The sequence below is a fragment of the Geomonas paludis genome, from assembly GCF_014193585.1.
Classification (GTDB): domain Bacteria; phylum Desulfobacterota; class Desulfuromonadia; order Geobacterales; family Geobacteraceae; genus Geomonas; species Geomonas paludis.
Genome location: NZ_BLXY01000002.1, coordinates 1 through 57671, shown reverse-complemented (window position 1 = coordinate 57671; position 57671 = coordinate 1). Strand labels below are relative to the sequence as shown.

Sequence of the window (57671 nt, the reverse complement as noted above, 5' to 3'; positions counted from 1 at the left end):
CCCGGCGTTTGCGGTCCAGGAGGTCTATGTCGGGACGCTGGACCTTGTGGAAGTATCAGGCAGGGACTGCCGCGGCTACACCAACTCCCGCCCCATCGAACTCGTCCTGGAACGACGCCAGGGGGGGGCGCTGACCGCGATCGAGGGATATCTGTACGGTCCCCAGATGGAACCCGGGCGCATAAGGGGCACGGACCCGGCCCATCTCACGGTGGTCTACCCCGGGGCTGACCGCTCCTCCGGGGAACACAGGTTGAGTCTTTCCTTCGACCACGACGTCCTCTCCGGCGAGATGCGCGAGGCGCACCTGGATGCCGCCGCGGATGGCTGCAACTTCGACCGGGCCTTTATCACTGCGCTCAAGGCGGATGCGCTCCTTGCATCCAAGAAGGCGGACAACGCCCGGCAGCTGTTCCGTGCCAGGGAGCTGGAGCTTGAAGCCTGGCGGTATTTGGAATCCTCCGCATACGAGCAGGCCGAAGCAAACCTGCTCCAGGCCCTGGAGATCAGGAAGAGGATCTACGGTGAGGAGGCCGCCGAGGTGGCCACGGGACTGGCCGAACTGGGCAAGCTTTTCCGGCACACGGGCGATTACCAGAAGGCGGAACAGAATTTACTTGCCGCACTGGAAATGCAGGAGAGATTCCCCGGGAAGGAAAGCTCCGAGTACGTAGAGACGCTGAGGCAACTGGGCTACTGCTATTTTGCGGGTGGGGTAATCTCCAAGGCCGAACGGATGCTCAGGGAGGCGCTCGAGATCAGGGAGAAGATGCTGGGCCGAAACGACCCGGCCGTGGCCGTGATCCTGCTTGATCTGGCGCCGGTCCTGGTGGCCGGGGCCCAGGTCATCGAGGCGGAAATATTCCTGAAGCGGGCCTTGGAGATCGTCGAGTACAGCTACGGTCCCGTTCATCGGGAAGTCATCACGGTTGCGACCTACCTTGCTGCCTTTTACGAAGAAACCGGCAGGACCGAGGAGTCCCTGGCGCTCTACCGCAAAAGCCAGGACATTCGGGAACAGATCGATCCTGACGGCGCCGAAACCCTGCAGGGCATGGTCGACCTGGGGGGCAAATACCTCGCTGCGCGCCGGTACGACGACGCCCTGAAGTGCGGCAGGTCCGTCCTGGAAACGCGGGAGAGGCTCTTCGGCAGCGAGCATCTCTCAGTCGCCGCCACCCTCGATTTTCTGGCGGGAATCTGCACCTCTGCCGGCCGCCCATTGGAGGCGGAGGCTCTCCTGCGGCGCTCCTTGAACCTGAAGGAGAAACTTCTCGGTCAGGGCAGCAAGGAATACATCCAGGGCGTCTATGCCCTGGCAAACCACTACTTCAATAACGGCCGTAAGGCGGAGGGAAAAGAACTCATCATGCGCATGCTCAAAAGCGGCAATATGGTGATCCCGCCTGCAGGATGAGTTCTAACCTAGGCGGCAAGCTGTCAGTGTCGGGAAAACGTGGTTGCCAATTAGAATTAAATCATTGTTTTTGCTGTGGAGACAGTCATTAAGGCCATTGGATTTGCGTTGACCTGTATTCAGCCCGATGGTATACAGTCACCTGTTGATGCGCCCGTTTTATAACGGTTCCTGATATTTGAGGAGGTACTGTATGCTGCAGCGTATGCTTGTCGTTGTGTCCTTGTTACTCGCGATTTCCCAACCGGCCCTTTGCGCCAGTCAGGCCTCCTCTCTTTTCCCACAGGTGGCCATGGTGAAAAATGTCATGCCAGCCGTCGTCGGCATCGGCATCGACAAACGGACGCGGGTCGGTTACCGCTTCTCCGGTAACGACTCGTACTGGAATGAATTCCAGAAGTACTACAAGCAGGAGGAGAAGCAGTTCCGCCAGAAGGGACAGCCGCAGTGGGAAAAGGGACAGGACACCATCACCGTGGAGGATATCGCCGTGGTCGGCTCGGGGTTCATCGTTGCCAAGGACGGCACCATCGTAACGGCACAGCATGTAATCGACGGCCACCGCTCTGTCTACATCACCACCTGGGACAACAAGGTGTACCGTGCCAAGCTGGCCCGGCAATCCAAGGAGGATGATATTGCCATCCTGACCATGGAAGTGGGGGGAGGGAGCTTCCCCTTCATGCCGATGGGGAACTCGGACAACCTGGAGATCGCCGAACCGGTCATCGCCATCGGCAACCCCTTCGGGATCACCTTCACCGTCACCAGCGGCATCGTGAGCGCCCTGAACCGCACCCTGGGGGAGGGGACGAGGAAGCTGATCCAGACCGACGCGCCGCTCAACCCCGGCAACAGCGGAGGTCCCCTTTTGAACCTGAACGGCGAAGTGATCGGGATCAGCGATGCCATCTACAGCCCGGGCAAGGGCGTAGACGGCGAGGCGTTCAACGTGGGGCTCGCCTTTGCGGTGCCGGTCAACCGGGCGAAGGATCTCCTGGCCGCTGCGACTCCCGCCCCGGGATCGGGATCCGGGGGCGGTGTCTATCTGGGCATCGGTCTCAAGAACAGTGCGCAGGACGCCGTCGTCGACAGCGTCGATGAGGGGAGCCCGGCGGCGCGCGCGGGGATGGAACCCGGCGACCTGATCGTGGGTGTTGACGGGCGCAGGGTTGCCGGTGCGGATGCGGTCCTCAGGCTCCTGCGCGGCAAAAAGCCCGGGGAGACGGCGACGCTCACCATCGCGCGCGGCGAGAAGCTCATGGAGATCCGGGTCAGGCTCTCCCAGAGGGAGGAAGGTTAGAGGTGAGGGGGCGGACCGGGGCCTCTCCCCCTGTTACCTTCGCCCCTTACGGGCTATCGCGGCGGGCCCGGCCTGCCCGGGATCGATGCGGCGGCGGCCCCGGACAGGGGTGCTCGCGGCAGTGCCGGAACACGAGGTGAGAAGGATGAGGTTTGTGCGACCTCTTTTGTTGCTGCTGCTGTGGGGCGTCGCCTGGCAGGGGGCGGCCCGTGCGGAGGGGGACCCAAAGGACAGCTACGAGTGGTGGAAACAGTACGCCGTCAAGGGGGAGCCCCTGGTTGCCGGGGCCGAGCGGGTGTTCGCCCGCGTGCTGGCAGCCGCCGACAAGTCGGAGGCGCGGCTTCCCCGGCTGCTCGTCATCGACGGAGCCAAGGACACCTATGCAGCGGCGCTTCCCGACGGCACCATAGTCCTCTCCCTGGACGGCATCCGCGCCTGCCGGGCCGGCGTGGACCAGGGCAAAGGTGATGCCAGGCTCGCCTTTATCCTGGGGCACGAGCTCTCCCATCTCTCCAAGAACGATTTCTGGCACCTGAGGGCCTACCGGGCGGTGCTGGAGTTCGCCTCCGGCGGCAAGGACGAGATCGGGTCGGTGGCCCGCTTCCTGGAGCAGGCAAGCGACGTGAAGCAGGGCCACAACCTCGAGGTGACCAAGGTCAAGGAGCTGCAGGCCGACAGCTACGGCATCGTTTTCATGGCCATGGCCGGCTATGATCCCCACGCGGTAGTCGATCGGGACGGCACCAATTTTTTCCGGGACTACCTCGCCCAGATCGCCGCGCAGTTACCCTCCAAAGATGACGAGCACCCGACCGCCGAGCAGCGGGCCGAGTTTCTCAAATCACAGCTGCTGCAGGTGGCCGACGAGGTCGAACTGTTCCATATCGGCGTGCGCTTCTACCAGCAGGGGGGGTACGACGAGGCCATCACCTACTTCACGCAGTTCCGGGAACTCTTCCCGGCCCGGGAACTCTTCAACGACATCGGCCTTTGTTATTACCAACAGGCGCTGGAGCGCCTGTCCCGATGCGACGCGTCGCTTCCCTACCGATTCAAGCTTCCTGCCTTATTGGACACCGTCACCCTGGCGCAAGCCACGGTCACCACGGTCACCAGGGGAGGCAAGGGTGAGAGGGGAGAAAACGTCATCTGCCAGGAGGACGGGGAGTTTCGCGCCGACATCGATCAGGCGGTGCGGCACCTGGAACTGGCGCGGGAGAGGGACCCTTCCTACCTCCCGGCCCGTCTGAATCTCGCCTCGGCCGCTATCGTGGCAGGGGACAACGCCAAGGCACTGGCCGCCGTGGAGGAGGCCTTGCGTCTGCAACCCGGGAAGCCGGAAGCTCTGGCTGTGAAGGCGGTCGCCCTCTACCTCTTTGGCGCCGCAAACGGCGTCGACACCGTTCAGCCGGCGCGCTCCATCCTGACCGGGCTCACCGCCTCCCCGGCCCCCTTGCCGGACGCCTTCTACAACCTGGCGGCGCTGGAGCGGGAGCGGGGAAAGGCGGACCTGGTGCCGGCGTACCTGGAGCGTTTTCTCGCGCTGGAAGGCACCGGGGGGTATGCGGCGGCTGCGCGCCGGCAACTCGGCCGGCAGCCCCAGCCCCGGCCCGCGCCGCGCACGGAGCAACCCAAGTCGCCCATCGCGCTGGGCCAGTTGCGCGTTGCTGCCGGTCAGACGCTCGCCGGGATGAACCGGAGGGAATTCGTCATCGGCAACGACGACTGGGCCCTCTATCGGGGGAAGGGGATGCTCGCCCTGGTGCGAATCGACCGTGCCTCCGGATTCCAGACCGTGGAGATGGTCGAAGTGGCGCAGGCAAAACCGGTCAGCGCCGAGCTCTTCCGCGCCGCCCAGGGCGCCCCGCGCCGCGAACTTGCCGGCAACTCCGGCACGGTGCTTGTCTACGACGGTTTCCTGGCCGACGTGGAGGGGGGCGAGATCCGCAACCTCACCTTCTTCAACCGTAATGGCATCTAGGGGCGGATGGTACAACGATCCGGCTGCCGGCCGGGGAGGACGAAAACCAGGGTGATGAATAATGAGCGTTGAGACGTGGAAGAGGCTGGCTGCCGTACTGTTCCTGCTTGCGGCGTCGTTGCCGATTGCCCGATGCAGCGAGGAAAGCGCTTCCTCCAGTACTGCGCAATCGTCTCAGGCAACGGCACCGGCGCCGGCGCCCGCGCCTGCTGCCAGTCCCGGCGTCAAGGAAGCGGAAACGCCGCAGCCTGAGCCGGGGTCGGAATTGCACCAACCCGGGTCCGGCAAGCGCCAGTGGCCCAGGGAAATCAGGGTATTTGCCTTGATGGAGCGTGACGATCCCCAAACGTGGCTTCCGGCGGCGTGTTTCCTTTGGCCCGTGCCCCTCGTCGTGCTGCGACTGTGGCGGGACAGGAGGGGCCGCGTCCTGTCGGGCATCCTGGAGTTGTGCGGATGCTGCCTCACCGCGTGGTTCCTGGGCTCGCTTGCCTTTTCCGACTGGTGGCGGCTCTGCATTGGCTGGTATCTGGGGGGTGCCGCGCTCCTTATGCACCTCACCGCCACGGTTGCCGGCTTTTTCCGTCGCAGCGCCCCCGTGCACTAAAGTCGCGCCGCCTTGCGCCGGCGTTGAGCTTAAGCAGAACAAATCGAAGGTACGGTAAACAAAGGGAGGAAACAGATGACCAAGAGAATACGCCGCTTGCTACTGCTGGTATGCTGCTTGAGCTGGTGCCTTTGCGCGCTCCCCGCCTACGCCGCCAAGCACGCACTCTTGATCGGCATTGCCGACTACAAGGCCACCAGTGGTTTCAGCGACCTGGACGGGACCATCAACGACATCGAGCTGGTGCGGACGCTGTTGAAGGAGCGTTTCGATTTCAAGGACGCGGACATCAGGGTGCTCAAGAACGCGGAGGCAACCCACGAAGGGATCCAGCGCGCCTTTGCCGAACTGGAAAAGAAGGTGGCCAAGGATGACATCGTCTATATCCACTACTCAGGCCACGGCTCTCTCACTCCCAACCTCAACGGGATGAAGAAGCCCCGATTCGAGGGTGGCATTGCCTACGATTCCACCTGGGTCCCCTTCGGTTCGCGGCCCAAGCCGGAATCCCTCCCGGCCGGGGCGGATGCCCGAAAGCTCGACTACTACGACGTCCTCAACGAGGAGGTGGGGGAGTGGCTGCTGCCGATCTATCAAAAGACCGACAACATCGCCTTCGTCTCCGACTCCTGCCATTCCGGCAACATGACCAGGGGAGGGGGGGAGGCCCCCAAGGTAAGGGCCATCGACATCGATATGCGCAAGCACCCGCTTGGACCGCGCATCTTCAAACACGCCGATGTGACCGGAGTCGTAGTCGGTGCGGCGCGCGAGGACCAGCAGGCGGGCGAGTACGAGGCACCCGACGGCAAATCCTACGGGCTTTTCACCTGGAACTGGGTCCAGGCCCTCAACAAGGCTGATCGCGGCGAGACCTGGGAGGACGCCTTCAAACGCACCCTGGCCTTGATCGGTAGCGAACGTGACACCCGGCAGCATCCGCAGATCCAGGGCAAGGTGAAGCGCGCCATTTTTGCCGGCGATTTCCCGCCGTCCGTGCGCAGCGTCTCCGTCGGTGGGGTGTCGGCGAACGGCAAGACCCTCAAGATGAAATTGGGAACCTTCGCGGGCATTACGGCCGGCTCCGTCTACAAGAAGAAGGATGGTGAAGGCTCCTTCGTCATCAAGTCCGTGAAAGCCTTTGATAGCGAGGGAGAGGTGACCAGCGGGAGCTTCAAAAACGGCGACCTGGCCGTTGAGGAATCCCACGCCTACCCCTACACACCGCTCAAGATCTTCATTGCCGAGGATCCGCAGATGGTGAGTCCCGCCGAACGCAAACAGGATAAGGCCCTGGTGGCCACGTTGAAAAGGGAAGTGGCCACGCTTCCCGGGTACCAACTGGCCGGTTCCCAGAAAGATGCCGATTTCATGCTGATGGTGATCCGGCCCATGCGCAAGGACGGCAAGCTGGTCTACGAGACCCGCAAAACCAACAGACCGGCACCGACGCTGCCGATGGCCGACAGGAATGCCAAAGCGGAAATTTGGGCGCTTACGCCGGATGAACAGCCGACTGTTGAGAATATGCAACTCCAGCCGCCCGACGAGAAGCGCGCGGTCGAACTGGTTGTGGAGAACCTGAAGAAGGTGTCCCGCATCCGTGAAATCAAGCACCTCGGTGCGGGCGGGCGCGCTGGTGAGCCGGTGGTCGAGCTGTTCGTTACCCGGTACACCCCCGATCCCTCGTGCCAGGGCGAGCAGTGCCTCGATGTTCCTGACGAAAAAGCCACGGGGCGTTTCAGACCTGTAGCGACGGTCCCCGCCCATCAGTTCCAGGGGAACCAGATAAAGCGGGGTGAAATCCTCACTTTTGCCGTGAAAAACAACACCCAAAACGACCTCTACTGCTACCTGCTCGACATTTCCCCGGCCAAAGGAAAGATCGAGGCGGTGTATCCCAGGGTGGGTGACGATAACGCGGTCGTCCTGGTCAAAGCGGGAAGCAGGCGCAACTTCGGCGAAGTCGCCGGAATTCTCATTGAGGACCCGGGGGAAGACATCGTCAAGCTGATCGCTTCGCAGATGCCGCTCGATGTTTCCCTGTTCGAGCAGACCGTCTTTGCAACCCGCGGCGCAACCAAGGGTGAAGGCAACCCCTTGGAGGATTTCCTGGCGAGGGCCATGGGAGGGGCCAGCAGGGGGGGCATCTACACGAATAACAAGCGGGCCCAGTGGGGAACGGTGCAGTTCAGCTACGAAGGGATCTAGCTGCCCGGTAAGCTGCGGCACCGTCTCCGGCTACCCGCAATCTCTTTCGCGTCTCGGCACGAACAGAAATGGCCCCTTCGCCATGTGAAGGGGCCATTTTCATGCGTCCAGATCGACTTGCGGCGTAAGCCGAAGAAGTTCGTTGTTACTCCCGCTACTCCCCTGCCTGTGCCTCCCTCACCAGGTCGAGCAGCACCCGGAAGGCATCGGTTATCTGCAGGGAAATCTCTCTTCCTTGATCGCCATGCACCTCCTGAATCACCCCTTTTTCGTCGTAGCTGACTTCAATGCTCCCTACGCCCGGAATCTCCAGGCGGGTCGGTTTGCCGGCCGGGCCGTACTTGATGAAGAGGATCCTGCTGCCGTCGTCCAGGCTCTCGATCTGATCCAAATGGTTGTACTGCATGACCACATGCGTGCCGGAACTGTCCCTGACCTGGAGCAGGTTCCCCTTGCTGTCGTAGCTGTAGGTCGTCTCAAGGATCAGCTCCCCGTTGTGCGAGCTTCTACGCACCTGGCTTACCTTGCCGGACTTTTGGTCGTAGCTCAACTCCACCGTCTCGGTCGGGCTTTCCTTGCGGGTGAGCCGATCGTTACTGTCATAGGTCCTCCTGGTGGTTTCCCCGAGACTGGTGGTCTCAAGCGGCAGACCCGAGCTGCTATAGCGTGACACTCCCATCACCTTTCCGTTTTGTACCTCGACTTCTTCCGACAGCCAAAGCTCGCCTGCTTCGTTGCGCTGCTCGGTGAAAAGGTGCAGGGTTGTTTCCTGATATGCATACTCTCCAGAACCGCTGCCGGAGGTCACGGTGGTCGCATGCGTCAGGCCGTCGGGGGAGCCGTCTTCGTAGCTGTAACGCTCCCATGCCCCGTAAGCGTAGGTGTGGGTACCTACCCGGGGTGTGGCCCCGCCGGTAAGGTAAGTTATGGTCTCATCCGAACTCCCGGTGGTGTAGCGGGTCAACAGCCCGCCGGAATCGTAGCGGAATTGGCCACCCTCGTTCTCGCCCGGAGTCACGCTTGCCAGCCGGCCGGAACGGTAGCCGTAGTCGACCAGCACCTCGCCGTCCCTGGTCACCTGGCTCACCCGCGGGCCGTCGAAGGTGAAATTGAGGCGGCATCCCTTGGAATCGACCAGCGCCACGATCTGGCCCGCCGCGTTGCGGACCACGTCCACTGTATAGCCCTGTCCCTGCTGTACCCTGACCAGCTTGCCAGCCGGGTCGTAGGTTTCCACCCGGTCGCCTGACTTGCGCAGGTAGCCCTCCCTTGTGGTGGTGATCGTTTGGCAACCGCAACGCGATCCGCGGTAGACGGCCCCCTCGCTAAAGGGAGCGCCCTGGGAGACGCCCGCTGGGGCCCGGAGGTACCGCATCGGCTTCCCGGAGCACGGATCCATCACCAGCAGCGTGTCGCGCTCTCCCCGTTCCACGGTCAATTCGTACTCGCTCAGCCATCCGGACCCGAACATCCCCTCCACCTTCCAGGTCGAGTGGTAGTAGCGGGTCACCCGGGGAGCGTCGCCTTCGTGCTCTCCGAGGTCAGTTTGCACCAGGCGAAAGTCGCCGTTGCGGATGATTACCTCGGCCAAAGCCGGGGTGGCGGCAGTTGCCACGGTTGCGGCCAGCACCACCACTCCTATGCAAAATGCCCTGAATCGTTTCATGTTTTCCTCCGTGCTCTTTTCGAGTGAACTGCTTTACCTATCAGACGGTAAAGAGGCTGAAAACCCCCGGCGTTTTTTTGAGCCAGAATGCGGATGATCATTTTGGCTGGAACCGGAGCAAGGCTATGGGGGGAAGGGCAGGGCAAGGTGAGGAAAGATCTTGACACGGTTTCGTGTCAGGTAGTACCGTCCGCCAGTATCCAGGCACGTCCCCGTCCTTACACAGGAACCACCTATGCAATTTACCGCTCAAGAGATTCTCGATTATGTCCGATCGGGAGGGAGCAGCACTGGTTACCTCGACTTTTCGGGAGCCGAGATAGACACTGTCGAACCTCTGATCCAGTACCTTGCAGACAAGGATGGCCAGTATCGGTGGCTTCTTGCTCGAATACTGGGCGAGATTGGTCCGTCTGTCAGTTGTGTCAGCGATGCATTGGTACGGTGTACTCTTTCCGATATGGCGCCGCTGCGGCAGCACGCAGCACTTGCTTTGGGGCGCATCGGGGGCGCGTCCGTCACGGTGGTATCGCGCCTTCGCGATCTGCTCGCTGACCAGGAAAAGGCGGTAGTTGTGGCCGCCGCCAGTTCCTTGCTGCTCCTGGTCCCGTCGTCCCGGGAGGCGGTCACGGTCCTTGAGGAGGTGCTGCGGCAAGAACCCGTCGAGTTGAGGTACTGGGCTGCAGCCGGACTTGTCGATGCCGCCCATCTCGATCAGGCCATCCTGGAGGCCGCCCTTGGTGCGTTGGAGGATCCGGATGACGCCATTGCATCCTATGCTGCTGCGCGGATATCGGATACCGTTCCTGCCGAGTCAGTTGCTCCGCATCTTGTCGAACTGCTGCGCTCCGGCAATCAAAAACTCCAATCGGGGGCGCTGCGACTTGTCCGTAACTATGGCAGGGCGCTTGGCTTCCAGGGAAGCGGCGTTGTCGAGGCGATTGTCGGCGCTGGGTTGTTGGATGGTGACGCCCGCGAGCCTGAAGTCACCGTGACGGCCATGAGAGCGGTACGAGAGCTGATGCCGGGAGAAACCACGCTCCTCGAAGCTGTCATGCGCCTGTCATGTGCAGGGGACTCGTGGGTGGCAACGGTAGCTGGGGACGTGTTGGAAGAGATCGGCGCATTGCCGCTGGAGTAGCACTCATAGAGATGGTGTCATAGCAAGCAGACACCTCAACTTTTCGATGCCTTAGGAGTTCCGTATGTTCGCCCAAACCTTCAGGGGGCTTTTCCTTGTCGTTTTCCTGTTCGTTGGCGCCGGCTTTGCCCTGCCGGTGCTGGCAGCCGCTCCGCCGCAGGAGCTTTTCTCTGCAGTCGAGGGGGGCGATGCCGTTCGCGTCGAGGCGCTCCTGAAGAGCGGGGTGGGAGCGAACGCTGTCGACGCGCGCGGGGTGCCTGCCCTGGTAACCGCGGCTGGACGCGGGGCGGCAGATGTGGTGCTGGCATTGCTTTTTGCCGGGGCGGATGTCAACGCGGCAGACCCCAGCGGGACAACCCCCTTGATCGCCGGCTGCAAGGGGGGGCACACGGCCGTGGTGCAGGCCCTTTTGGAGGCGGGTGCGGACCCGCAACGGCGCGACGGGGACGGTCACACCGCACGTTACTATGCCGAGGCGGCCGGGGATCCCGGCAACCTGGTGGTTCTTTTGGAGCAGTTTGGTGGTGGGGAGAAGGTGCGCGGTGTTCAGCGCTTTGTTACCGTGCCTCTTTATTTCTCCACCAACCGCAAGCCGCTTGCCCCCGTGAAAGGAACAGCACAATACGGCGCCGAGCGTGACGCGAAGCTGCATTACGGCAAATGCGAGGTCACCATCCCGGTGTCGCACGTTCCGGGAGAGTTGGAGGGGCCTTCGACGCTCCTGCTCGAACTGAGCGCTGATCCGGAGAAACATATCATCCTGAAGGATGCCAGGGAGCTCGGTGAGCAGGAGTTCTACCGCCAGCTGAAAGCCGAGGCGGGCCCCCGGGACATACTCCTGTTCGTGCACGGGTACAACGTTGCCTTTGAGAAGGCCGCACGGCGTACCGCCCAACTGGCTTACGATCTCAAGTTCCCCGGCATCCCGGTGCTCTTCAGCTGGCCTTCCCAGGGAAAGATCCTGGGATACGCCGACGACGCCCGTACCGTGGCTGCCTCGGTGCCCGACATAGAGCGTTTCCTGCGCATCCTGATCGAGCGCTACCGCCCGGAGAAGATCCACGTCATCGCCCACAGCATGGGGACCCATGGCCTGACCCAGGCCCTGGCCCGCATCAGCGACTCCCAGAAGAAGGGGCACAAGGTGATTTTCAACCAGTTGGTGCTCGCCGCCCCCGACATCGACGGGAAACTGTTCCGCGAGGAGATCGCCCCCAAGCTGTCGCACCTCGCCCGCAGGGTGTCGCTCTACGCCTCATCCCACGACCTGGCCCTGGCCGTTTCCCACCGCTACAACGACGGCCGGCGCGCCGGCGACTCCAACCCCGAGATCGTTGTGGTGCCCGGGGTTGATTCCATCGACGTTTCACGAGTCGATACGAGCCTTCTGGGCCATTCCTACTACGGCAGCAACCGCTCCATCATTACCGATATAAGCGAGGCTTTGCAGTTGAAGAAACCCGACGAGCGCGAGTTCCTGGTGCGTCGGGAATCGCCGCAGCATCGCAAGTACTGGTTGTTCAACCCCACGAGGTAGCCGCAAGGGCTAACCCTGCGGGCGCAGCAACCTCGCGGCCGGATGTGGTGCTGCGCAGTCACCTTGAAAGGACGTTGCCGAGGTCTGCCTCTATGAAACTTCTCGCCGAATCAGCAAATTATCTGATCTGCCATGACTTCGAGCAGGCCTATCTCGTCCGCAAGACGAGCGGGAGCAGGACCGAAATCGGCCGGCACTATGGCGATCCCGTTGCGGCGCTGATCGGTCCCGATGAATCCTGGTTCGTCACCGCGGGCGAAGGGATCGTCTACTTCGACTTCAAACAAGGGATGCGCTCGTTCTTCCGCGAGAGCAATACGCACGGGGACGACCAACCGGCGCCGGCTTTTGTGCATGCGATCCGCTTTGAGCCACCGGCTGCCGTGCGCATACTGATCGATCCCTGGTCACCCTGTGCTTCCGTGTGGTCCCTCGATGTCCGAACCCTGCAGTTGGTGAAAATACAGGATGGCCCGTCCCTGGCCGACCAACCCTACCGGGAAGACGTGGCCTTTTAGACCGTTTACCCCCGCAGTACCTTCCTTCCCCCTCCTGAGCAGTTCCCTCTCCAGATTTACTAGCCCTCTCAACTCCCGGTCGATGCCGTCATCTGACCCTCTCGCAAAGGAAGAGGATGTCGGCGCAGCGCGCAGAACAAAAAAAACGCGCACATACGGAAAGGCGAGAATTCTTTGAGGGAAAATTCAGCCCCGTCCGTCTTGTTCCAGTACGGAGGCAATCTGCATAGCCATCCGAGATCTTGCACATGTTGCCGTACCAATCAGGAGGAGAAGCGACCATGAACCGGATGAGAGTTTTTAGTTATTGTCTTTTGTGCCTTGTCACAGTCTGGCTGGCAGCCTGCGCGGCCACCCCGACAGTGCCACCACCAGGCGGCGCCGGTAAGGCCGAGGCTGTTCCCGCACCTGCTCCCCAACCTCCCGCCAGGGAGCCGGTACCCCCGCCGCAGCCTAAGCCCAAACCGCCGGTTGTCGAGCCCATGCCTGCTCCGGTAAAGCACCCGGAACCGGCGCCCGTCGTCGATCCCCCGGTACCGCCCGGCCCTCCGCCCGCTGCCGTGAAACTCGAGGCGGTGCTCTTCGAGTACGATGCCTTCACCCTGGACGCTGCTGCGCTTGAGGCGCTGGAGCGGATCTACCAGGTGCTGGCCAAGGAGCAGGGGACGTTCGAGGTGGAAGGGTACTGCGACGAGCGCGGCGATGACCGTTACAACATCTCCCTCGGGGAAAGCAGGGCCCAGGCGGTAGTCAACTGGCTGGTAGCGCGGGGGATAGAGGGGAGGCGGCTGAAGCAAATCAGCTATGGCAGGGAGTTCCCGGCCGACCCCGGGCACTCGCCAGAGGCGTGGCGGTTGAACCGCCGGGTCGAGATCGTACCTGCGGGGAGCCCCGGCCCCGGGGTGCGGCGCCGGGCTGCCGGCAACTGACGGCGGGGCTTGGGTCATGAGTGTTTCATCCTGCCTGGGCCGAGGGGCGGGCGCCGGAACTGGTCGGACCGGCGCGGCCGTGCTCCGCGTCTTTCTCTGTCTGCTTATCCTGGCACTCCTCGCCGTTCCGGCGGTACCCGAAAGCACGGCCGGCGACAATGGCGAGGAGGTCCCCATAGACGTTACCGCACCCGGGCAACGTCTGCTGCGTACGGTGGTCGCCAAACCGCTGTCGGATGGTAAAGAGGAGCCGGCTTGCGCAAAGGAACTGGGGGATCTCCTTAGCTTCGATCTCTCCTTTGCCGGGCCGTTCGAACCGGCCGCGGATCCCCAACAGGTGCGCAGAAGGGGCATCGCCCCGGGGCTCTTCGATTTCGCCCCCCTGGAAGCTGCCGCCGTGGACTTCCTGGTCTTGAGCGGCTACACGGTGGCCGGGAGCACCCTGACGGTGGAACTCCGGCTGTACCACGTGCCGAGTCGTTCCCTCAAGGTCGCCAAACGCTTCACCGCGACTGTCAAGGAATTGCGGCAGATCGGTCACCTTTTCAGCGACGAGATTCTCCTCGCCGTCACCGGGAAGAGAGGCCCCTTTTCCGGTGGGATCACCCTGGTCACCAGGAAGGGGGGTGCCAAGGAACTGGCCCTCATGGATTACGACGGTCACAACATGCGACCCCTGACCGGGAACGGCTCGCTCAACCTGCACCCGGATTGCGCCGCTGGGGGAGCTGAAATCGTGTACACCTCCTACAAGAACGGCGGGCCCGACCTCTACCGGCGCGAGATCTACCAGGGCAGCGAGGCGCGCCTGACGCGGTCGGCAGGGGGCAACATCACGCCCGCCTTCTCCCCCGACGGCAGGAGGATCGCCTTTTCTTCCAGCCGCGACGGCAACGCGGAGATCTACCTGATGAACCGGGACGGGACCGGGCTCAGGCGGCTGACCAGCAACCGCGCCATCGACGTCTCTCCCTGCTGGTCGCCGGACGGCAGGGAGATCGCCTTCGTCTCAGACCGCTTGGGGAAACCGCAGATTTTCATCATGGGCGCTGACGGCCAAAACGTCCGCAGGCTGACGACCTCCGGTCCCTACAACGTCAACCCCAGCTGGTCACCCCTGGGGGACCGCATCGTCTACAGCGGCCAGGTGGAGGGGACCTTCCAACTCTTCAGCATCATGCCGGACGGCAGGGACAACGTCAGGCTCACCGCTGTCGGGCGCAACGAAAACCCGCGCTGGTCACCGGACGGCCGTTTCGTCGTCTTCAACTCGTCCCGCGCCGGCGGGGATGGCATCTACCTCATGCGCGCCGACGGTTCCGCACAGATCCGCGTCTCGAGCGGAGCGGGAAGCGATGCCGAACCGGTCTGGGCGGCGGCGCGGTGAGATGGAGGTTTGGGGCAGGCTGGGAGCAGGGCACGAACTTAAGAAAGATAGATCAGTCACATCTTCGAACTAAACACTATTATGCTCAGGAGGCGACAATGAACAGAAAACTGAAGGTAATTCTTTTCCTGGTAGTTATGACGGTGGTAGCTGGGGTTCAAGTGGTTTTTGCCCTCGGCCTGGATGATGCCCGGCGCAGCTTCGAAGAAAAATACCCGGACATGAAGCAATTCATCACGTCGGTGCGTGAAACCGCCATCCCGGGGCTCTTCGAGTTCTCCGGCAGCGATGGGACCGCGGTGTACTTCTATCCGGCCAGCGGATACGTCGTGGTCGGCAAGATTTACGACCAGGAAGGGAAGAATATTGCCGAGGAGGGCATGAGAAAGGCGGCGCAGGAGAAGATGAAGCCGTTCCTCGCTGCCCGCGAACAGGGGATTGCGGTGGGGTCGGGGCCGGTGGAGGTCATCGAGATCACCAACCCCGACTGCGGCTACTGCAGAAAGCTGTCCAAGCACCTGGATCGCAACCGCGACATCACCCGACGCATCTTCATGGTAGGGGAGGGGGAATCGCTGCAGAAGGCGCGCTACGTTGCGGCAGCCACGGACAAGTCCAAGGCGCTGCGCGAGGTTATGAGCGGGTTGTTCGACGACGATCCGGAATTCGCGGCCAAGAAGTTTGAGGACGGTGGGGTGGTCGATGCGCACGTGAAGCTGGCGGAAAAGGTCGGGGTTGATGCCACTCCCATCGTCCTGATCAATGGCAAGGTGGTGGAGGGTGCGGACCTCGAAGAGATCGACGCCCTGATTCTCCAGGCGAAGCAGGCGGCCCACCCTGCCGCAGCGGAGGGGACCGCGCAGGTCAAGGGGCCCAAGCCATGACCGGAGGATCATGCTCTGGTGTAGCCCGGCGCCGGCCGGGTGCCGCGCTCCGCCTGCTATTGGTGCTGGCGGTGACCTGGAGCTTGCCGGCGCCGGGATGGTGTGCCATGAAGGACGAGGGGGCCTTGGTGCAGGTGTGGTTCAAGAAAGGGGAGACGGTGCTCGACAAACGGGCGCGGGAGACCATTGCCGGCAAACTCCCGGCGCTGCGCGGCGCGCCGGGGGCAAGGTTCGTGGTGGGAGGATGCCCGTCCGGGAGGGAACCGGCGCAGGTGCACGAGGCGCGTTGCCGGGCGGTACGCGATTACCTCCTGCAGCAACGCATCGATGCGGCAAGGGTGCGGGTGGCGTCGACCTGTCGCATCAAGCGGGACGCCGTGCCTGAGGAGGGAGAGATCATCACCATTGTGCGGGAGTAGCGTCAATCCCGTCCCGGTCACCTATTCTTTTGCTGCCACAACTTGAACCCGCCAAGCGCCTCCACGACCGCGCGGGCCATGGCATCGCGAGACGCCGGACTGGTGATGTGCGCCTCATCCTCGGGATTGACGATGACGCCGGCCTCCAGGAGGACCGCCGGGGTTGCCGTCCTCTTGAGCACCACGAGGTCGTCCTGCGCGTAGATGCCGAGTCGGGGATTCAGCAGCGGGCGGTTTTCACCCTCTATCTTTCGAGCGTGGTACAGGTTGGGCTGGAACCCGGCGGCGGTCAGTTTGCCGCCGAGGATTTCGGCGAATGCCAGGGACGCCTCATAGGCCGGGTTCTTCCGGGAGACATGGATGGAGAAGCCGGAGGCGGCGGAGGAGCAAAAGCCCTGACGCCCCTTTTCGGCAACGATCCTGCCGTCCCCTGGCTGCACCGAATCGTGGTGCACGCTCAGGAACAGGTCGGCAGTTTCGCTTCCTTTCACCCGATCGAGCAGGGTGGGAGCACCATCGGCGGTCCGGGTAAGGCGGAGCGTCGTGGTACCGTCAGCGGCGACGGCGGCGGCAATCGATTGCGCCAGGCGGTCGTTGTCGATTTTCTCATAGACGCCGCTGCATCCGAGCGCCCCGGGCGCTGCCGTCGTATGGCCGGGATCGAGGACGAGGGAAAAAGGGGCCTGAGCGGCTGCACAGCCGGAAAGACCAAGGATTACCAAGAGAAGCGCCGTCGTGAAAGTCGTCAGTGGGGCCATGTGATCGGAAACCTGAAAGAGGCGAGGGGCAGCAGAATAAGATGATGAGTTATAGCGTGAGGCGTCACCTGTGTCAAAGCAAAGTGCCGTGTGACGGCTTCACCTTGCCCCCACAGACAGAACGGCCGCTGTTTTTATGCCTTTTTGATAGTTTTTCCACTGAGGATTTGCTATACATCTGTGCCAATCGCTCCCGGGTGGACGATGGTAGGTGTCGAAATCGTTGTGCTAAGGAATCCCCTATGCTTCAGAAAATGTCCTGGTTGCTGGTCGCGGCAGCGCTGTTCCTTTCCACCGCATCAAGAGCAGAATCCGATCAATCGGCCAGCCTCGCCGACGACTATGTCAGCGCCAGGCTGGACATACCGGTCTTTTACGCCTTCCCCGAGAGCTCTTACGCCCCCCTGAAAGAGATAAAAGCCCCGGATACACGGGTGGTCGACTTCAAGCACCCCGGGTCTTCGGCCGCTCAGAACAAGCTGGGACTGAGGATCTTTTCCCACAAGCCCGATGCCTCGCTTTCCAGGGACCTGGCCGCCAGCGGCCTTATCCAGACCGGTGACATCTTGTTGAGCTTTCGCCCCGAATGGGGTAGCGGTGGTCCCTATCCCAACATCCAGATGGGGGTGAGTCATGCCGGGGTGGCCTACGTCAGTAACGGCGTGGTCAAGAACATCGACATGCCGCTTAGCCCTCAATACCTCGGGGAACTGAGCGCCGAGCATTACCGCGAGACCAAGGCGCTCCATGTCGTCAGGCCGCGCGGGCTCACCGACCAGCAGCGCAATAACATCGCGGGATGGGCCGAGCGACTCGCCGCCCGGGCCCCGGCCATCTACCCCTCGCGCATTTCCTTCAACCAGGACTACATGGTCCCCAACTACCAGCCGGGCCAGCCGCTGAACTTCGTCAAGCAGCTCGGGCAACTGGCCCAGGGGAAAACGGACGGCATCTCCCTCAAGATGTACTGCTCCGAATTCGCCTGGTCGCTGCTTTCGCTGCGCGACTGTAACCCAAGCGATGCCGCGTCGTTCCAGCAGGAAGGCATTCCCGCCTGCATCAGTCCCATCTTTCCCCCCCTGCACATGGTCGGCGATGCCGTCGGTTCCGGCGGTGAAAAACAGGTGGGGCCGGGCATGTCCGATGGTCCCTTGCTCACCATCAACGCGATGCATCTTGCCGACCAAAAGCGTGACCAGCTGCTTGCCTCCGTTTTCATGACCGATCCCAAGAGGAGTGCGAAGATGTCACCGGGACATCGCAAGGTCGCCGAAACAATGGGGCCGACCTTCGCCCTGCTGAAAGGGGAGTACCTGGGAGTCTTCCTCGACCCGAAAGCCTCCAAGGAAATCCGCGACCAGTTCAACGCGAAAATGAAGGACAACTATTCGCCCACCAGCTACCTGATTCTGACGCTGGTGCCTGGTGACAGCCCGTTCCGGCGCATGGACTATGTCGGCACCCTGACCTATCTCGAGCAGTAACGGGTATGGTCAACGTGACACTCTTCGACATGGTGCTCCTGCCAGTCCGCAACCTCCTGCTGGTTCTGTTGCTGCTTTTTTGCACCGGTTTTTCGGGCCGGAAAGAGGAGGGGGGGGCGATCGTCCTCCCCGCGGATCTAAGGAACGGCGATATCATTTTCCTGCAGAGTTCATCCCGCCAATCGTCCACACTGGAAGAAGCGACTCATTCCCGCTGGACCCATACCGGCATCATTCTCAGGCGGGACAACCGCTGGATGGTCGCCGAAGCTGCCGCGACGGTGAAGTACACTCCCATCGAGGAATTCATCGGCAACGGGAAGGGGCACCGTTTCGTCACCAAGCGACTCGAAAAATCACCCTTCGGCAGCACCGATGCCGGTCCCAAGCTGGCAAAGCAGGTCGCCCGCTTTCTGGGGAGGCCCTACGATATCCATTTCAAGTGGGACGACGAGACCATTTACTGCAGCGAACTGGTGTGGAAGGTCTATCAGCCCTTTGTCTCACTCAGCAAGCCGCAGCGTATGAGGGACATGGATCTGGCCGGCCCCCAGGCCAAGAGGATGATCGAGGAGCGGTACACCCGCAAGGGCCAACGGCTGAACCCCGATGAAACCGTGGTGACACCCGCGGCAATCTTCAATTCACCCCGGCTGGTCCAGGTGTACGATTCTCGGGATCACCGCGGGGCAAAGTAACCGTCGGGGGAAAAACGGCTCCCTTCCGTCTTAAGTGGTAACGACACTTGACGGAGGTGGGCCATGCCCCGAAACATAGTAACGAACACTCCCCTTTCCCCCTCTCTTGCCGACGGGCCGGAGCTCTTCCAGATGGAAACCGACCTGGATGGAATCCTCATCCTCCTCGGTGAAAGCCTCTACTCCTCCCCCGACGTCTTCATCCGCGAACTGCTGCAAAACTGCCATGACGCGCTCGTGCTGAGGCGCAGGAGCGAGCCCAACCTGGCAGGGCACATCTGCATCACCACTTCCACTGCAGAAAAGAGCATCACCTTCCGGGAAAACGGCATCGGCATGGACTACGGGGATATCCGCCACGTCTTCTCGGTGATCGGTTCCTCGGGCAAGCGGGGAGGCAAGGGGCTCGCCGACCTGCGCACCATGGCGGAAACCGAGCTGATCGGCCAGTTCGGCATCGGCTTTCTCTCCGCCTTCACCGTCGCCGCGCGGGTCGAGGTCTTCACCAGGAAGGCGGGGGACGACTGCGGCTGGCACTGGACCAACTGCGGCTCGCTGCAGTGCGCCTTGGAACCCTCAGCCCGGCCGGAGACAGGGACCGAAGTCACCCTCTTTCTGCGCGACGAGTACGACTTCCTGCTCGACGAGGAGTACCTGAGCAGCGCGGTGGTACGCTACGGCAACTTCCTTCCCTTCCCCATTTCGCTCAACGGCATGGGACCGGTCAACGCGGTCAACGCCCCCTGGCACCGGACCAAGGGCGAGCCCTCCCTGGAGCAGTGCCGCGCCTTCATCGAATCCGCCTACCACGATTTTCCCATCGAGGTGATCCCCGTGCTCCCGGAGGGGGGGACGCGGGCCCGGGGGGTCCTCTACATCACCGGCGAGCGGGTCCCCGACTACGGTGCCAAGGGGACGGTCGACCTGTACGTGCGCCGCATGTTCGTCACCAGCGGTTCACGCCACATCCTTCCTCCCTGGGCCAAATTCGTGAAGGGGGTCATCGACTGCCCCGACCTCAAACCGACCGCCAGTAGGGACGGGATCAAGGATGATGACCCCGCCACCGTCGAGTTGAGCCGGCACCTGGGCGATCTGATCGTCAGGCACCTGCGCACCCTGGCGGAGGCGAACCCGGAGCGCTTCGCCCGCCTGGTCGACTGGCACCACTACCACCTCAAGGGGATGGCCTGTCTTTACCCCGAGTTTTTCAGGGAGATCGCGCCGTATCTCCCGCTTCCCACCAGCCGGGGCACCATGACGCTTCGTCACTGCCTGGCTGCGGCGCGGGAAGACGCGGCCGGGAAAGCCGTCCCGGTGCTGTACTACCAGAAAGGGGAGGGGGCATTCAGCCAGTTCCGCCGCATGGCCCAGTCGCGAGGCTGGCTCGTGGTCGACGCCTCTCTCCCGCTGGACGCTTCCTTGTTGAAAAGTTACGCGGGGGAGCACCGGGGGCAAGTGACCCTGGTCCGGGTGGACGCGGGCGATCCGCCGGGGCTCTTCGCCGCGCTTGAACCGGTGCAGGAGGAGCGCTTCCGGCTCCTGGAGGGGGAGATCGCTGGGCGCTTGCGCCGCATGGGGGTGGAACGGCTGGTGGTGCGGACCCGCAGCTTCGAGCCGGCGGATATCCCCGCCCTGGTGATGCACCACCGGGACGACGAGGACCTTGACGACTTGCGCCACTCCCTGGGCAACCCCGGCATCTCCGAGGCGGCCCGCATGATTGCCGGCGACCTCCTCTCCAAGCGCAAGATCGCGCCCGTCACCCTCACCCTGAATGCCCGCAACCCCGCGGTCGCGCGCCTGGTCGACCTGGCCCGCTGGCAGCGGCTGGAGGACGCAGCGCTGGGGTGGGATGCGGGGCTGCTCGACGCGCTGCTGGGGAGCCTCTTTACCACGGCATTGATGGCTTCCGGCGGCTCTGGCAAGGAGGAGGGGGATTTGCTCCGGCAACAGTTGGGCGGGCTCTTCCGCTGCGTCCTGCGCCTGTTGGAGAAGCATGACGAGCAACAAGACCTGATCACCCGCCTGGAACAGCAGGGGGGAACGACCGGCCTGCGCCATGGGCTGGGCGACTACAACTGCTAAGGAGCACGAGATGCCGACTGAGTTTACCGCGCAAGCTGACGACCGCAGGTCGCAGCTCCAGGAACTGCATAGCCAGGGATGCGACTTGAGCGGTCGCGAGGATTACGAGGCGGCGGAGGATGCCTTCAGGAAGTGCCTTGCACTGGCGGGGGATTGCGAGAACCCGTTGACACTGGATCACCTGCGCTGGCACCTGGGCACGACCCTCCTGAGCCAGGGAAAACACAGGCAGTGCCTGGTCGCGCTGCTGCCGATGATCCATGACCACGCACCCTATGCCGACGAGGCGGATTGTATCTGCGAGGGAATCCGCGGCGGCATCCTGCGCGCCATCGCCCTGTTCCATTTTTCCCTCGCGTCCATGGCCCTTCCTGCCGGGTGGCAGGGCATTGAGGGCTGCCTGACCCAACTGGGTGCACTCCTGGAGACGCTGGACCCGGCGGATGAGGCGACGTCCCAACTGAGGACCATGCGCTGGCTGGCGCGCCTTACCTACCTGGAGCGGTCCGGCCGCTACCGTGAGGGGCTTCAGGAAGCAAAGTTGGCGCTGCCCCAGGTGCCCGGGGAATACCGGAAGTTCGTGCTGAGTTGCGCGGCACTACTGGCCGCCCATGCCGGGGAAGTGCGCCAGGCCAAAGGTTTCCTGACCCGGCTCCGGCGCCAGGGCGAAGAGGGGCTCTTCGCGGCGCAATTGGCCGAGGTCATCCTGGCACGGCGGTGCGGCGACCGGCCCAGGGCGGTTTCCCTCTCCCAGTGGCTGGAGTCTGCCAGGTGGGTGAACCTGGAGTTTCCCCAGGAAGTCTGGTCCGTGGTGTGGGAAGTGGAATGTCTGCTGGCCGCCGGGGAGTTGGAGCGGGCGCGGCTGCGCCTGAATACCCTCTATCATCGCTCCAGCCGCCACAACCTGTGGCAGCGTTACGAACTTTTCAGGCTTACCGCGGAGTACCGCCTGGCCCTGGCACGCCGGAGCGCCTCTCTGCCGGACCGGGATTGCCGCTACCCCGGGGTACGGGACGATGTGCGGGAGATGACCGCAGAACCTGCGGCGCTGCGCCAGGCGGTACGGGCGACGCTGGGGTTTGCCCGCGCGGACCTGCTTGCGGAGAAAATGGTGCGGGAATGCGGGGTGCCCCGGACCGGGGAAGTGGCCGGCCGCCAGGCAGAGGCGGATGAACTGAAGCAGGCGCTGTCATCATGCCGGTCATCCGTGGCAGCATGAACGCGACGGTCCGGATCGTCCTTTACCTGCTGCTGGTCTCCCTGTTGTGGGCGACCCCTGTTCTCTTATTGGCGGAGCATGTTCGGCTCATCATCGTGGCCAATTCGTGCATCTTTACCTTGGCTTGCCGCCTTTTGAATATCAGGTCGAAAGCTGCCGTCGTGGTGCCTGTAGCTTTCTTGTCGGTGATATTCCCGCTGATAATTCTGGCTGTTACTGAATCGCTCTTTGCTGATATCGGCGTCGTGCCGTGTGGAAACATGTTCAGTAGCATTTCCACGAGCGACTTGGTTTACATGACCACTCCGGTCGCATTGTCGTTGGCCATACACTTGCCGTTACGCCCGGGGTGAAGAGGAGGTTCGCCCCTGCCGCGTCCCCACCGGCAGGGGCGAACCATCAATCCGGTTGCAGGGCCGGCTGTCTTTGCTGCCCCTGTTTGTGCCGGAAGGCGCTGTGCCTCGGCATCCTGGCCTTCTGGGTGAGATGGCGCTTGGGGGGCTTGAGTTTCATGGCGGGGTTGATATCCCAGCCGGAAGCCTCCAGCACCGGGGCGAGGCTCTGACTGTTCACTTTGAGCCAGGCCATGAGAAACGAGGTAAGGGAAATGAGAATAAACGGTGCTACAGCCAGAAGGGCCAGTTGCCATGGGGAGAGGCGGTCCCAGAACTTGACCTCGCCAAAGACCCCGGTGCTGATGGCCCCCAGCGAAAGCCCCACGGCAGCCACTCGTCCTCCCAGCCTGGACGCGACCATCTTCAGGCCGGTTGCCGCGGCGAAGATGGTCGCGCCGCCAGGTTCCCTGATCCCGCTTTTCCCTTCCCTGGCCTGGCCATTCCCTTCGGCGCGTTCTTTCTGCTTCCCGGGGCGGCCACCCGCTGGCTGCTGCAGGTAACCGTAAAACAGGCGTGCCGACCTGAGGTACGGCGCGAAAAAGGCATCGCGCAGCCGGACCGGGGTGCCAACCGTCTGCGTCACCGTCGCCTGCCATTCCTCCCCGTCGGCCGCCACGAAAACCCCATTCAGGCCAACATGCAGGTTGCCGCAGACGCCGTCGGTCACCACCGCCACGACGGCCCGGTTCTCCTTGACCCCCGGCTTGCTGCAGGCGCAGTACAGCAGGAAAAGATTACCTTCCTGCGACCTCTCGGCATGGGCCTTGACATGGCTTACGGGAAGGCAGAGGTCGAACCTGCGGCCGTCCACAAAGAGCGTACCGGCGCAGAAGGTCGGCTCCTTTCGGGCACCGTAGAGCGCCCCGAAAGATACGAAGTTCCTCGCCACGTGGTACAGATCCCTGCTGTAGCGGAGCAGGGCAGTCATCATCTGCAGGGCGTCGGCCTCGGGTTTGCGCGCCAGGTCGCGGTCGATGAGCCCGGCCAGGGCGGCTTCCACGCCGCCGTTCTCCCATTCCGCCAGCAGCACAGGATCCATCCCGTCGGCGCTCTCGGGCCGGTCCCGCCACCAGTTTTCCCAGAAGAACATGCGCTCCTTCAATTCCTCCCACTGCGCGAGGGTCAGTTCCTGGCGCTCCCCCAAGAGCGGGACGACGATGTGCTCCCGAAATTGGCGTATCCGGCTCTTCCAGGCCGGGTTCAGACCGCTTTCCAGCGACAGGATGGCAGCGGCATCGACCCGGGATAGCGGCAGATGCGCCAACTGCTCCGCCGCTTCGCTCAGGCTGCCCGAGCCTAGCTGCACCAGGTCGTGCTCGGGGCTGTTCATCAGCGCGGCGCCCCTGTCGTCGTACTGCGCCACCTGGCAGCGCAGGAAGAAATCCTCCAGCTTCTCTCTCACGTTGTGCCACAGCAGCAGCACCATTTCCTTGTCCCGGGGGAGGCAGTGCAGAAAGTCGCAGCCGTCCTGCCATTCGTGCCATGCCCTTACCGTGGCGGCATGGGACCGGACCTGGTCCAGGGAGATCCCGGGCAAGCCGCTGCTGTCTTGGGTCGCACCGTACTGGGTGATGAGGAAGGAGATCCACCGCTGCAGGTCGGGGTCATCTGTTGAAGATTCCGTGATGATGCCGTCCCCGTTGCAGGGCTCCTGGTGGAAAGAGGCGGTGAGATCATCGAGTTCTGCCACGCTCAGGGCGTCGGTCCTCTCCTTTCCCAGCAGTTTCAGGATGCGGGCCGCACTCTCAAGGTGTTTCTCCCCCAGTTCGGTCTCCGGATTGAGATCGGCCAGGGTCAGCGATCCCGGGTTATCCTTCAACAGTTCCGGCCTTGCGACCGCTTCTTTGACATGATGCAGCACTTCCACGACATCGGTCGCGTTGATGAAGCCGTCGCCGTCGGCATCCAGCAGGTTCAGCGTCGTGCGGTCGACGTGCGGTACGTCGACCGGACAGGCCCAGGTGACCCACCGGCTGATCTCGAGCCCGGCGAGGGCGACCAGGTCTTCTCCAGACCGGATCTCCGCCTGAAGGTCCCCTCCCGTGGCAATAAAACCGATGTCATGACGCCTGTGCTTTCTGGTGGCCATCTTTCTACTCCTGCCCCGATACGATTGCTACGATTAGGTCTTCGAGTACAGTCAATGGAGACCTTGAGGAATGTTTGAGACAATCTAATTTATATGTAAATGCCTTTCAAGCGAATTCTCCTGCAATCAACTTTCGCCGTTGGCAAGGTTCTCGTCTGCTGCATCAGCACATAAAAGAGTAGGGGGACAGCATAAGCATGCATATGTTCGAAACAATGTTGCTCCGGATCCTGCGTGAAAACCTGATTGACAAAAATGATGTGCTCCTGTAAGCGTCTGACAGTCGTGCCTCTCCTAATGTTGCGTCCACTTCCTGGCGGGTCAACACGAGCATCTCGGCCAACTGTACGCCAAATACTTTTCCCGATCGCGCAGGCAAACCGGGAGTTCGAGTTCGTGCCCGGCGCGGGGGGCGCGGTGACTTTCTGATGCTGCCGTCTGTCGAAGTCGGTATGGGCCGTCTCTTTCGCCTTTGCCCGGGGGAAACTCCGGCGCTGTCCGTCTCGTGTAGTGTGAGCCCGGGCTGAGATGGTCCGGGCACGATCCCGATGCGGTGGCCCGCGCGGGGTGCTTCCCGCGGCAGCGTGCCCGCGAAATTCGTTCGAAAGGAGCTTGACGTGATTATTTTCTGGACTGGCTTGGGGATTCTGACTCCGATACTGGCAATGGTGGCAGCGCTTGTCGTCAACCTGGCCGTTGATGGCATGATGGGAGAGCACTACTACACGGGGCATGTCTGGCCCAAGGTCGTGGCAGTTGCACTGTCGGCCGCCATCGTGTGGTTCGTCGGCAGGCGACTGAACGCCGGTCCCGGGCGGGCTCTTGTCGACAAGGAAACCGGCGAGGAAGTGCTGCTGAAGAAAACGCACACCTTCTTCTTCATCAAGATGGAGTACTGGGCTTTCGCCATCGTCGTGCTCGGCGTGTTCATCGCCGCCAGGTAAGGGGGGGCTCCCTCCAGCAATCCCCGCCCGTGACGGGAGACGAAGGACTCGCTTCGCTCCCCATGGCAGCGGCTCCTGTTTCCCATGGATTCCCTGAAGAACGTCAGGGAGGGACGGTTCAATGGCTTTCAAAACCCCATGTCTGGCAAGGTTTCTGGGACCTATCCTGTTTTGCCTCCTGCTTTCCACCACCACCTTGGCCGCTGGACCTGCACCGGCCGATCCCTTTTCCGCGCCTCCCTTCGATGGTGCGGGGGGGCACACCCCCTTTGGCGCCGCCGGACCTGCACGTCTGGCCTCCGCAAGCCTGGCCTTCGATCCCTGTGATGATCTTTTCAAGGCGGCGTGCCTGCAAAGTGACGGTTCCCTCAAAGAAAGGGCCGTCAAGGACGGCGGGAAGCTACTTCAAGGGCGGTTTCAGTGTCAACGACAGTCATCCCGATGTGCATTTGCGCGTCAACGGCATCATGGGAGCCAACGGCGACATCCGGGAAGCTCTGGGCTGTGGGAGTGTCAAAGGGAGTTTCGTCGAGTGCACCCTGGAGGGGCGAAAGTGGTGAAAGAGTAGGGCGCGGGTGATGCTGTATAGAGGACGAACAGCGGCGTAACCATCCCACAGGGGTTCTCGACCAGTCGGTTAGACTGGCCCTGAGGAGCCGACCAGGATTCCGAACTGCCGGCGTTGCCCGTGGCCCGTGGCCCGTGGCAACGTCGTTTTCCACGTGGGCAGGTTCGACGGGCGAATGATTATTCGCTCCAACAGGGCGTTCGGGCCAAACAGCAGCAAGCAGCGCAACAGCGGAGGGGATGAGGTGGGATAGAGGCTCTTGTCCCATAAGATATACTTTGTCTTGTCATATCAGGTACTTGCCGCGCATAGCGCTCCCTTTCCCGCAGCTGTCCGCAAACTTTGTCGGGCATCTTGCGGCTTTTGTCCGACCGCTGTCAAGCTGATCCAGACTCAGACCCGTTTCGGCTTCCGAAATCGTCCTGCTTTTCTCAGTACCCCCGCAACGACCTCGTATGTTGCCCATGGGTGTTTTCTGGCCTTGAGAGCGAAATTCGTCCGCTTCGTGGCCTCTTTTGGGTCGCATCCCTGGCGTATGAAGCCGTCGAATGCCGTACAGACCTCGACCATGAACTCTGCCTGCAGCTGTTCGGCCCGAGACTTCAGGTGTTGCGGAGTTTCACTGCGCCACGGGGCAGGGGCAGTCTTTTCAGTGACTTCCGAGCCGTCCAGGAGGCGCACGACGAGGTGACGAAGGAGACACGACACTGGAACGCGCTCACGATCGGCGCGGAGCTGGAGTCGGTCGGCAAGATCCGCATCAAGGCGGAGGCTGATTTTCCGGTGCATGTTCATCATGGGGCGGCCCTTCAAAGTTCAATGATTCCAGTATGATCAGCATTTCCAATATGTCTCAAGGCTGCTGTCAGCCAGTGGCTGGACTAAAGCCTGTTATTCCGATAGGTTACGCTACGCATTAGAGACGTCTGAACGGGAATCACCCCCATGTTATACGATGGGGGCTCCTGCTGGCTGACGCGCTTCGCTTGTCTCGTGGCCACAGCCGCCCGGCAGAGCCGGGCCTCCGAGTCCACGGCCTCCAAACCCGTTTTTGTCCCATAAGATATATTATGTCAAGTTGAAGGTCTCTATTTGTGGCGTTCACCCCGGCTGGACTCCCCCGACCCCCGGGGGCTATCGCGGAAGGCAGTGACATCGGCTGCAAAAGCGAACGGCGCAAGTGGAACGCTCCGCTTATGTGGTGGTTCCCGCACGCTCTATCCTGTCTCGGCCGACTGCACCACGTGGTCTGGTTCGACGGGCGAATGATTATTCGCCCCTACAGACGTTCGGGCACCGCGCTTGACGGATGCCCTGTGACGGACGCCCTGTGCTGTCAAGCCATTCCCCGGGCCAGGTTCCGCTGGTCACGTTTTCGCCCTCACATTCACTTACCAGTCGCCCCCGCCCGTCCACTCCATTCGTTCGGCACCCTTCGTTCGCTCGGCTACTGCCGGCCGGCAAAAATCGAGGTTGAGCCGCCGGTGGACTCCATTGAGCGCCGTAAAAGCGCTTCTGGCGCGTGACGGTAAAAATCCGGCCCAGGGCTACCCCTGCACCGGATCGAAAAGTCCCTTTAAACGGCAAATTTGGAAGCCGCTTTTTTGGGCAATTACCAGCGGCGGCTCTCCAGCGCCTTGACCAGCTCGACAACCTTGTCTGCCACCAGTGATTCCAGAACTTTGCCTTTTTCAGCACTGGCTTTGCCCGGGTCACCCCAGACTCCGCCGGGCCAGAAGCTGCGCTTGTCACGCACCAGGATCCCGATAGGGAAATTCGGGTACTCGGCGGGAGCCAGCCCTTTGACCAGGTGCGGATGCGAGTGCATGATGCGCGAGGTCTCGATCTCTCCGGCATGAGCGTCGCCGCGCGTCTCGATGAGATGGGCTCCGCTTTCCTTGGCCAGTTCGTACTCGGTGACCACGGCCATATTTATTTGCGGCAGTTCCTGGATCAGTTCCTCGCCGGCGTCCTGGAGCGCCATGCGGTGCGATCCGCCGGCGTGCCCGGTAAGGACCACGAAGTTGACCAGTCCCTGGGCGTGCAGCGAGCGCACGATGTCTTTCAGTAACGCCTTGAGCGTGGCCGTGCTGATGGATACGGTGCCGGGATGGCGCGACGTCGAGCGGCAACAGCCATAATGTATCGGCGGCGCCACGAACAGCGGAATCCGTTCGGCGGCACGCTTTCCCACCTCGTAAGCTTCGATGGTGTCCGTGGACAGCGGCAGATGGCTGCCGTGCTCCTCCACGGAGCCAAACGGAATGTAAACGGTTTTGCAGACCTCCAGCCCCTGGGCGAACTCCTCCATGGTGATGTTCTCAATCAGCATAACAATGCCCTCTTAAGTTATTGAAATTAAATACTTTTTGATGGCGGCGTTCCCCTCCCCTGTTGCTGCCGGCCGGGGAGGGGGCACAGCTGTCAGGAATCGAGCATCTCACGGACCTTCTTGGCCAGTTCGATAGGCCGGGCCGGCTTCTTGATGATGTCGACCCCCTCCTCCATGAAGATCCCCTTGTCCTGTATCACGTCGGCGGTGTAGCCGCTCAGGAAGAGCACTTTCAACTTCGGTGAGTGCCGGCGCAACTCCTCGCAGAGTTGCTTCCCGTTCATCTTGGGCATGATCACGTCAAGCAGCGCCAGGCTGATCTCCTGACCTCTTGACGGGAACAGTTCCAGCGCCTCGTCGCCGCTGTTCGCCAGTATCACCTGGTATCCATATCTCTTCAGGACCGACTCGACCAATCGTCCGACGGCGGCGTCGTCCTCCACGACCAGGATGCTCTCGCTCCCCCCTTCGGGGATGAAGGTCGCCGGTTTCTCGCCCGACTGCACCTTTTCCGTGATCAGCGGCAGATAGATGCTGAAGGTGGTGCCGAAGCCGACCTGGCTGAAGACGGTGATGTAGCCGCCGTGCTGCTTGATGATGCCGTACACGATCGACATGCCGAGCCCGGTGCCGCGCCCGGGGAGCTTGGTGGTGAAGAAGGGTTCGAAGATCTTCTGCTGCGTTTCGGCATCCATACCGGTCCCCGTATCGCCGACGGTGATGAGGGCGTAGCGCCCGGGCATGCCGTACCCGTACTGGCGGTGGAACTCTTTGTCCAGGGTGGTCACCTCGGTCCTGATGGTGAGCTCGCCTCCGCTGGGCATGGCATCCCTGGCGTTGGTGGCGAGGTTCATCAGCACCTGCTCCAACTGGCCGCTGTCGGCCATTACCAGCAGCTTCTCGTCACTGAACGCGGTCTTCAGTGTCACGTCTTCGCCGATGATGCGCACCAGGAACTTGGCGTGCCTGCGGGTGAGTTCGTTCAGTTCCACCTGCTGCATCACCATCACCTGCTTGCGGCTGAAGGCCAACAGGCTCTTGGTGAGGTGGGTGGCCCGGTCCGCTGCGTCGAGGATCTGCTCCATGTGCTCCAGCATCGGGTCGTCTTTGGGCAGGGAGTGCTGCAACAGTTGTCCGAACCCGAGGATGACGGTGAGTATGTTGTTGAAATCGTGGGCAACCCCGCCGGCGAGCTGGCCGATGGCCTCCATTTTCTGGGCCTGCCTCAGTTGCTCCTCGAGTTTCTTGCGCTCGTTGATGCTCTCCATGAAGGCCATGAAGTGGCTGATCACGCCGGAGCTGTTGAGGATCGGGGAGATGGTGGAGTGCTGCCAGAAGGTGGAGCCGTTCTTGTGCCGGTTGTACAACTCGCCGGTCCAGACGCGACCCGCGGTGATGGTGTCCCACATCCCCTGATACAGTTCGGGCGAGGTCTTGCCGCTCTTCAGGATGCTAGGGTTTTTTCCGATGACTTCTTCCGAGCTGTAGCCGGTAATCTCGGTAAAGCGCGGATTGACGAACTCTATGTCGCCTCTGATGTCCGTGATCATGATGGCCACCGGGCTCTGCATCACGGCCTGGGACAGCTTCAGCAACTGTTCGTCGGCCTGCCTCCGCTCGGTGACGTCCTTGTAGATGACCACGGCGCCGACCAGTTCTCCCCCTTCCCGCAGGGGTCTGCAGTTGTACTCGGCGTAGAAGCTGCTGCCGTCCTTGCGCCAGAACAGCTCGTCGCTTCCCTGGTATGGGCGTCCCTCGTAGCAGGCGGCCGACATGGGGCACTCCTGCTCCGGGAACGGGGACCCGTCTTCACGGGTGTGGTGCATCAGGGAATGCTGATGCTGCCCGAGCAGTTCTTCCTGGGTCCATCCCACCATGTGCGCCGCCGCCGGGTTGACGAAGGTGATGCGTCCCTGCATGTCGACGCCGTTGATCCCCTCTCCCGCGGCATCGAGGATGAGCTGCATCTGGCGCCGCGTCTGTTCGTGTGCGACCTCGGCCTGCTTGCGCTCGGTGATGTCCTCCAGGTTCTGGATGGCGCCGACCACCCTCCCCTGCCGGTCGCGGATCTGCGCGGCGTTGATGGTGACGTAATGGCCCTTGCCGTCAGGGTCCTGGTACCACCCTTCGGCCTGCAGCCCCCCCTCGATCAGGGGCGACCTGCGGCAGTCGCTGTAAAACCTGACCCCCTCGTCGAAGTTCTCGTCCAGTACCAGGTCGGCGAGCACCGGCCTGTCGATGCCGTAAAAGACCTTGCCGGCATGGGCGGAACCGAGGACGTCGGCGGCCTTGATCCCGGTGAGGTTCTCCAGGGCATGGTTCCACATGATGACGCGGTGCTGGCAGTCCAGCACGAAGGTGGGCTGGGTCATGTTCAGGACCAGGCTCTCGGCGAATTCCTTCTGCGACTGCAGGGCGGCCTCGGCCTGCTTGCGTTCGGTGATGTCGAGCATGACCCCGAGGATCCCGCCGCAGCTGCCGCTCGTGGTCGTGAAACTGGTCTTGAAGAAGATGACGTCCCGCTCGGCCTGGTCGGCATGCATGGTTTTGCTTTCGTAGACCTGCACCCCGGCGCCGGCGATGATTTCCTGGTCGGAGCGGTGGTGCACTTCGGCCAGTGCCGCGGGGGTCAGGTCGAAGACGGTCCTGCCGATGACGCGGTCCCTGGTGAAGCCGGTGAAGTTGGAAAAGGCCTGGTTGCACCCCAGGTATCGGCCGTCGGCCCCCTTGTAGAAGACGGGAATGGGGGTGACCTCGATCAGCTTCTGGCTAAACTCCAGTTGCCGCTTCAACTCGTATTTCTGCTGCTGCAACTCCTGCAGCAACTGGTTGAAGGCATCCCCCAACACGCCGATCTCGTCGCCCGTCGCGATGCTGAGCGGGGCGACGTCACCGTCCTTGTTCTGGGCCAGTACCCTGATCTGCTCGGTGAAGGTGGTAAGCGGTGCGGTCAGGAACTTCATGCACAGTGAGACCACCAGCATGGAGATGAGAAACACCACAAACAGCGCGATCAGAATGTAGCTGCGGGCGCGGTAGATCGGCGCATAGGCCTCCTGCTGCGGGAAGTTGCTGGCGAGGATCCAGTTGGTGGTTTTGAGCCGTTTGAAGGAACTGATGACCGCCAGCCCCCGGGAGTTGACGGTCTCGCCGGTCCCCTCGTACCCCGCGATGGCCTCGTCGTAGAGGCGGTTCTTGCCGACCGGGACGTCCTGCTTGAAGACCCGGCGGCTGTCGGGGTGGGCGATCATCACCCGGTCCGTGTTGTACAGGTAGAGATACCCCTTGTCTCCGAGGGTGATCCTGCCTACCCGGGTCACGAAATTGTCCTTGGTGAGGTCGATGCTCCCTGCCAGCACGCCAGCCACTTCTCCCCTGTCGTCCAGTATCGGCGCGGTGAGCATGATGATGGGGTGCCGGTGCGTCTGGGACGAGAGGAAGGGGGCGGAAATCTGGGGTTGCCGGGTGGCGAGGGTCTTTTTCAGGTAATCGCGAAACAGGAAGTTCTTGCCGATGATGCCGCTGTCGAGCGGATTGCCGGAGATGAGCGCTCCCTGGGCCGAAAAGAGAAACAGGCCGTTGTCGAACATGGACAGGTTGCCCGGGCGCTGGTCGAAGAAGCTCTGCAGGGTGCGCGGGTCCTGGAGCGTGGCGGTCTTGAGGGTGTGGGCGGTGGCTGCCAGTTCCGTCTGCGACAGGCGGAGCTTGTCGTCGATCTGGTCGGCAAGGGCGGTGACCATGTCGAACTGCTGCGTGAAAAGCAGTCCCTTGATCTGGTCGGTGACGTACAGGTGGGTGGTGAGCGCAAGAATTGACAGCAACCCCGCAATCAACAGGGATATGGTTACCGTCATCTTGGTTTTCAGGCTAAAGGTGCGCAATCAGCCTCCGTTAACAGGGGCGCCGAGGTGGCGTTGTCGGAACTAGTTACCATAGTATGAAAATGTCGGGGCTGTCCAGTGTAAAAAGATTATGAGTGGCTGCCGCAAATCGCTGTTTAATAATGATTTTTTCTGCGGCGGCCGGGCGGCGCACGATGGAGCTCACCCAGATGCTGAAAAGATTGATAGGTTCCCGCAGGGATTTGATATAGTATTTCGGTTTGCGGCGGCAAAACATTAGAGCCGCACGGAGGAGTAAAGACAGATGTTGGAGATCGGCAAGTACAACCGTCTGGAAGTGAAGAAGCTGAGCGCCATAGGCGCCTACCTCGCGTCGGAACTGGGGGACATCCTGTTGCCCACCAAGTACGTTCCGGAGGGATTGCACCACGGCGAGCACCTGAAGGTGTTCGTCTACCTCGACTCCGAGGACCGGCTCATCGCCACCACCCTGGAGCCCAAGGCGCAGGTGGGAGACTTCGCGCTCATGGAGGTGAAGGACGTAAGCCCGGTGGGCGCATTCCTGGAGTGGGGTCTGGAAAAGGACCTCCTGGTGCCGTTCAGCGAGCAGCCGCGTCCCATGCACAAGGGGGAACGTCACCTGGTCCGGGTGTACCTGGACCGCTCCGAGCGCATCGCGGCTTCGGCCAAGATAGGGAAGTTCCTGGAAAAATCCGGTGCCGGCCTCAAGGAGGGGCAGGAAGTCACCCTTACCTTCTACGAGTTCGGCAACTTGGGCGCCAAGGTGATCATCGACGGCCGCTATGACGGGCTGCTGTTCAAAAACGAGCTCTTCGGCAGATACCGTACCGGCGACAGCGTGCAGGGGTACGTGAAGAAGATCAGGGACGACGGCAAGATCGACGTGACCCTCAGAAAGGGTGGCCGGCAGGACATGAGCGGCGGGCGCGAGACCCTGTTGCGGGTGCTGGGCGAGCGGGGCGGCTTTCTCCCCGTGGGCGACAAATCGCCGCCGGAACTGATCGCGGAGATGTTCCGGATGAGCAAGAAGAACTTCAAGGCCGTGATCGGCAACCTGTACCGGGAAGGGGTAATCGAGATTACCAGGGAAGGGATCCGGCTGCGCTAGGCTCCCCCTCCCCTGTCGAATAAAAAGCCCCCGGCGTGATGGTGCGCCGGGGGCTTTTTTTGCCTTTTGGTGCCTATTTGTCTTTCTACCTGCGGTCGCCCAGGAAGCGGAGCAGCAGCAGGAACATGTTGATGAAGTCGAGGTACAGGGTGAGCGCCCCGAGTATGGCTCCCTTGCCGCCGGTGTTGCCCATCTGCTTGATCCTCTGCGTGTCGTAGGCGGTAAGGCCGGTGAAGACGATGATGCCGCACAGGCTCAACACCCAGTTGAGCATCGAGCTGTGCAGGAAGATGTTCACCAGGGAGGCGATCACCACCCCTACCAGCCCCATGAACAGGAAGCTCCCCCACGAGGAGAGGTCGCTCCTGGTCAGGTAGCCGTAGAGACTCATGGCGCCGAACATCCCGGCGCTGACCAGGAAGGTCGAGGCGATGGAGGAGTGGGTATAGGCGACGAAGATGGTGGACATGGTCAGGCCGTTCAGCGCCGCGTAGAGCAGGAAGAGCATGCTGGCCGTGGCGGCGCTGATCCTGTTGATGGCGCCGCTTATGGCCACTACCAGCCCCAGTTCGCCGAACAGGAGCGCGTAGAAGAGGATGCGGTTGCCCAGGATCGCCTGCAAAAGGGCCGGCGAGGAGGCGGTTATTACGGAGACGAGTGCGGTAAGGAGCAGGCCGCCGCTCATCCAGCCGTACACTCCTCTCATTACGCCGCTGTTGACCACCGCTATGGTGCGGTACTGAGTCTGATATCTTTCCATTAATTGCTCCCTTTGATTGCTGCTGCGACCGAGACAATATTCCCGCCGCTGTATTCAGTGATTCACGTCCCTCTTTATAGCATGAAGCGTCGGCTCAGTCAGGAAAATAAGCATCGACACCGGAAAGTGCAAGGGGGGATGCGGGAAACTTGCACAGGTCATTTCGCCCTCTCGTACTGCACGGGCCAGGGCGGATCCACGCCCAGCGCCTTGGCGGCGTGCAGCGGCCAGTACGGGTCGCGCAGCATCGCCCGCGACAGGAATACGGCATCGGCAAGGCCGGTGGCCACGATCTGCTCGGCCTGGACCGGGTCGGTGATCACCCCCACCGCGCCGGTCGGGATGCCCACCCCGTTCCTGATGGCCGTGGCGAAGGGGGTCTGGAAACCGGGGCCGAACGGTGGCATGGCTTCGGGGACCATGCCGCCGGTGGAGCAGTCGATCAGGTCGATGCCGATCTGTTTCAGCGCACGGGCCAGGTACAGCGTCTGTTCCAGGTCCCAGCCTCCTTCCATCCAGTCGGTGGCCGAGACCCTGACGAAGACCGGCAGGTGCACCGGCCAGATCTCGCGCACCGCCTTGGCGACGCGCAGCGGGAACCGGCAGCGGTTTTCGAGCGAGCCGCCGAATTCGTCGCTGCGCTGGTTGGAGAGCGGCGACAGGAACTGGTGCAGCAGGTAGCCGTGCGCCATGTGGATTTCGACCACCTCGAACCCGGCCTCGATGCTGCGCCGTGCCGCGGCGGTGAACTGCCCCAGCAGCGTTTCCAGGTCCTGCAGGGTCGCCTCGCGGGGGATCACCGGCTCCTCCCTGGAAAACGGTACCGGGCTCGGACCGATGGTCTGCCAGCCGCGATGGTTGACGTCCACCGGGCGTCCACCCTTCCAGGGGAGGTCGGTGGAGGCCTTGCGCCCGGCGTGGGCGAGCTGGATGCCCGGGATGGCGCCCTGCTCCTTTATGAAGCGCGTGATGGGGACGAAGGCGGCGGCGTGCTCGGCGCTCCAGATGCCGCTGTCGTCGGGGGAAATGCGCCCCTGGGGGGTGACCGCGGTCGCCTCGACCATGACCAGCCCGGCGCCGCCTACGGCGCGACTCCCCAGGTGCACCATGTGCCAGTCGGTGGGGAGCCCCTCCTTGCTGGAGTACATGCACATCGGCGACACGAAGATGCGGTTCCTGAAGACCAACTCGCGCAGGGTAAGCGGGGTGAAAAGGATGCTCATGCTGGAAAACCTCCTGAAGCTGGCGTGATGTGGCAGGGGTGCGTCTGCGGCAGTTTAGCAGGCATCGGGACAACTGCAACGAAATCAGGGGCGGTCACGGCGCTGTCCGCTGCTCCGGCTGGCACTGCGGGCAGAAGAAGGTGGAGCGGTTGCCGAGCCTCCCCCTGCGGATGGCGGTGCCGCACTCCCGGCAGGGCAGCCCTTCCCTGCCGTAGACGTAGAGCTGCTGCGGGAAATAGGCGAGCTTCTCTTCGGCTTTGCGGAAGTCCATGCTGGCGCGCCCGGCGGCGATGGACGCGGCGAGGGTCTCCTTGATGGCGCTGACCAGTGCGGCGCAGCCGGCCGCGGTCAGCTCGCCCGCCGGGGTATCCGGGTGCAGGCGGCAGCGAAACAGGCTTTCGGCCGCATAGATGTTGCCGATGCCCGCCACGACGGCGCTGTCCATCAGGAACCGCTGCAGGGCGACCCTCCGGCCGCGGCTCAGCCGGTACAGGTAATCCGGCCCGAAGGCGTCGGTGAGCGGCTCGGGGCCGATCTTCTTGAGCAACTGGTGCTGCAGCGGGTCGGAGCCGGTGAAGTGGATGGAACCGAAACGGCGCGGGTCGTTGAGCCGGAGCACGAGTCCGGAGTCGAGGCGCAGGTCGAAATGGTCGTGCGGGCCGGGGGGCACCGAGGCCGGCACCAGGCGCAGGTGGCCGGTCATGCCCAGGTGCAGAAGCAGCGAGCCGGCGCTGCAGGTGAGGATCAGGTACTTGCCGCGGCGCTGGACCGAACGGATGGTCTGGCCCACGAGGAGCTCGCGGAGCCCCTCCGGGACCATGTTGCGCAGCTTGGCGATGTGCATCTCCACGGACGCGATGCGGGCGCCGGCCAGGTGGTCCGCTATCCCCAGCCGGGTTACTTCTACTTCGGGTAACTCTGGCATGACCGCTCCGGTTACTTGTCCAGCGGCATGGGGCTGCAGACGTTGTCTTCCGAGTTCGCCTCCGCCCCACAGGTGAAACAGACCACGGTCGGGCGGTCGGTGATGTGAGCGACATCGTCCAGGCGCCCGGCGCTTTTGAGCATGCAGATGTGTCCGGTGTGTTTGGCGCCGCAGTGGCAGGTTTGCGTGGCTTCCATATCATCCCCCTTTGTCTGACGTATCCCTCATTACTACTGCAAACCTGCTGTGGCAGTCAACTCCTAGGTCGCTTATTGTCACGGCGTACGGCAATGTCATAAACTTTATGACATTATTTTTTTATAATTTATTGTTGCTACTTTTTGATATTGTGGTTATATTAGAAAAAACTTTAACTATACCTGTCCTGCCCGCGCTGTGACAGAAGTGAGCGGGAACCTCGAACGCTTGGACACGACGTTGCCCAAGGGGGAGTGCATGAATCGATTGTCGCAGGTAAACCAGGTTGCCGATCACAACAGCAGCGCTCCCCGCACCTGCATCGGCGGCGACGCCCTGGCGCTGTCCCAGCCCGCCCCGTCCGGGCCTGCCTACGAAGAGCTGCTGCGCAACATGTTCCGGGCCGCCCCCTTGGGGGTGTACCAGACCGATAACGACGGCCACCCGCCGGCTTCGGTCTTGAGCTGCCCGGCGGGCCCCGCCGGCGTCGGCGCCCACCGGGCCGGCTATATCAACCCGCAGGAGCGCAAGGGACTGGCCGCATCCTTCCAGGCCGCCATGGAGGCGGGACACCAGTGGCAGCAGCAGTTCCGCTACCGCTTCGCCGATGGCGCGGTCAGCGTGCTTCAGGCGGTAGTCGCCCCGCTGCGCGATGAAAGGGGCGCACCCACCGGCTACCAGGTCTGCACCATCGACGTCACGGCACAGCACCATGCCCAGCAGGAGCTGGCCCTGAGCGACGACCGGCAACGGGTCGCCCTGGATGCGGCGGAGCTCGGCATCTGGGATTTCGACGTCACCGGCAACGACTGCTACTTCAGCCCTTTGTGCTACCAGATGCTGGGCTACAGCGGCGGACAGATGCAGGTGCGGCTCGAGGACTGGACCAACATCATCCACCCGCAGTACCTCGACAACGCGCGCCGGGTACTGGAGGACTGCATCAGCGGCAGCATCGACAAGTTCGAGCTGGAGTTCCGCCTGAAGACCAACGAGGGGAAGTGGCACTGGTACCGCTGTACCGGCAAGGCAGCCGAGCGCGATGCCGGCGGCAGGGCCAGCCGCCTGGCCGGCACGCTGCTGGACATCAACCAGGCCAAGCTCATGGAGCACCTGCTGCAGATGGAGCACGGCCTGCTGAACCTGATCACCTCGACCAGCCCGGTGGGCATCATGTTCATCGAGTCCGACGGCAACATCACCTTCGTCAACCCCAGGGCGGAGCGGATCCTCGGCCTGACCAAGCAGCAGATGGCGCACCGGGAGCCGGCCGTCGTCGACGCCATCTTTTCCGTCGAGGATGATGCTGGCGCCGGCATCGAAGTTTCGCTGGGCCAGATCCTGGAACAGGGACGTTGCCTGCTGCAATCCTGCTTCGTCTTCACCCGCCCCGACGGCGGCAGCGCGGTGCTCTCCATCAGCACGGCCCCCTTCCTGGACCCCGCCAGCACGGTAAGCGGCACGGTGGTGACCCTGGAGGACGTGACCGAGCAGAAGACGCGTGAGCAGGTGCTGGCGGACAACGACCGCCTGCTGCGGGAGACGCAAAGGATCGCCCAGTTGGGGAGCTACGTGCTCGATATCGCGCAGGACCACTGGGCCTGCTCCAGCAAGCTCGAGGAGATCCTGGGCATCGACGCCGGCTACCCCAAGACCATGCAGGGACACTTCGACATCGTGCACGAGGAGTTCCGGGAGCAGTTCATCGACAGCTACCGCGCCGCCATCAGCAAAAACCGCCCCTTCGAGCACGAGTACAAGATCAGAAGGCACAACGACGGCGAGGAACGCTGGGTGACCGAGTGCAGCGAGCTGACCTGGGACGCGGCGTGCAAGCAGGCGCGCATGATCGGCACCATCAAGGACATCACCGAGCGCAAGGCCGCCGAGGAGGCGATCCGCAACCTCAACGACGAACTGGACCGCCGGGTCATCGAGAGGACCTCGCAACTGGAGGCCGCCAAGAAGGAGATTGAATCCTTCAGCTACTCGGTCTCCCACGACCTGCGCGCGCCGCTCAGGCACATCAACAGCTACAGCGCCATCCTGATCGAGGAGTACGGCGAATCCCTCCCCGAGGACGCACGCTACTACCTGGAGCGGATCTGCACCGCCAGCAACAGGATGGGCAAGCAGATCGACGACCTGCTTGCCCTCACCCGGGTTGGCCGGGCCATCATGAAACGGAGCACCTTCAACATCAGCCAGCTTGCTGCCGACGTGGTGGACATGCTCAGCGAGGAGTCCGACAATCCCCCGGAATTCGTGGTGCAGCCGGGCATCAGCGCCTACGGCGACAGCGCGTTGGTGCGGCTGGTATTGCAGAACCTCCTGGGCAACTCGGTCAAGTATTCCTCGCGCGCACCCTTCCCGCGCATCGAGTTCGGACAGACCCAGGTGGCAGGAAGGCACGCCTTCTTCGTCCGTGACAACGGGGTCGGCTTCGACATGGCCTACGTCGAGAAGCTGTTCCAGCCCTTCCAGCGCCTGCACGGTTCCGAGTTCGAGGGGACCGGCATCGGCCTCGCCACGGTGCGCCGCATCATCGAGCGCCACGGGGGGAGCATCTGGGCCGAAGGCAAGGAGCACGAGGGTGCGACCTTCTACTTCACCCTCTCCCACCCGCGCAAATCCGACTCCAGTTCCCGCTAGAGCATCCTGCCGGTTGACACTCCCTGCACCGCGGGGCGGTCCTTTCCTATTGCATCTGTAGGGGCGAATAATCAATTCGCCCCGATTCTCGACGGACATTGACGCCGCATCAGTTGGGCCCGCGCGCGTGGGCGAATGATTTACCTGATTACGACAATCCTCCGCTAATTCCCTCTCCCTCTGGGAGAGGGTGCCCGAAGGGCGGGTGAGGGAGGTGCCACGAAGCGGGATCATTGCCTATTGCAGCGCCCTCACCCCAGCCCTCTCCCAGAGGGAGAGGGGGATGGGCATCTGGGAGGAAGATCATCGCAGTCAGGATGATTATTTGCCCCTACAGGCACGGTGTCCGTAACCGTCTCTCCCTGCTTTTCACCCTTCTGGTATTAAAACGGTGTCTACTACTATGGCGTCTGCGATCGCCACAACTGCAGTCCCATTGCCGGATGCAGTAACTGCAGCGGCTGGGGAGTTTTCCCTAATGCCCGATTTCCCACGCCAGTAGTGCATGTTGGCGGCCGGTGCTGACAAAAAAATTGATTGTCAAATAATCAAAACTATGTTTTAAATGTGTATACACCTGCGACTGACCCGAAACCGTCAGCGCAGCAGACCAAAGGCATGCCAGCCCGCCTGCGGTCGAATATAAGCGAGGCGCCTATGAGGAAAACCTGCCAGATGGTGGAGAAGGCTTTGGTGGACGGGATGTTGAAGGGGGAGTTCAAGCCGGGAAGTCCGCTGCTGAGCGAGCGGGACCTGGCGGAGCGCTTCGCGGTCAGCAGGACCACGGTACGCGAGGCGCTGCAGAAGCTGCAGGACGCGGGATGGATCTCGGTGCAGCAGCGCCACGTCACCATCGTCAAGGATTTCTGGTCCCAGGGGGACCTGGAGATCCTCTCCTCCATCACCAGGAACAGCGACCCTTTTCCTTTCGAGTTGGCGACCCACCTGCTGGAACTGAGGGTCCAGTTCGCTCCTGATTATGCCCGCCGGGCCGTCGAGAATAACGCCGCCGGGGTGGCGGCGGTGCTCAAGAAGGCGGAGAAACTGCGTAACTGCTCGTCGGCCCTGGTCAACTTCGACTGGGAGCTGCACCTGGCCATGGCGGTGATGTCGGGCAACCGCATCTATCCCCTGATGCTGAACAGCTTTGCCGGCGTCTACTCCAAGCTCAGGTCGGCCCTCTTTTCCAGGGACAAGCACCGGCTGCAGCTGCGTGACTACTACCGCGAGATGCTGGCCGCCGCCACTGCCGGCAACGCCCTGCTGGCGGAGAACATCACCCGGGCGGCAATGCTGATGAGGCTGAACGATTTCAAGCTGTACTTCGGCTCGCTCAATCCGGACTGCCCTGCCCCGGCCTAGCCCAACGGCACCGGTCAGCTGCCCAGGGTGAAGTAGAAGGTCGCCCCCCCGTTTACCTCCGCCTCCGCCCAGATCCTGCCGCCATGCCGGTTGATGATGCGCTGCACGATGGCGAGCCCGATCCCGAGCCCCGGGAATTCCTCTTCCCGGTGCATGCGCTGGAACGGGCCGAAGAGCCGGTCGGCAAAGCGCATGTCGAAGCCGGCCCCGTCGTCCCGCACGAAATAAACCACCTCATCCCCGTCCTGCCTGCTGCCGACCTCGATGGTGGCGGACTCGTTCTTGGCCGTGAATTTCCATGCGTTTTCCAGAAGCTGCTCCAGGGCGGTGCGCAGCAGCACCGCGTCTCCGTGCGCGGGGAGCCGATCCGGGACCTTGAAGGTCACCTTTCTGCACGGATCCCCCTCCTTGGCGCAGGCGGCGTAGCTGTTGGCCATCTGGCTCAGGTCGAGGTTCAGCGGGGTCATGTCCTGGCGCCCGATGCGCGACAGCGCCAGCAGCGCGTCCACCAACCCCTCCATCTTGCGTCCCGCCCGGACGATACAGTCGAGGTAGCTGTGCGCGGTCGGCTCCAGGCTGTCGCCGTAGTCTTCGAGCAGGGCGTTGCTGAAGCCGATCAGGTGCCGCAGCGGGGCGCGCAGGTCGTGGGAGACGGCGTAGCTGAAGGTTTCCAACTCCTTGCCCAGGTTCTCCGCCGTGGCCTTGTGCCGGGTCAGCTCCCGCTGGGCCTCGGCGAGCCTGCTTTCACAGTCGTCGGCCGGCTCGCGATCAGGTTGCTGCGAGCCGTCGCGCCGCGCCGCGACCTGTGCGCCGCTGCCGGCGCCCTTCCGGGCGCCCCCCTTGCGCTCGCCCTTGCTGTTAGGCGCGTCCATGTGCTCCTCCCGCTGCTACTGACTCAGCCCGCTTAAAACTCTCTTAAAAACAAATATTGCCACAACTCCTTGCGTTGCACCACTCTTAAAATAAACATTTTTACTCTCAGCTGCACCTTCTGACATACCCTTTCTCTGTTTGGAAGCTGCAGGCTGGGTCTTGGAAAAACAACGGGCCGGCTCTGCTGAAGTTTCACTCAGAGCCGGCCCGGGCCAGTGTCCGCAGCATGTCTGTCAGAAGGGGTATTTCTCGGCTTCTATGACCGTCTGGGCCAGGACCCGCTTGTCCTGGAGCAGACCCGCGGGTTGGTAGCGGGTGAACCGCCGGACCGCGCCCAATAAAACGGCCAGGGTATCCCCCTCCTCGCTGTAGAAGGCGGCCTTGCGGGCCGCGCTGGCGATCTTCTCGTTGGCGCCGAAGCAGAAGCTGCGCACCGCCGCGGTCACCGCGCGCCCCTTCGCATCGCTCAGGCGCGGCAGGATCTTGTCCGCGCGCAGCACCGCGCTTTCCATGGCGAAGATGTTGATGACGACGTCGGCCAGCGCCAGGAGCACCTCCTGCTCGTCCTTGATGGCCGTCTGGTACTTCTGTGCCGCGGAACCGGCCACCACCAGGAACAGTTGTTTGAGTCCGGCCAGCAGGGCCTTCTCCGCGGCGAAGGGGACGCTGTCGTCGGGCTCGTCGAAGGATGGCGTGGTGAGGGCGTCGAGCGCCTTCATCGCCTCGCGCTGCAGCGGGATCTCGCCCTTCAGCGCCCGCGTGAGCAGGGTCCCCGGGATCAGCAGCCGGTTGATCTCGTTGGTCCCCTCGAAGATGCGGTTGATGCGCTCGTCGCGGTAGTAGCGCTCGGCGGGGTACTCCTGGATGAAGCCGTAGCCGCCGTGCACCTGGACCACCTGGTCGGCCACGAAGGCCAGCATCTCGGAGCAGAACACCTTGGCGATGGCGCACTCCATGGCGTATTCCTCGATCCCCTTCTGGTAGGCATCGTAGTAGTTGGGCGTCTCCTTGGGGATGGTGGCGAGCCGGTCGTCGATCAGGCCGGCCAGGCGGTACACGAGCGATTCCGACGCGAAGATCTCGGCGGCCATGTCGGCGAGTTTTTCCTGGATCGCGCCGAAGGAGGCGATGGGACGGCCGAACTGCTTTCTCAGCACCGCGTACTTCACCCCGTCGGCGAGGGCGAACTTTGCGGAACCGGTGACCGCGGCGCCGAGCTTGAAGCGGCCGATGTTGAGCACGTTGAAGGCGATCTTGTGCCCCTTGCCGATCTCTCCCAGGACATTTCCGACCGGGACCTGGACGTTGTCCAGGATGACCTGGGTGGTCGAGGACCCCTTGATGCCCAGCTTCTTCTCCTCCGGCCCGACGCTCACCCCGGCCATGGTCCGCTCCACGAGGAACGCGGTGAAGTGCTCCCGGTCCACCTTGGCGAAGACGGTGTAGAGGTCGGCGATGGAGCCGTTGGTGGTGAACTGCTTGGTGCCGTTGAGGATATAGTGGCTGCCGTCAGCGGAGAGCGTGGCGCTCGCCTTGGCCCCCAGGGCGTCGCTGCCGGAGTCCGGTTCGGTGAGGCAGTAGGCGGCGACCCATTCGCCGCTGGTAAGTTTCTCAAGGTAGCGGGCCTTCTGCTCCTCGGTGCCGTAGTAGACCAGGGGCAAGGTGCCGATGCCGCTGTGGGCGGCGTAGGCGACCGAGAAGGAGCCCGAGCCGGAAATCTTCTCCGCCGCCAGCATGCTGGTCGCCTTGTCCAGCTCCAGTCCGCCGTACTCCTCGGGGACGTCGATCATCAAAAGCCCCAGTTCGCCGCAGCGCCTAAGCAGTTGCACCACCTTGTCGAAGTTCTGATGCTCGATCTCTTCGCGGGCCGGGATCACCTCGTTGGCCACGAACTGCTCGGTGGTGGCGCCGATCTGGCGCTGCTCGTCGCTGAAATCCTCCGGGACGAACACCTCGTCCTTGCCGGCCTCCGTGATCAGGAACTCCGCTCCTTTGAATACCCTTGCTGCCATGACACACCTCGTTAGTTGTAAGTGGAACCCCGGTCGGCCCGGCTCAGCTCAACTCGAAAATACCCGCCGCGCCCATGCCGCCGCCGATGCACATGGTGACCATGCCGTAACGCGTGCCGCGGCGCCGCATCTCGTGCAACAGGCTGGCGGTGAGCTTGGTGCCGGTGCACCCCAGCGGATGCCCCAGCGCGATGGCGCCGCCGTTGACGTTGACCCGCGCCGGATCGAGTCCCAGTTCCCCGAGGCAGGCGAGCGTCTGCACGGCGAAGGCCTCGTTGAACTCGATCAGTTCGATCTGGTCCTGGCTCATTCCCGCCATCTTCAGCGCCGCGGGGATGGCCTCCACCGGACCGATCCCCATGATCTCGGGAGGGACGCCTCGCACCGCGAAGGAGACAAAGCGGGCCAAAGGCTTCATGCCGGTCCGTTTCAGGAATTCCTCGGAGACCACCAGCGCGGCGGCAGCGCCGTCGGTCATCTGGGACGAATTGCCGGCGGTAACGGTGCCGTCCGCCTTGAAGGCGGGCTTGAGTTTCGCCAGTGCCTCCATGGTGGTGTCGCCCCTCACCCCGTCGTCGGCGTCGACCAGTTCCTCGACGCACTGCATCTTCCCCTTGTGCAGCGCGCAGTGCCGGGCCGGCACCGCAATGGTTTCCTCCACGAAGGTCCCCTGCGCCAGGGCGCGCGCCGCCTTCTGGTGGCTCGCCATGGCGAAAGCGTCCTGGTCCGCGCGGGAAATGCCGTACTTCTCTACCAGCCGCTCGGCGGTGATGCCCATGGAGGCGTAGGTCTCGGGCCATGAGCCGACCAGCCCCGGGTTGGCGCTGTACTTGTTGCCCCCCATGGGGATCATGGACATGCTCTCGGTCCCCCCGGCGATGATGCAGTCTGCGTTTCCCGCCATGATGCGGTCCGCCGCCGAAGCGATGGTCTGCAGCCCCGACGAGCAGAAGCGGTTCACGGTCATGCAGGGGACCTGGTACGGGATGCCGGCCTTGAACGCGGCGATGCGCGCCACGTTCATCCCCTGCTCCCCTTCCGGGAAGGCGCAGCCGATGATGACATCCTCGACCAGCGCCGGGTCCAGGGCGGTGCGTTCGACGAGCCCCTTGATGGCGATGGCGGCCAGGTCGTCGGGACGGACGTCCCTCAGCTTCCCCTTGTAGGCCTTGGTGGCCGGCGTCCGTACGGCTTCCACGATATATGCTGCTCGCATGGCGTTGCTCCTTTGCTGACTTCGGTTGAACTGGGTCGAGCTTCCTTCCCCCTCCCCGGCCCTCCCCCTCCTGGGGAGGGAGCTTGTGGTGCGGGCCCTGCCCGCCATCAGATAATCCCCTCTCCCCCCGGGAGAGGGTGCCCGAAGGGCGGGTGAGGGAGGAGCCACGAAGCGGGATCGTTGCCTATTGCAGCGCCCTCACCCCAGCCCTCTCCCGGAGGGAGAGGGGGATGGGTAACTCAATTCCGCAGTGGCTTCCCCTTCTTCAGCATGTGCTGGATGCGCTCCTGGGTCTTCTTCTGGCCGCAGAACTTCAGGAAGGTTTCCCGTTCCAGGTCCAGCAGGTACTCCTCGCTGACGATGGTCCCGGCCGGGACGTCGCCGCCGGTGATGACGTCGGCGATGCCGGAGGCGAGGTAGTGGTCATACGCGGAGATGAAGCCCCCCTGCTCCAGGTTCCAGAGCTGGGTCTTGATGCTGGCGGCGATGCCGCGGCCGGGCGCCTTGACCGCTGCCTCGGGCTTGCCCGGGCGGTAGTTGGCCGCGAGGGAGATGGCCTTCAGCTTGGCGTCGAAGATGCGGCGGTCCAGGGCCAGGGTGATGCCGTCGCCCGGGCGCATGAGCCCCATCGCCATCAGTTCTGTGGCGGAACTGCTCACCTTGGCCATGGCGATGTTCTGGTAGTTCTTCAGCAGAAACGGCGTGACGTCGGCGCCGTTGGCCTCGGCGAGCCGGACGGCCCTGAGCGCCATCTCCTTGGTGCCGCCGCCGGCCGGGATCAGCCCCACCCCGATCTCCACCAGCCCCATGTAGGTCTCGGCGTGGGCGTTGATGGCGTCGGCATGCAGGCAGGTCTCGCACCCGCCTCCCATCACCAGGCTGTGAGGGGCGGCGACCACCGGGATCCCGGAGTACTTGATGGCCATCATGGCGCGCTGGAACGATTTCACGGTGAGGTTCAGGTCGTCCCAGGCGCCTTCGGCGCAGGCCATGGCGATCAGCATCAGGTTGGCCCCGGCCGAGAAGAGGCTCCCCTCGTTGGCGATCACCATGCCCAGGCCGTCGGCCTCGCTGCGGCGCAGCCCCTTCTGGATCATGGCCAGCGTGTCGCCGCCCATCGTGTTCATCTTGGAATGGAACTCGAGGCAGAAGATGCCGTCGCCGATGTCGATGAGCGAGGCGGCGGCGTTACGTTCCACGACACCTGCGGCGCTTCTGAGCAGGGTGAGCGATACCTGGCCGCGGTTGAGCGGCACCTCCCGGTACTTCTTGTCCACGATGCTGTAGAAGAAGCGTTTCCCCTGCTCCACCCGGTAAAAGCTCTCCACCTCGCGCAGCCACTGCGGTAGCGCGACGCCGTCACGGTCGGCGCGGGCCACGAAGGAGGCGACGCCCAGGGCGTCCAGCAGCTCGAAGGGGCCGAGGTCCCAGTTGTAGCCCCACTTCATGGCGTTGTCCACGTTGACCACGTCGTCCGCGATTTCCGGCATCCGTTTGGCGGTGTAGATCAGGGTGTCGCGCAGCGTCCGCCAGGCGAAATCCGCCGCCTTGTCACTACCTTGCAGCAGCGCCTTGACCCGGGCGCCCGGGTCGTCGATCTGCCTGGCCGCCCCCACCGAGGCGAACTTCGGCGAGACACACTCGCGGTAGGCGCCGCTCTCCGGGTCGTAGCAGAGCTTGACGCTGTTGCCGTCCACCGTCTCCCGCTTGAAGAAGCCCCCCTTCCCTTTCTTCCCGGTCAGCCCCTCGGCGACCATGCGGCGCGTGCTTTCCGGCACCCGGAACAGTTCCCGTTCGTCGTCGCCGGTGAGGAGCTCGTAGCTGTTGTCCATGACCCGCACCACCGTGTCGATCCCCACCAGGTCCCACAGGGCGAAGGTGCCGGTCTTGGGGCGCGCCATGGCCTGTCCGGTGACGGCGTCGACCTCCTCGACGGAGAGCCCCATCTCCACCATGTGGCGCCAGGTGGCGGCGCCGGCATAGGTGCCGATGCGGTTGGCGATGAAGTTGGGGGTGTCCTTGGCGAAGACCACCCCCTTGCCCAGCCGCTTGTCCATGAAGGAGGCCATGCTGCGCAGCAGGTGGGGATCGGTGTCGCTGCAGGGGACCATCTCCATGAGCCGCATGTAGCGCGGCGGGTTGAAGAAGTGGGTCACCATGAAGCGGCGCCTCAACTCCGCCGGGAGCGCCTGCGCCAGTTCGTTCACCGACAGGCCGCTGGTGTTGCTGGAGAGAATGGCGTCTTGCTTCAGGTTCGGGACCACCTTGTCCCGGAACAGGCGCTGCTTTACCTCGAGGTTTTCCAGCACCACCTCGATGACCCAGTCGCACTCCGTGAGCCGGTGGCTGTCGTCGTCGAAGTTGCCGGTCTCGATCCAGGCCGCGTATTCGGGGGCGTAGAAGGCGGCGGGCCTGCTTTTGGCTAGGGCCGCCAGCGCCCGGTCGGCGATCTGGTTGCGCTGCGCCTTGTCCTCCGCGGGCGCCCCTTTGGCCTGTTCCGGCACCATGTCCAGCAGCAGGACCTCTATCCCCGCGTTGGCGAGGTGCGCGGCGATGGCCGCCCCCATGACCCCGGCCCCCAAAACTGCAACCCTCTTCATCTGTCTCATCACATCCTCCGGCTCCGGACGCGGCCTCAGTTCTCCGCGACGGTATACATCCGCTCTATCTTATCTTTATAACGCTCAGAAATCACCCGTCTTTTCACTTTCAGGGTCGGGGTGAGCTCTCCCGCCTCGATGGTGAAATCGCGCGGCAGCAGCGCGAACTGCTTGATGGTCTCGTAGTGCGCCAACTCCGCGTTGACCGCCTCGACCCGCTGCCGGTACAGCTCGAGCACCGGCTCGTGCACCACCAACTCCTCGAGATCGGTATATACGATCTTCTTCTCCTGGGCGAACTCCAGGAGCTTCTCCAGGGTCGGCACGAGCAGCGCGGTGAGGTAGGGCCTCTTGTCGCCGTAGACGTAGGCCTGGGAGATGTACTTGTCCCTCTTCAGGAGGTTCTCGATGGGCTGCGGCGCGATGTTCTTGCCGCCGGCGGTGACGATCAGGTCCTTCTTGCGGTCCGTGATCACCACGAAGCCCCCCTCGATGCGTCCGATGTCGCCGGTCTTCAGCCAGCCGTCGCTGAAGGCCTCCCGGGAGCTCTCCTCGTCCTTGTAGTAGCCGAGCATGACCTGGGGGCCGCGCGCCAACAGTTCGCCGTCCTGCGCCACGCGGAACTCGGTCTCCGCCAGCGGCGTCCCCACGGTGCCGAAGCGCAGCTGCTCGAAGGTGTTGTTGCAAAGGACGGGACTGGTTTCGGTGAGCCCGTACCCTTCCAGGATGGGAACCCCGATGCTCCAGAAGAACTCGTTGATCTCGCGGTCCAGCGGTGCGCCGCCGCTGGAGCAGAACTTGAGGTTGTTGCCGAAGCGCTGCCGCAGCTTGCTGAACACCAGGCGGTCCGCCACGGCGTGCTGCAGCGCGAGCCACAGCGGCACCTTCTTGTCGATGTACCGCGCGTAGACGTACCTGCGTCCGACGGCGAGCACGGTGCGGAACAGCTTTCTCTTGAACAGGGAAAGCTGGTGCACATGCTCGTAGATGCGTGAATGGATTTTCTCGAACAGCCTGGGCACGCTGACCATGATGGTGGGCTGGATCTCCAGCATGTTTTCCGCTATCTTCTCGATGCTGTCGGCGAAGGCGATCATCCCTCCGCTGGCGATGGGGAGGTAATAGCCGGTGCAGCGCTCCAGGACGTGGCTTAGCGGCAGGAAACTCAGGAAGACCTCACCCTCCCCCACCGCCGCCTTCTCGATGGTGGCGAAGGCGTCGAAGAGCAGGTTCCGGTGCGAGAGCATCACCCCCTTGGGAACGCCGGTGGTCCCGGAGGTGTAGATGATGGTCATCAGCGATTCGGGCCCGATGGCGTCGATGACCCCGAACAGTTCCTCCCGTTCCTGGTCGGTGATCGGGTCGTCTATCTCGGAGAGCTGGTAGAACGTGGTGAGCGGCAGCGACGGCTCTCCCAGGAAGCGCTCGAAGGAGACCGCCAGCTGCACCATGGGAATGGCGTCCTTGATCTTCAGCAGCTTTCGGTACTGCCATTTGCCGGAGATGAAGACGATGCGCGCGTCGCTGTGGTTGAGGGTGTATTCCACCTGGTCGGGGGTATTGGTGGCGTAGACCGGGACCGTCACTGCGCCGGCGCAGAGGATCCCCATGTCCGCTATGGTCCAGCCGACACGGTTTTCCGAGAGGATGGCCACCTTGTCGCCCGGCTTGATGCCGAGCTTGCGCAGGCCGCGCGCCACCATGAGGGCGCGATTGAAGAACTGGGAGTAGCTCAGGGTGACCCAGCTACCCTGCTTTCTGTACTTCACCGCCAGCTTTGTGTCCAGCCGGGCTGCCTGGTGCCGTAGCAGGTCAGGTATGGATCTAAAAGGCACCTTTTCCACGATAAGCTCCAATTAATACAGAAGAAAGACCATCCCTGTACTTAAAAGATAGTGCATGGCTCGGATAATACAAGAGTGACGCAGACACATTGGCAAAAAAGACTGGCACAGCATGAAGCAGGAAATTCGAAGAAAGATGAAACTGCTGGTACAGGAATAGTTTGACACGCTGCGGATCGACCAATATCATCACGATGACCGATTTGCCACGCCTGCTGCGAGAAAGAATCGGTTCCCCGACCTGCCACATCCAACCGGATTGATCGCTCTTGACATGATCAACGGAAAATTTTGCCGTCACGCAAGGAGTTAGCTGTGATTGAACCGATGATATCGGAAATGGAAGCTGCATTCTGCAAGGGAGTCTTCGACAAGGTCACCGTCTTTCGGTTTCACCTGGAACAGGATACCGTCACCATCGCGGTAGGTCCCGACGGGTATCGCGTGGTCAGGGGAGCGACGCCGGAGCCGGTCGACTGCGAGTGCAGCACCAGCGCCGCAATGTTCACAAAGATCTGGTACGACGCTTACCGCCCCGGCCTGATGGATTTCCTGGGCGGCGCGATCAGGTGCGACAATCCCCTGCTGCTGCCCGGTTTCCTGAAGGCCTTCGGCCGCTAGTCGCTACAGCGGGACTGCTCCCCGGAGCGCCGACCGGGCCAGCATCCCCTCGAACTGCGCCGCCGGCAGCGGCCGGCCGATCAGGTCCCCCTGCACCTCGTCGCAGCCGTAGTTCTGCATCAGCTCCAACTGTTCCGGCCGCTCCACCCCCACGGCGTTCACCTTGAGCTTCAGGCTGTGCGACATGCAGATCATCGCGGTCACCACGTCCAGGTTGTCCGGGTTGTCCAGGTTCCTGATGAAACTGCGGTCGATCTTCAGCTTGGCGATGGGAAGCTGCCTAATGCGCTGCAGGGACGAGGACCCGACGCCGAAGTCGTCCACCGAGAAGGCCACCCCCGCCTCGGTGAGGCGCAGCATGTTCTGCCGCGAGGAGAGGCCGTTGTCCATGATGGCCCGCTCCGGGATGTCCATCTGCAGCGTCCCCGCGCCGATGCCGGTTTCCGAGAGGGCGGCCAGGGTCTGCTCGAGAAAATGGGGTTGGTGGAACTCCCGGTTGGAGAGGTTCACGGCCAGGGAGAGGTCGAATCCCTTTTGCTGCCACTGCTTCACCTGCGCCAGGGCATGGTGGATGACCCACTCGCCGATGGGGACGATGACGCCGCTATCCTCGGCCACGGTGATGAACTGGTCCGGAAGCAGCAGCCCCCGGTCCGGATGGTGCCAGCGCAACAGGGCTTCGGCGGCGATGATGCGGCCGCTGCCCAGGCTCATGAGCGGCTGGTAGAGCAGTTCCAACTCCCCCCTGGCGACCGCCTGGCGCAGCTGCCGCTCCAGGTTCTGCCGGTTCATGGTCCGCTCGTTGATCTCGCTGTTGTAGAACTGGTAGCTGCTGTTGCGGTGCTGTTTCGCCGCGTACATGGCGCCGTCGGCCTTTTGCAGCAGTTCCTCGCTGCTGTCGCCGTCAGCCGGGAACATGCTGATGCCGACGCTCGTCCCCACCTTCACCTCGACCCCCTCCAGCCGGAACGGCATCTGGAACACACCCATGATCTTGTTGACCACGGTGCCGACGTCGTCGGTCTGCGCCAGGTCGGGCATGAGCACGTTGAACTCGTCGCCGCCGATGCGGGCCACCGTGTCGGACTCGCGCACGCACCCCTTCAGCCTCTGCGCCACCGACTGCAGCAGCAGGTCGCCCGCCGCGTGCCCCAGGGTGTCGTTGATCTGCTTGAAGTGGTCCAGGTCCAGGAAGAGCACCGCCAGGTTCTTGCGGTTGCGGCGTGCCTGGGCCAGCTCCAGCGCCAGGAAGTCCAGGAAGAGCTTGCGGTTGGGGAGGTCGGTCAGCGGATCGTGCTGCGCCTGGTGCTTGATCACCTGTTCCAGCCGCTTGCGCTCGCTGATGTCCTTGAACAGGGTGAGCAGGAAGGGAGTGCCGTCCATCTCGATGCAGTCGGCCGACACCAGCCCCTCCAGTTCCTGCCCCGACTTGGCCCTGATGCGCACCTCGAGGTCGCGCACCGAACCCTTTTCCGACAGCTCGAGCAGCAGCGCCTCGGACTGGGCCGGTTCGAGCCACAGCCCCAGTTCCTCGCTGCTGCGCCCGATCACCTCGTCCCGGTCGAAACCCAGCACCCTGAGGAAGGCCTCGTTCACCTCCACCAGCCGGCCGTCAGTCAGGCCGGCGATGCTCAACAGGTCGGGGGTGGCCTGGAATATGGCGGAGAAGCGCCGCTCCGAGGCGCGCAGCGCCGCCACCTGCTGGGCCACCAGCCGTCGCAGGGTGATCTTCTCCCCGACCCGGTCCAGCACCCGGAACAGTTCCGGATAGTTGACCGGCTTCAGGATGTAGTGGTCCATGCCGATTTCGATGGCGTTCATGAGGTAGGCGGTCTCGCTGTGGGCGGTGACGGCAACGATGGTGGCGTCGGGATTGAGCTGCCTGATCTCGCGTGCCATGGCGATGCCGTTCATCTGCGGCATGTTGATGTCGGTCACCACCAGGTCCGGCTGGTACTGGCGGTACAGCTCCAGGCCCGCCCTGCCGTCGTCGGCCGAGTAGATCCTGATCCCGGGGTAGTTGAGGGAGAGCATCCTGGCGAGCATCTCCCGCGACTCGATCTCGTCCTCGACCAGGAGCAGGGAGACATCGTTGAAACGCTGGCGGGGCTGTTCCATCGGTCACACCTCAATGCAGAAGCGGGCGCCCTGTTCCGTGTTGGTGACGGTCAGGGTCCCCTTCATGTTCTTTTCGACGATGGTCTTGGACATGAACAGACCGATGCCGGTCCCCTTGTCGGGCCCCTTGGTGGTGAAATAAGGGTCGAACACCTTGTCGATGATGTCGGCGGGGATGCCGCCCGCGTTGTCCTCGATGCAGAGCACGGCCTTGCCGTGGTGCCGGCGCAGCCGTACCTCGATCCTGGGTTCGGGGATCTTGCGTTCCAGCAGCGCGTCCTTGGCGTTCATCAGGATGTTGACCAGTACCTGCGAGTACTCGTTGGGCGACCCGAAGATCTCTACCTCGGGGTCCGCCGCTACGTCGAAGGTGATCCTGGCCGCGGCGAAGGCGGCCTGGAGAATGGCCAGGGTCTGTTCCAGGACGGCGGCCGGCAGGAACTTCTGCTTCTCCTTTTCGGGGCCGAAGAAGTTGCGGAACCCGTCGATGGTCTGCGACATGTAATTGATGACCTGCATGGCCCGGGAGACGCTGTTTTCCAGGTACTCCTTGCTGAACAGCCCCTGCTCGTAAAAGCTGGGCAGTTCCTGGACGATGAGCCCCAGCGTGTTCAGCGGCTGGCGCCACTGGTGGGCGATGTTGCCGATCATCTCGCCCATGGCCGCCAGCCGTCCCTGCCGGATCAAGAGCTGTTCCTGGCGGCGCAGTTCTTCCACGGCACGGATCCGCTCGGTCATCTCCTCCCTGAGTGCGTCCTGCGCCAGCACGCTGTCGGTGATGTTGAGGCAGGCCCCGACGAGCCTGAGCGGGGCGCCGTACGCGTCGTAGGATACCCGCGCCCGCATGCTGAGCCAGCGCAGTTTGCCGTCGGGGGGGATGGCGCGGTAGTCGGCGCGGTACAGCCCGGCGCCGGTGGTGCTGCGGGCGTCCGTTACGATCTGTTCCAGCCGCTCGCGGTCCTCGGGGTGCACCATGCCCAGCACCGAATCGAGGTCGAGGTCGAGGTCGGGGTTGAGCCCGTAATGTTCCTTGGCGATGGGGGACCAGTCTCCTTTGCCGGTCTGCAGGTTGACGTCGAAGATGCCCAGGCCCGTGGCCTCGATGGCGAGCTTCAGCCTCGCTTCGCTCTCCTTGAGCGCCTGCTCGGCACGCTTCAGGTCGGTCAGGTCCACCGCGAATCCGATCCCCTCGGCGGTGGTGTCGGCCATCCGGGCCATCGCGGTGAGCGCGGCTACCGGTTCCTTACTGTTGCGCCTGATGAAAACCTTCTGGTAGGTCCTGCTGATGCCGCGGGTGATGGTCTCGTCCATGGCGGCACGGTCTTTTGCGTACTCCTCGGGAGGGGTGACCTCGGCCAGGCTCAGGGTCCCACCGCGGCACTCCTCGCCGCTGTAGCCGACCAGTTCGCAGTAGGCCTCGTTGGCGTCGGTGATGACCCCGTCCCGGTTCCAGAAGAAGATCGCGATCAGGCTGGACTCGTACAGCCAGCGGAACCTGGTTTCACTGGCGCGCAGCTTTTCCTGCATCTCGCGCAGGTCGTTGATGTCGGTGGCCGTGCCGTACCACTTGACCACCCTCCCCTCCTCGTCCAGTTGCGGGACCGCGCGGGTCAGGTGCCAGCGGTAACCGTCGTCGCGGTGCTTGATGCGCTGCTCGATCTGGTAGATCTCGCCGGTGGCGACGGCGTGGCTCCACGCGTGCGCGGTCGGTTCCCGGTCCTCGGGATGGATGCAGTCGTTGATCAGGCTGCCGGGGGCGCCCTTGGTCTGGATCAGGATGCAGCGCCGCACGCCGGTGTAGTTCTCGAAGTGGGCGTTGAGGTAGTCCAGGTTGCCGTCGGGGTTGGCGGTCCAGACGATCTGCGGCATCGAGTCGGCCAGGTCGCGGAAACGCTGTACCGACCTGCGCAGTTCCTCCTCGATCGCCTTGCGCCCGGTGACGTCGAAAATGACGCCGATGAAGCGGCAGGACGCCTCCTCGCACCAGAACCGCCCCAGCACGTTGACCCACAGCAGCGCCCCGTCGTCGGCCCGGAATACGCGGTGCTCGGAACTGAACAGCGCGTGTTCCCTGCTGGCCCGGTCCAGTTCCGCCAGGACCCGTTTCCTGTCGTCGGGGTGGATCCGGTCCTGCCACATGGAGAGCGTCGCCGGCCCGCTTGGCTCCTGCGGCGCGGCGTATCCCAGGACGAGAAAGTGGCGCTGCGACCAGATGCCGACTCCGCTGGAGGTGTCCATGTCGCAGGAGCCCATCTGCGCCGCATCCAGGGCGAGTTTCAGCCGCTCCTCGCTTTCCAGCAGGGCCTTGGCGGCGGTCCTGCTTTCGGTAATGTCGTTGAAGGCGATGAGGCCGGAGATGATGGCGCCGGAGATGTCACGCAGGGGGGTGGCGTTGACGCTGATGAAGCCACGGGTGCCGTCGCCGCGCAGGATCTGGTAGTCCTCGGCGAATACCGTCTCGCCCTGGCGGATGGCGCGGATCAGCGGGTAACGCTCGATGGGCACCGGCTTCCCGTCAGGGGTGAACATCTTCCAGCGGTCGAACTCGTCCGTGCCGGCCAGGTCTTCCACGTCCTCGCGGAAGATGGTCCGGGTCAACCCGTTTTGGTACACCACCTTGCCCGAAGGTGCCTCGGCGATGACCACACCTACCGGAAGCTGTTCGACGATCGCCTCGAAACGCTCCTGCTGGAAGGCCAGTTGCCTCAGCATGCTCTCCCGTTCCTCCTCTGCGGTCCGGCGTTCGGAAATGTCGCGGGCGATCATCTGGATGGCGTGCACGCCCTGGTAGTCGATGCGGGTCGACGACCCTTCCATGCACCGCTCGCCGCCGTCCAGGCGCAGCAGCCTGTATTCGAGCGTCGACGGCTCCTCTCCCCCCATTACCGTCTCGATCCCCTCGCGCATCGCCTGGCGGTCCGCCGGGTGCACCAGGTCCAGCACGCCGTGTTGCTGCAGTTCGGAGAGGGTGCGCGCGCCGTAGGCCCCCAGGGCCGCGCAGTTGGCGTAGAGGAAGGCGCCATCGCGGTGTACCAGCACCGCGTCCGGGGCCATCTCCACCAGGGAGCGGTAGTAGCGCTCGCTCTCCCGCAGCAGCCTCTCCTTCTGGATGCGCTCCGCATTTTCCCGCGCGATGATGGATATGCCGGTGAGGACTCCGTTGGCATCGAAGATGGGGGAAAGGGTGAGGGAGACGTGGACCTCGCGCCCCCCCTTGGCCAGGCGCACCGTCTCCAGGTTTCTGATTTTCTCCCCGCTCAAGACTTTGCGGGTGATCTGGTCCAGTTCCTCCAGGCGGTCCGGGGGGACCAGCATGGTGATGTTCTGGCCGACGGCCTCCTCGGCATGGTAGCCGTACAGGTTCTGCGCCGCCTGGTTCCAACTGGTGATGGTGCCGTCGGGGGCCTTGCTGAGGATGGCATCGTTGGACGAATCCACGATGGCGGCCAGATGCGCCATGGCGTCTTCCTTGTCCGCAGCCTGTATTGCCCCCGGTTTTCGTGTCATGAAGCCTCGCAAGCCGTCAGGTCTCCTTGAGATAGCTGCCCGACTCGGGATTGGGTTCCAGGGTGAAGTAGAAGCTGGCCCCCTCCCCTACCTCCCCCTCCGCCCACAAGCGTCCACCATGCCTGAGCACGATGCTGTGGGCGGTGGCCAGCCCGATCCCGGTCCCGGTCCAGCCGAACTCTTCGGGTGCGTGTATGGTCTGGAAGGGCTTGAACAACTTCTGGGCGTACTTCATGTTGAAGCCCACACCGTTGTCGCGCACGAAATAGGTCCGCCCCCCCTCCCTGTCGCTCCAGCCGAATTCGATGCGTGCCCGCTCGGTCCTGGAGGTGAACTTCCATGCGTTCTCCAGCAGGTGCCGCAGTGCCTTGCCCAATAGCTCCGGGTCCCCCTTGGCGCGGGCCCCGCCGGCTATGACGAACTCCACCCTGCGGCCGGGCGCGCCGGCGGCCAGTTCCCGGGCGATGTCGCGCGCCAGCTGGCTCAGATCGGTGTCGCGTATGTCCAGGGCGCAGCGCGCCAGGTGGGTCAGGCTGTTGAAGGCGTCCATGATCTGCTTGATCTGCTGCACCACGTTGGAGCTCCGCTCGGCGTACTGTCGGCAGTTGGCATGGCCGCAGGCGCTGCAGTCCTCCAAGAGCGCGGTGCAGAACCCTTCCAGGCGCGCCACCGGCGCCCTGAGGTCGTGGGAGACGAAGTAGCTGAAGTTTTCCAGTTCGCTCACCGTGGCCTGCAGCAGGGAGGTCCGCTGCAGGACGCGCCGTTCCAGTTCCTCGGTGAGCGAGCGGACCTGTTCCTCGGCGTGCTTCAGCTCGGTCACGTCGTGGCAGGTGCCGATCACGCCGGCCACGCTCTCCCCCTCCCTGACCCCCTCCACGTCGAGCCGCACGATGCGTACCGCCCCGTCCGGCCGCACCACCCGAACGAAGCTGTGTTCCGGCTGATGATGCGGATCCAGCGCGCTCTGCATCGAGTCGGCCACCCCGGCCCGATCGTCCGGGTGAAAGCGCTCCAGGAAGGACCGGTAGGAAGCAGGGACGGCGCCCGGCTCGACGCCGCAGATGCGGTACATCTCGTCGGACCAGTCCATGCTCTCGCTATCGAGGTTGCGCTGCCAGCTCCCCAGGTGGGCGATGCGCTGGCCGACCGCCAGCTGCCGTTCGCTTTGCGCCAGGCGCCGGTGCTGCTCGCTCACCAGCCGCTTCAGCTCGATCTGCTCCAGGACCTTGTCGAGCACGGTGAAGAGTTCCTGGTAGTTGAGCGGTTTGAGGACGTAGTGGTGCACGCCGATTTCGATGGCGCTCAGGAGGTAGGAGGTGTCGCTGTGGGCGGTGACGGCGATGATGCGGACTTCGGGGTTGATCGCCTTGATCTCGCGGGACATCCGGATGCCGTCCATGACCGGCATGTTGATGTCGGTCATCACGATCTCCGGGGTGTGCTGCCGGTACAGTTCCAATGCCTGCAAACCGTTGTCGGCGCAGTAAACGGTGAGGTTCGGGTAGTTCATGGCCAGCATCCGGGTGACCATCTGGCGCGCGTCGGCCTCGTCCTCGACGTAGAGCATGCTGACGGCTGCGCCCTCCCGATCCTCGTCTTTCATTGAGCCCCCTCGCTGCGGGACAGGATCCCCTTGAGCCGGTCCACCGTCATGGGCTTGTAGATGTAATCGACCACGCCCAGATCCCGGCACTGCTCCTGGTCGGTCTCGTTGTCCGACGAGGTCAGTATGGCTACCGCGAGACGCTGCAGCTTGTCACTGCCGCGGATGCCGCGCAGCAGGTCGAGCCCGCTGATCTTGGGGAGTTTCAGGTCCAGCAGCACCAACTTGATCTGGCGGTAGCTCTCATCCCGCTCCATGCGTTTGAGCAGCTCGTCGGCCTCTTCCCCGTCGCGCGCGGTAAGGATCTCGTGCTGGCAGGCCTTGCCGATGATGCGGCTGGCCAGGAACAGGTCGTCCGGGTTGTCCTCGATGAGCAGGATGTAGGATGGCGCCATGGGAACTCCCGTCGGCCGAAAAAAAGCCGAGCGTTTCAACGGTTGCTGCGTCTGCTCGGCCGCCTGCCGGTGTGGCAGTGTTAGAACGTGCGTCTTGTATGTTTACGATCAAGCAGCTAGATTTTCTGTTCCGGGACATGGCAGTTTGTTCGCGTCTTGGGTTCGAGCCCGTCGCAAAGCGTAAAACGCCATGTCCTCTTCTTCACAGCCCGAACGGTT

At 63.2% G+C, this 57671-nt stretch carries 41 protein-coding genes (1 of these 41 running past the window's edge); 23 read left to right on the top strand and 18 right to left on the bottom strand.

Features of this window, described 5'->3' with window-relative positions:
* The 5 genes from H7687_RS05885 to H7687_RS05865 all read left to right on the top strand — a co-directional run.
* Positions 1-1417, top strand: partial view of a tetratricopeptide repeat protein gene (locus H7687_RS05885; RefSeq protein ID WP_183346137.1) — the 3' portion only. Its footprint begins 56 nt before the window's first position; only the last 1417 of its 1473 coding nucleotides appear in the window; its start codon lies off the left edge, out of view; its stop codon occupies positions 1415-1417.
* Between the two features lie 295 nt (positions 1418-1712).
* On the top strand, positions 1713-2720 hold the full coding sequence (locus tag H7687_RS05880; protein WP_183346136.1) for a S1C family serine protease: 1008 nt from the start codon (positions 1713-1715) through the stop codon (positions 2718-2720).
* 145 nt (positions 2721-2865) lie between these two features.
* A complete protein-coding gene (locus H7687_RS05875) occupies positions 2866-4701 on the top strand; it encodes a M48 family metalloprotease (RefSeq protein WP_183346135.1) in 1836 nt (611 codons plus the stop codon).
* 61 nt (positions 4702-4762) lie between these two features.
* Entirely contained in the window at positions 4763-5305 is a 543-nt protein-coding gene (locus H7687_RS05870; protein ID WP_183346134.1) for a hypothetical protein, read from the top strand.
* 75 nt (positions 5306-5380) lie between these two features.
* Entirely contained in the window at positions 5381-7516 is a 2136-nt protein-coding gene (locus tag H7687_RS05865) for a caspase family protein (protein WP_183346133.1), read from the top strand.
* Between the two features lie 154 nt (positions 7517-7670).
* On the opposite strand, the gene H7687_RS05860 is transcribed toward H7687_RS05865, so the two are convergent.
* The gene (locus tag H7687_RS05860; protein ID WP_183346132.1) at positions 7671-9182 is read right to left on the bottom strand and encodes a DUF6531 domain-containing protein; all 1512 of its coding nucleotides are present in this window, start codon (positions 9180-9182) and stop codon (positions 7671-7673) included.
* A 235-nt stretch (positions 9183-9417) separates the two neighbouring features.
* Between H7687_RS05860 and H7687_RS05855 the strand changes: the two genes are divergently transcribed.
* From H7687_RS05855 to H7687_RS05825, 7 genes are all read left to right on the top strand, one after another.
* Positions 9418-10323: a HEAT repeat domain-containing protein gene (locus H7687_RS05855; protein WP_183346131.1), complete on the top strand. Its 906-nt coding sequence runs from the start codon at positions 9418-9420 to the stop codon at positions 10321-10323.
* A 64-nt stretch (positions 10324-10387) separates the two neighbouring features.
* Positions 10388-11860: an alpha/beta hydrolase gene (locus tag H7687_RS05850; protein ID WP_183346130.1), complete on the top strand. Its 1473-nt coding sequence runs from the start codon at positions 10388-10390 to the stop codon at positions 11858-11860.
* 92 nt (positions 11861-11952) lie between these two features.
* Positions 11953-12378 carry a hypothetical protein gene (locus H7687_RS05845; protein ID WP_183346129.1) on the top strand — a complete coding sequence of 142 codons (426 nt, stop codon included), beginning with the start codon at positions 11953-11955 and terminating at the stop codon, positions 12376-12378.
* 482 nt (positions 12379-12860) lie between these two features.
* Entirely contained in the window at positions 12861-13307 is a 447-nt protein-coding gene (locus H7687_RS05840) for an OmpA family protein (RefSeq protein WP_183346128.1), read from the top strand.
* A 79-nt stretch (positions 13308-13386) separates the two neighbouring features.
* Positions 13387-14694: a Tol-Pal system beta propeller repeat protein TolB gene (gene tolB / locus H7687_RS05835; protein WP_371877565.1), complete on the top strand. Its 1308-nt coding sequence runs from the start codon at positions 13387-13389 to the stop codon at positions 14692-14694.
* 98 nt (positions 14695-14792) lie between these two features.
* Positions 14793-15578, top strand: a complete 786-nt coding sequence (locus H7687_RS05830; protein WP_183346126.1) for a DsbC family protein — start codon at positions 14793-14795, stop codon at positions 15576-15578.
* Positions 15575-15997 carry an OmpA family protein gene (locus H7687_RS05825; RefSeq protein WP_183346125.1) on the top strand — a complete coding sequence of 141 codons (423 nt, stop codon included), beginning with the start codon at positions 15575-15577 and terminating at the stop codon, positions 15995-15997. The genes H7687_RS05830 and H7687_RS05825 overlap by 4 nt, the downstream gene beginning before the upstream one ends.
* A 17-nt stretch (positions 15998-16014) precedes the next feature.
* On the opposite strand, the gene H7687_RS05820 is transcribed toward H7687_RS05825, so the two are convergent.
* Positions 16015-16755, bottom strand: coding sequence for an N-acetylmuramoyl-L-alanine amidase (locus H7687_RS05820; protein ID WP_183346124.1), 741 nt, complete (start codon positions 16753-16755; stop codon positions 16015-16017).
* Between the two features lie 242 nt (positions 16756-16997).
* Here H7687_RS05820 and H7687_RS05815 point away from each other — a divergent pair, with 242 nt between their 5' ends.
* The 5 genes from H7687_RS05815 (at position 16998) to H7687_RS05795 (ending at position 22597) form a co-directional block, all read left to right on the top strand.
* On the top strand, positions 16998-18239 hold the full coding sequence (locus H7687_RS05815; RefSeq protein ID WP_183346123.1) for a hypothetical protein: 1242 nt from the start codon (positions 16998-17000) through the stop codon (positions 18237-18239).
* Between the two features lie 5 nt (positions 18240-18244).
* A complete protein-coding gene (locus H7687_RS05810; protein WP_183346122.1) occupies positions 18245-18937 on the top strand; it encodes a YiiX/YebB-like N1pC/P60 family cysteine hydrolase in 693 nt (230 codons plus the stop codon).
* Between the two features lie 63 nt (positions 18938-19000).
* A complete protein-coding gene (locus H7687_RS05805; protein WP_183346121.1) occupies positions 19001-21025 on the top strand; it encodes an ATP-binding protein in 2025 nt (674 codons plus the stop codon).
* 10 nt (positions 21026-21035) lie between these two features.
* Positions 21036-22244, top strand: coding sequence for a hypothetical protein (locus tag H7687_RS05800; RefSeq protein ID WP_183346120.1), 1209 nt, complete (start codon positions 21036-21038; stop codon positions 22242-22244).
* A complete protein-coding gene (locus H7687_RS05795; RefSeq protein WP_183346119.1) occupies positions 22220-22597 on the top strand; it encodes a hypothetical protein in 378 nt (125 codons plus the stop codon). Before H7687_RS05800 ends, H7687_RS05795 begins: the two co-directional genes overlap by 25 nt.
* 46 nt (positions 22598-22643) lie before the next feature.
* Here the strand turns inward: H7687_RS05795 and H7687_RS05790 are convergent, their stop codons facing one another.
* Positions 22644-24728, bottom strand: coding sequence for a hypothetical protein (locus H7687_RS05790; RefSeq protein ID WP_183346118.1), 2085 nt, complete (start codon positions 24726-24728; stop codon positions 22644-22646).
* A gap of 665 nt (positions 24729-25393) precedes the next feature.
* On the opposite strand from H7687_RS05790, the gene H7687_RS05785 reads away from it, so the two are divergent.
* The gene (locus tag H7687_RS05785; protein WP_183346117.1) at positions 25394-25672 is read left to right on the top strand and encodes a hypothetical protein; all 279 of its coding nucleotides are present in this window, start codon (positions 25394-25396) and stop codon (positions 25670-25672) included.
* Between the two features lie 1255 nt (positions 25673-26927).
* On the top strand, positions 26928-27074 hold the full coding sequence (locus H7687_RS05780; protein ID WP_183346116.1) for a hypothetical protein: 147 nt from the start codon (positions 26928-26930) through the stop codon (positions 27072-27074).
* Positions 27075-27852: 778 nt separating this feature from the next.
* Here H7687_RS05780 and H7687_RS05775 read toward each other — a convergent pair.
* Both H7687_RS05775 and H7687_RS05770 read right to left on the bottom strand, forming a co-directional pair.
* Positions 27853-28572: a creatininase family protein gene (locus H7687_RS05775; RefSeq protein WP_183346115.1), complete on the bottom strand. Its 720-nt coding sequence runs from the start codon at positions 28570-28572 to the stop codon at positions 27853-27855.
* A gap of 92 nt (positions 28573-28664) precedes the next feature.
* Complete coding sequence (locus tag H7687_RS05770; RefSeq protein WP_183346114.1) at positions 28665-32453, bottom strand: PAS domain S-box protein; 3789 nt, start codon at positions 32451-32453, stop codon at positions 28665-28667.
* A 265-nt stretch (positions 32454-32718) separates the two neighbouring features.
* On the opposite strand from H7687_RS05770, the gene H7687_RS05765 reads away from it, so the two are divergent.
* Positions 32719-33543, top strand: a complete 825-nt coding sequence (locus H7687_RS05765) for a CvfB family protein (RefSeq protein WP_183346113.1) — start codon at positions 32719-32721, stop codon at positions 33541-33543.
* An 85-nt stretch (positions 33544-33628) separates the two neighbouring features.
* Here the strand turns inward: H7687_RS05765 and H7687_RS05760 are convergent, their stop codons facing one another.
* The 4 genes from H7687_RS05760 to H7687_RS05745 form a co-directional block, all read right to left on the bottom strand.
* Positions 33629-34303, bottom strand: a complete 675-nt coding sequence (locus H7687_RS05760; protein WP_183346112.1) for a Bax inhibitor-1/YccA family protein — start codon at positions 34301-34303, stop codon at positions 33629-33631.
* Between the two features lie 158 nt (positions 34304-34461).
* A complete protein-coding gene (locus H7687_RS05755) occupies positions 34462-35526 on the bottom strand; it encodes an NADH:flavin oxidoreductase/NADH oxidase (RefSeq protein ID WP_183346111.1) in 1065 nt (354 codons plus the stop codon).
* 94 nt (positions 35527-35620) lie between these two features.
* Positions 35621-36451, bottom strand: a complete 831-nt coding sequence (mutM, locus tag H7687_RS05750) for a bifunctional DNA-formamidopyrimidine glycosylase/DNA-(apurinic or apyrimidinic site) lyase (RefSeq protein WP_183346110.1) — start codon at positions 36449-36451, stop codon at positions 35621-35623.
* Between the two features lie 11 nt (positions 36452-36462).
* Positions 36463-36648, bottom strand: coding sequence for a hypothetical protein (locus H7687_RS05745; protein ID WP_183346109.1), 186 nt, complete (start codon positions 36646-36648; stop codon positions 36463-36465).
* Between the two features lie 259 nt (positions 36649-36907).
* On the opposite strand from H7687_RS05745, the gene H7687_RS05740 reads away from it, so the two are divergent.
* Positions 36908-39301 (top strand): PAS domain-containing protein, encoded by a 2394-nt coding sequence (locus tag H7687_RS05740; protein WP_183346108.1) that lies wholly within the window; start codon positions 36908-36910, stop codon positions 39299-39301.
* A gap of 657 nt (positions 39302-39958) precedes the next feature.
* Positions 39959-40663 (top strand): GntR family transcriptional regulator, encoded by a 705-nt coding sequence (locus H7687_RS05735; RefSeq protein WP_183346107.1) that lies wholly within the window; start codon positions 39959-39961, stop codon positions 40661-40663.
* A gap of 14 nt (positions 40664-40677) precedes the next feature.
* Here H7687_RS05735 and H7687_RS05730 read toward each other — a convergent pair whose 3' ends face one another.
* From H7687_RS05730 to H7687_RS05710, 5 genes are all read right to left on the bottom strand, one after another.
* A complete protein-coding gene (locus H7687_RS05730) occupies positions 40678-41535 on the bottom strand; it encodes a sensor histidine kinase (protein WP_183346106.1) in 858 nt (285 codons plus the stop codon).
* Between the two features lie 234 nt (positions 41536-41769).
* A complete protein-coding gene (locus H7687_RS05725) occupies positions 41770-43548 on the bottom strand; it encodes an acyl-CoA dehydrogenase FadE (protein ID WP_183346105.1) in 1779 nt (592 codons plus the stop codon).
* 43 nt (positions 43549-43591) lie between these two features.
* Positions 43592-44764, bottom strand: a complete 1173-nt coding sequence (locus H7687_RS05720; RefSeq protein WP_183346104.1) for a thiolase family protein — start codon at positions 44762-44764, stop codon at positions 43592-43594.
* 239 nt (positions 44765-45003) lie between these two features.
* A complete protein-coding gene (locus H7687_RS05715; protein WP_183346103.1) occupies positions 45004-47373 on the bottom strand; it encodes a 3-hydroxyacyl-CoA dehydrogenase/enoyl-CoA hydratase family protein in 2370 nt (789 codons plus the stop codon).
* A 26-nt stretch (positions 47374-47399) separates the two neighbouring features.
* On the bottom strand, positions 47400-49208 hold the full coding sequence (locus H7687_RS05710; RefSeq protein WP_183346102.1) for an AMP-dependent synthetase/ligase: 1809 nt from the start codon (positions 49206-49208) through the stop codon (positions 47400-47402).
* Positions 49209-49523: 315 nt separating this feature from the next.
* On the opposite strand from H7687_RS05710, the gene H7687_RS05705 reads away from it, so the two are divergent.
* The gene (locus H7687_RS05705; RefSeq protein ID WP_246404647.1) at positions 49524-49829 is read left to right on the top strand and encodes a hypothetical protein; all 306 of its coding nucleotides are present in this window, start codon (positions 49524-49526) and stop codon (positions 49827-49829) included.
* A gap of 3 nt (positions 49830-49832) precedes the next feature.
* On the opposite strand, the gene H7687_RS05700 is transcribed toward H7687_RS05705, so the two are convergent.
* From H7687_RS05700 to H7687_RS05685, 4 genes are read right to left on the bottom strand one after another with little or no spacing between them, the layout of a single operon-like run.
* Positions 49833-51947 (bottom strand): putative bifunctional diguanylate cyclase/phosphodiesterase, encoded by a 2115-nt coding sequence (locus tag H7687_RS05700; RefSeq protein ID WP_183346101.1) that lies wholly within the window; start codon positions 51945-51947, stop codon positions 49833-49835.
* 3 nt (positions 51948-51950) lie between these two features.
* Positions 51951-55454, bottom strand: a complete 3504-nt coding sequence (locus H7687_RS05695; RefSeq protein WP_183346100.1) for a PAS domain-containing sensor histidine kinase — start codon at positions 55452-55454, stop codon at positions 51951-51953.
* A gap of 16 nt (positions 55455-55470) precedes the next feature.
* Positions 55471-57057: a sensor histidine kinase gene (locus H7687_RS05690; protein WP_183346099.1), complete on the bottom strand. Its 1587-nt coding sequence runs from the start codon at positions 57055-57057 to the stop codon at positions 55471-55473.
* Positions 57054-57452 carry a response regulator gene (locus H7687_RS05685; protein WP_183346098.1) on the bottom strand — a complete coding sequence of 133 codons (399 nt, stop codon included), beginning with the start codon at positions 57450-57452 and terminating at the stop codon, positions 57054-57056. The genes H7687_RS05690 and H7687_RS05685 overlap by 4 nt, the downstream gene beginning before the upstream one ends.
* Positions 57453-57671: the final 219 nt, after the last annotated feature.

Excerpts from the sequence above, each read along its gene's own strand:
- mutM (WP_183346110.1), bottom strand. The coding sequence starts at position 36,451 with ATGCCAGAGTTACCCGAAGTAGAAGTAACCCGGCTGGGGATAGCGGAC.
- H7687_RS05830 (WP_183346126.1), top strand. The coding sequence starts at position 14,793 with ATGAACAGAAAACTGAAGGTAATTCTTTTCCTGGTAGTTATGACGGTG.
- H7687_RS05720 (WP_183346104.1), bottom strand. The coding sequence starts at position 44,764 with ATGCGAGCAGCATATATCGTGGAAGCCGTACGGACGCCGGCCACCAAG.
- H7687_RS05870 (WP_183346134.1), top strand. The coding sequence starts at position 4,763 with ATGAGCGTTGAGACGTGGAAGAGGCTGGCTGCCGTACTGTTCCTGCTT.
- H7687_RS05730 (WP_183346106.1), bottom strand. The coding sequence starts at position 41,535 with ATGGACGCGCCTAACAGCAAGGGCGAGCGCAAGGGGGGCGCCCGGAAG.
- H7687_RS05700 (WP_183346101.1), bottom strand. The coding sequence starts at position 51,947 with ATGGAACAGCCCCGCCAGCGTTTCAACGATGTCTCCCTGCTCCTGGTC.
- H7687_RS05760 (WP_183346112.1), bottom strand. The coding sequence starts at position 34,303 with ATGGAAAGATATCAGACTCAGTACCGCACCATAGCGGTGGTCAACAGC.
- H7687_RS05745 (WP_183346109.1), bottom strand. The coding sequence starts at position 36,648 with ATGGAAGCCACGCAAACCTGCCACTGCGGCGCCAAACACACCGGACAC.
- H7687_RS05850 (WP_183346130.1), top strand. The coding sequence starts at position 10,388 with ATGTTCGCCCAAACCTTCAGGGGGCTTTTCCTTGTCGTTTTCCTGTTC.
- H7687_RS05740 (WP_183346108.1), top strand. The coding sequence starts at position 36,908 with ATGAATCGATTGTCGCAGGTAAACCAGGTTGCCGATCACAACAGCAGC.
- H7687_RS05815 (WP_183346123.1), top strand. The coding sequence starts at position 16,998 with ATGCTTCAGAAAATGTCCTGGTTGCTGGTCGCGGCAGCGCTGTTCCTT.
- H7687_RS05865 (WP_183346133.1), top strand. The coding sequence starts at position 5,381 with ATGACCAAGAGAATACGCCGCTTGCTACTGCTGGTATGCTGCTTGAGC.
- H7687_RS05765 (WP_183346113.1), top strand. The coding sequence starts at position 32,719 with ATGTTGGAGATCGGCAAGTACAACCGTCTGGAAGTGAAGAAGCTGAGC.
- H7687_RS05845 (WP_183346129.1), top strand. The coding sequence starts at position 11,953 with ATGAAACTTCTCGCCGAATCAGCAAATTATCTGATCTGCCATGACTTC.
- H7687_RS05790 (WP_183346118.1), bottom strand. The coding sequence starts at position 24,728 with ATGGCCACCAGAAAGCACAGGCGTCATGACATCGGTTTTATTGCCACG.
- H7687_RS05875 (WP_183346135.1), top strand. The coding sequence starts at position 2,866 with ATGAGGTTTGTGCGACCTCTTTTGTTGCTGCTGCTGTGGGGCGTCGCC.
- H7687_RS05785 (WP_183346117.1), top strand. The coding sequence starts at position 25,394 with ATGGTGGCAGCGCTTGTCGTCAACCTGGCCGTTGATGGCATGATGGGA.
- H7687_RS05810 (WP_183346122.1), top strand. The coding sequence starts at position 18,245 with ATGGTCAACGTGACACTCTTCGACATGGTGCTCCTGCCAGTCCGCAAC.
- H7687_RS05735 (WP_183346107.1), top strand. The coding sequence starts at position 39,959 with ATGAGGAAAACCTGCCAGATGGTGGAGAAGGCTTTGGTGGACGGGATG.
- H7687_RS05820 (WP_183346124.1), bottom strand. The coding sequence starts at position 16,755 with ATGGCCCCACTGACGACTTTCACGACGGCGCTTCTCTTGGTAATCCTT.
- H7687_RS05800 (WP_183346120.1), top strand. The coding sequence starts at position 21,036 with ATGCCGACTGAGTTTACCGCGCAAGCTGACGACCGCAGGTCGCAGCTC.
- H7687_RS05775 (WP_183346115.1), bottom strand. The coding sequence starts at position 28,572 with ATGCTGATTGAGAACATCACCATGGAGGAGTTCGCCCAGGGGCTGGAG.
- H7687_RS05715 (WP_183346103.1), bottom strand. The coding sequence starts at position 47,373 with ATGAGACAGATGAAGAGGGTTGCAGTTTTGGGGGCCGGGGTCATGGGG.
- H7687_RS05725 (WP_183346105.1), bottom strand. The coding sequence starts at position 43,548 with ATGGCAGCAAGGGTATTCAAAGGAGCGGAGTTCCTGATCACGGAGGCC.
- H7687_RS05825 (WP_183346125.1), top strand. The coding sequence starts at position 15,575 with ATGACCGGAGGATCATGCTCTGGTGTAGCCCGGCGCCGGCCGGGTGCC.
- H7687_RS05855 (WP_183346131.1), top strand. The coding sequence starts at position 9,418 with ATGCAATTTACCGCTCAAGAGATTCTCGATTATGTCCGATCGGGAGGG.
- H7687_RS05695 (WP_183346100.1), bottom strand. The coding sequence starts at position 55,454 with ATGACACGAAAACCGGGGGCAATACAGGCTGCGGACAAGGAAGACGCC.
- H7687_RS05685 (WP_183346098.1), bottom strand. The coding sequence starts at position 57,452 with ATGGCGCCATCCTACATCCTGCTCATCGAGGACAACCCGGACGACCTG.
- H7687_RS05840 (WP_183346128.1), top strand. The coding sequence starts at position 12,861 with ATGCCTGCTCCGGTAAAGCACCCGGAACCGGCGCCCGTCGTCGATCCC.
- H7687_RS05795 (WP_183346119.1), top strand. The coding sequence starts at position 22,220 with ATGCCGGTCATCCGTGGCAGCATGAACGCGACGGTCCGGATCGTCCTT.
- H7687_RS05690 (WP_183346099.1), bottom strand. The coding sequence starts at position 57,057 with ATGAAAGACGAGGATCGGGAGGGCGCAGCCGTCAGCATGCTCTACGTC.
- H7687_RS05755 (WP_183346111.1), bottom strand. The coding sequence starts at position 35,526 with ATGAGCATCCTTTTCACCCCGCTTACCCTGCGCGAGTTGGTCTTCAGG.
- H7687_RS05860 (WP_183346132.1), bottom strand. The coding sequence starts at position 9,182 with ATGAAACGATTCAGGGCATTTTGCATAGGAGTGGTGGTGCTGGCCGCA.
- H7687_RS05805 (WP_183346121.1), top strand. The coding sequence starts at position 19,001 with ATGCCCCGAAACATAGTAACGAACACTCCCCTTTCCCCCTCTCTTGCC.